Origin of the sequence: Flavobacterium sp., from assembly GCF_044341185.1 — a bacterium.
Classification (GTDB): domain Bacteria; phylum Bacteroidota; class Bacteroidia; order Flavobacteriales; family Flavobacteriaceae; genus Flavobacterium.
Genome location: NZ_JBIISE010000020.1, coordinates 1 through 43316, shown reverse-complemented (window position 1 = coordinate 43316; position 43316 = coordinate 1). Strand labels below are relative to the sequence as shown.

General features: G+C 30.6%; 41 protein-coding genes and 1 riboswitch. Of the genes, 21 read left to right on the top strand and 20 right to left on the bottom strand.

Annotated features, from left to right (window positions below):
- Positions 1 to 151: 151 nt before the first annotated feature.
- The 3 genes from ACIQZ1_RS06015 to ACIQZ1_RS06005 all read left to right on the top strand — a co-directional run bounded on the left by ACIQZ1_RS06015 (position 152) and on the right by ACIQZ1_RS06005 (position 4337).
- On the top strand, positions 152 to 991 hold the full coding sequence (locus ACIQZ1_RS06015; protein WP_396159973.1) for a GIN domain-containing protein: 840 nt from the start codon (positions 152 to 154) through the stop codon (positions 989 to 991).
- Positions 992 to 1005: 14 nt separating this feature from the next.
- On the top strand, positions 1006 to 1413 hold the full coding sequence (locus ACIQZ1_RS06010; RefSeq protein WP_396159971.1) for a hypothetical protein: 408 nt from the start codon (positions 1006 to 1008) through the stop codon (positions 1411 to 1413).
- A gap of 83 nt (positions 1414 to 1496) precedes the next feature.
- Positions 1497 to 4337: a GH92 family glycosyl hydrolase gene (locus ACIQZ1_RS06005; RefSeq protein ID WP_396159969.1), complete on the top strand. Its 2841-nt coding sequence runs from the start codon at positions 1497 to 1499 to the stop codon at positions 4335 to 4337.
- A 51-nt stretch (positions 4338 to 4388) separates the two neighbouring features.
- Here the strand turns inward: ACIQZ1_RS06005 and ACIQZ1_RS06000 are convergent, their stop codons facing one another.
- The 3 genes from ACIQZ1_RS06000 to ACIQZ1_RS05990 form a co-directional block, all read right to left on the bottom strand.
- Entirely contained in the window at positions 4389 to 4922 is a 534-nt protein-coding gene (locus ACIQZ1_RS06000) for a DUF4252 domain-containing protein (protein WP_396159967.1), read from the bottom strand.
- A 4-nt stretch (positions 4923 to 4926) separates the two neighbouring features.
- Entirely contained in the window at positions 4927 to 5448 is a 522-nt protein-coding gene (locus tag ACIQZ1_RS05995; protein ID WP_396159965.1) for a DUF4252 domain-containing protein, read from the bottom strand.
- A 113-nt stretch (positions 5449 to 5561) separates the two neighbouring features.
- A complete protein-coding gene (locus ACIQZ1_RS05990) occupies positions 5562 to 7484 on the bottom strand; it encodes a TonB-dependent receptor plug domain-containing protein (RefSeq protein WP_396159963.1) in 1923 nt (640 codons plus the stop codon).
- A gap of 75 nt (positions 7485 to 7559) precedes the next feature.
- Positions 7560 to 7763: riboswitch (cobalamin riboswitch) on the bottom strand.
- 64 nt (positions 7764 to 7827) lie between these two features.
- On the opposite strand from ACIQZ1_RS05990, the gene ACIQZ1_RS05985 reads away from it, so the two are divergent.
- Genes ACIQZ1_RS05985 through ACIQZ1_RS05975 form a run of 3 tightly spaced genes read left to right on the top strand, consistent with a single transcriptional unit; the run spans position 7828 to position 10796 of the window.
- Complete coding sequence (locus ACIQZ1_RS05985; protein ID WP_396159961.1) at positions 7828 to 8958, top strand: ABC transporter substrate-binding protein; 1131 nt, start codon at positions 7828 to 7830, stop codon at positions 8956 to 8958.
- 2 nt (positions 8959 to 8960) lie between these two features.
- On the top strand, positions 8961 to 9989 hold the full coding sequence (locus ACIQZ1_RS05980) for an iron chelate uptake ABC transporter family permease subunit (protein ID WP_396159959.1): 1029 nt from the start codon (positions 8961 to 8963) through the stop codon (positions 9987 to 9989).
- Between the two features lie 27 nt (positions 9990 to 10016).
- Positions 10017 to 10796 (top strand): ABC transporter ATP-binding protein, encoded by a 780-nt coding sequence (locus tag ACIQZ1_RS05975; protein ID WP_396159957.1) that lies wholly within the window; start codon positions 10017 to 10019, stop codon positions 10794 to 10796.
- A gap of 11 nt (positions 10797 to 10807) precedes the next feature.
- Here ACIQZ1_RS05975 and ACIQZ1_RS05970 read toward each other — a convergent pair whose 3' ends face one another.
- Positions 10808 to 11392 carry a pseudouridine synthase gene (locus tag ACIQZ1_RS05970; RefSeq protein ID WP_396159955.1) on the bottom strand — a complete coding sequence of 195 codons (585 nt, stop codon included), beginning with the start codon at positions 11390 to 11392 and terminating at the stop codon, positions 10808 to 10810.
- A gap of 141 nt (positions 11393 to 11533) precedes the next feature.
- Here ACIQZ1_RS05970 and rmuC point away from each other — a divergent pair, with 141 nt between their 5' ends.
- Genes rmuC through ACIQZ1_RS05955 form a run of 3 tightly spaced genes read left to right on the top strand, consistent with a single transcriptional unit; the run spans position 11534 to position 13813 of the window.
- The gene (rmuC, locus tag ACIQZ1_RS05965) at positions 11534 to 12880 is read left to right on the top strand and encodes a DNA recombination protein RmuC (protein ID WP_396159953.1); all 1347 of its coding nucleotides are present in this window, start codon (positions 11534 to 11536) and stop codon (positions 12878 to 12880) included.
- Positions 12881 to 12890: 10 nt separating this feature from the next.
- Positions 12891 to 13256 (top strand): 6-phosphogluconate dehydrogenase, encoded by a 366-nt coding sequence (locus ACIQZ1_RS05960; RefSeq protein WP_396159951.1) that lies wholly within the window; start codon positions 12891 to 12893, stop codon positions 13254 to 13256.
- A gap of 11 nt (positions 13257 to 13267) precedes the next feature.
- Positions 13268 to 13813 (top strand): acyl-CoA thioesterase, encoded by a 546-nt coding sequence (locus tag ACIQZ1_RS05955; RefSeq protein ID WP_396159949.1) that lies wholly within the window; start codon positions 13268 to 13270, stop codon positions 13811 to 13813.
- A gap of 12 nt (positions 13814 to 13825) precedes the next feature.
- Here the strand turns inward: ACIQZ1_RS05955 and ACIQZ1_RS05950 are convergent, their stop codons facing one another.
- Genes ACIQZ1_RS05950 through ACIQZ1_RS05930 form a run of 5 tightly spaced genes read right to left on the bottom strand, consistent with a single transcriptional unit; the run spans position 13826 to position 17360 of the window.
- Positions 13826 to 14782 carry an ion channel gene (locus ACIQZ1_RS05950; RefSeq protein WP_396159947.1) on the bottom strand — a complete coding sequence of 319 codons (957 nt, stop codon included), beginning with the start codon at positions 14780 to 14782 and terminating at the stop codon, positions 13826 to 13828.
- 59 nt (positions 14783 to 14841) lie between these two features.
- Positions 14842 to 15597 (bottom strand): T9SS type A sorting domain-containing protein, encoded by a 756-nt coding sequence (locus tag ACIQZ1_RS05945; protein ID WP_396159945.1) that lies wholly within the window; start codon positions 15595 to 15597, stop codon positions 14842 to 14844.
- 18 nt (positions 15598 to 15615) lie between these two features.
- Entirely contained in the window at positions 15616 to 16125 is a 510-nt protein-coding gene (locus tag ACIQZ1_RS05940) for an ankyrin repeat domain-containing protein (RefSeq protein ID WP_396159943.1), read from the bottom strand.
- A gap of 3 nt (positions 16126 to 16128) precedes the next feature.
- Positions 16129 to 16980, bottom strand: coding sequence for a DUF5777 family beta-barrel protein (locus ACIQZ1_RS05935; RefSeq protein WP_396159941.1), 852 nt, complete (start codon positions 16978 to 16980; stop codon positions 16129 to 16131).
- Between the two features lie 2 nt (positions 16981 to 16982).
- Positions 16983 to 17360: a hypothetical protein gene (locus ACIQZ1_RS05930; protein WP_396159939.1), complete on the bottom strand. Its 378-nt coding sequence runs from the start codon at positions 17358 to 17360 to the stop codon at positions 16983 to 16985.
- A 69-nt stretch (positions 17361 to 17429) separates the two neighbouring features.
- Here ACIQZ1_RS05930 and ACIQZ1_RS05925 point away from each other — a divergent pair, with 69 nt between their 5' ends.
- Genes ACIQZ1_RS05925 through ACIQZ1_RS05915 form a run of 3 tightly spaced genes read left to right on the top strand, consistent with a single transcriptional unit; the run spans position 17430 to position 19053 of the window.
- Positions 17430 to 17789 carry a hypothetical protein gene (locus tag ACIQZ1_RS05925; protein ID WP_396159937.1) on the top strand — a complete coding sequence of 120 codons (360 nt, stop codon included), beginning with the start codon at positions 17430 to 17432 and terminating at the stop codon, positions 17787 to 17789.
- 34 nt (positions 17790 to 17823) lie between these two features.
- Positions 17824 to 18363, top strand: a complete 540-nt coding sequence (locus ACIQZ1_RS05920; protein WP_396159935.1) for a YceI family protein — start codon at positions 17824 to 17826, stop codon at positions 18361 to 18363.
- Positions 18364 to 18396: 33 nt separating this feature from the next.
- Entirely contained in the window at positions 18397 to 19053 is a 657-nt protein-coding gene (locus ACIQZ1_RS05915) for a hypothetical protein (protein WP_396159933.1), read from the top strand.
- A gap of 58 nt (positions 19054 to 19111) precedes the next feature.
- Here the strand turns inward: ACIQZ1_RS05915 and ACIQZ1_RS05910 are convergent, their stop codons facing one another.
- From ACIQZ1_RS05910 to tgt, 6 genes are all read right to left on the bottom strand, one after another.
- Positions 19112 to 20386: an asparagine synthetase B gene (locus ACIQZ1_RS05910; RefSeq protein ID WP_396159931.1), complete on the bottom strand. Its 1275-nt coding sequence runs from the start codon at positions 20384 to 20386 to the stop codon at positions 19112 to 19114.
- Positions 20387 to 20420: 34 nt separating this feature from the next.
- Positions 20421 to 21980, bottom strand: a complete 1560-nt coding sequence (dnaB, locus tag ACIQZ1_RS05905) for a replicative DNA helicase (RefSeq protein ID WP_396159930.1) — start codon at positions 21978 to 21980, stop codon at positions 20421 to 20423.
- 146 nt (positions 21981 to 22126) lie between these two features.
- The gene (locus tag ACIQZ1_RS05900) at positions 22127 to 23083 is read right to left on the bottom strand and encodes an acetyl-CoA carboxylase carboxyltransferase subunit alpha (protein WP_396159928.1); all 957 of its coding nucleotides are present in this window, start codon (positions 23081 to 23083) and stop codon (positions 22127 to 22129) included.
- Between the two features lie 79 nt (positions 23084 to 23162).
- The gene (locus ACIQZ1_RS05895; protein WP_396159926.1) at positions 23163 to 24083 is read right to left on the bottom strand and encodes a DMT family transporter; all 921 of its coding nucleotides are present in this window, start codon (positions 24081 to 24083) and stop codon (positions 23163 to 23165) included.
- Positions 24070 to 25146 (bottom strand): LptF/LptG family permease, encoded by a 1077-nt coding sequence (locus ACIQZ1_RS05890; RefSeq protein ID WP_396159924.1) that lies wholly within the window; start codon positions 25144 to 25146, stop codon positions 24070 to 24072. Before ACIQZ1_RS05890 ends, ACIQZ1_RS05895 begins: the two co-directional genes overlap by 14 nt.
- Before the next feature lie 76 nt (positions 25147 to 25222).
- Positions 25223 to 26353, bottom strand: a complete 1131-nt coding sequence (tgt, locus tag ACIQZ1_RS05885; RefSeq protein ID WP_396159922.1) for a tRNA guanosine(34) transglycosylase Tgt — start codon at positions 26351 to 26353, stop codon at positions 25223 to 25225.
- Positions 26354 to 26572: 219 nt separating this feature from the next.
- Here tgt and rplS point away from each other — a divergent pair, with 219 nt between their 5' ends.
- The 7 genes from rplS (at position 26573) to ACIQZ1_RS05850 (ending at position 34857) form a co-directional block, all read left to right on the top strand.
- Positions 26573 to 26923, top strand: a complete 351-nt coding sequence (rplS, locus tag ACIQZ1_RS05880; RefSeq protein WP_353078200.1) for a 50S ribosomal protein L19 — start codon at positions 26573 to 26575, stop codon at positions 26921 to 26923.
- A gap of 212 nt (positions 26924 to 27135) precedes the next feature.
- Positions 27136 to 29346, top strand: a complete 2211-nt coding sequence (locus ACIQZ1_RS05875; RefSeq protein WP_396159920.1) for an NADP-dependent isocitrate dehydrogenase — start codon at positions 27136 to 27138, stop codon at positions 29344 to 29346.
- Positions 29347 to 29471: 125 nt separating this feature from the next.
- On the top strand, positions 29472 to 31850 hold the full coding sequence (locus tag ACIQZ1_RS05870; protein WP_396159918.1) for a carboxypeptidase-like regulatory domain-containing protein: 2379 nt from the start codon (positions 29472 to 29474) through the stop codon (positions 31848 to 31850).
- A 4-nt stretch (positions 31851 to 31854) separates the two neighbouring features.
- Entirely contained in the window at positions 31855 to 32673 is an 819-nt protein-coding gene (locus tag ACIQZ1_RS05865; RefSeq protein WP_396159916.1) for a DUF4249 domain-containing protein, read from the top strand.
- Between the two features lie 111 nt (positions 32674 to 32784).
- Positions 32785 to 33447: a thiamine diphosphokinase gene (locus ACIQZ1_RS05860; RefSeq protein WP_396159914.1), complete on the top strand. Its 663-nt coding sequence runs from the start codon at positions 32785 to 32787 to the stop codon at positions 33445 to 33447.
- Position 33448: 1 nt separating this feature from the next.
- On the top strand, positions 33449 to 34270 hold the full coding sequence (locus ACIQZ1_RS05855; RefSeq protein WP_396159912.1) for a DUF6929 family protein: 822 nt from the start codon (positions 33449 to 33451) through the stop codon (positions 34268 to 34270).
- A gap of 2 nt (positions 34271 to 34272) precedes the next feature.
- Positions 34273 to 34857, top strand: coding sequence for a phospholipid scramblase-related protein (locus tag ACIQZ1_RS05850; RefSeq protein ID WP_396159910.1), 585 nt, complete (start codon positions 34273 to 34275; stop codon positions 34855 to 34857).
- A gap of 31 nt (positions 34858 to 34888) precedes the next feature.
- On the opposite strand, the gene ACIQZ1_RS05845 is transcribed toward ACIQZ1_RS05850, so the two are convergent.
- Together ACIQZ1_RS05845 and gyrA are read right to left on the bottom strand one after the other, a co-directional pair.
- On the bottom strand, positions 34889 to 35968 hold the full coding sequence (locus tag ACIQZ1_RS05845) for a tetratricopeptide repeat protein (RefSeq protein WP_396159908.1): 1080 nt from the start codon (positions 35966 to 35968) through the stop codon (positions 34889 to 34891).
- Positions 35969 to 36019: 51 nt separating this feature from the next.
- Positions 36020 to 38614: a DNA gyrase subunit A gene (gene gyrA, locus ACIQZ1_RS05840; protein ID WP_396159906.1), complete on the bottom strand. Its 2595-nt coding sequence runs from the start codon at positions 38612 to 38614 to the stop codon at positions 36020 to 36022.
- 243 nt (positions 38615 to 38857) lie between these two features.
- On the opposite strand from gyrA, the gene ACIQZ1_RS05835 reads away from it, so the two are divergent.
- The gene (locus ACIQZ1_RS05835; RefSeq protein ID WP_396159904.1) at positions 38858 to 41404 is read left to right on the top strand and encodes an ATP-dependent Clp protease ATP-binding subunit; all 2547 of its coding nucleotides are present in this window, start codon (positions 38858 to 38860) and stop codon (positions 41402 to 41404) included.
- 106 nt (positions 41405 to 41510) lie between these two features.
- Here ACIQZ1_RS05835 and ACIQZ1_RS05830 read toward each other — a convergent pair whose 3' ends face one another.
- Positions 41511 to 41840, bottom strand: coding sequence for a DUF2752 domain-containing protein (locus tag ACIQZ1_RS05830; protein WP_396159902.1), 330 nt, complete (start codon positions 41838 to 41840; stop codon positions 41511 to 41513).
- Positions 41841 to 41844: 4 nt separating this feature from the next.
- A complete protein-coding gene (locus ACIQZ1_RS05825; RefSeq protein WP_396159900.1) occupies positions 41845 to 42213 on the bottom strand; it encodes a TM2 domain-containing protein in 369 nt (122 codons plus the stop codon).
- Positions 42214 to 42264: 51 nt separating this feature from the next.
- Here ACIQZ1_RS05825 and ACIQZ1_RS05820 point away from each other — a divergent pair, with 51 nt between their 5' ends.
- Positions 42265 to 43155: a hypothetical protein gene (locus tag ACIQZ1_RS05820; RefSeq protein WP_396159898.1), complete on the top strand. Its 891-nt coding sequence runs from the start codon at positions 42265 to 42267 to the stop codon at positions 43153 to 43155.
- A 24-nt stretch (positions 43156 to 43179) separates the two neighbouring features.
- On the opposite strand, the gene ACIQZ1_RS05815 is transcribed toward ACIQZ1_RS05820, so the two are convergent.
- Positions 43180 to 43316: glycine cleavage T C-terminal barrel domain-containing protein (locus ACIQZ1_RS05815; RefSeq protein WP_396159975.1), on the bottom strand; the 137-nt coding region annotated here is incomplete at its 5' end.

The window sequence follows — 43316 nt, the reverse complement described above, 5'->3', positions numbered from 1 at the left end:
ATTGCTGTTCAGTTAGTAATTCAATTTATAGAAAGTATTTTTTAACATCTTTTTTTTAAGATAGAAATTCTAATATCACAACATATAAATCCCGACTAATTCGGGATTTTTTTTAATATATTTGTACTTAAAATTTAAAAATTTATATAAAATGATAAAATCAATCACGCTTTTCGTAATTACATTGTTTAGCTTTTCATTAGCAACAGCACAAGCTAAGTTAGAAAAAATAAAAGGTTCAAAAATTGTAACCATTTCTGTAAAAGAAGTAGAAGAATTTGAACATGTAGAAATTGAAGAATTTTTAGATGTATATTTCGTAAAAGGAGAAAAAACATCAATTGAAATTGAAGCCGATGATAATTTACATGACATAATTAGCTATAATGTTTTAGGGAAAACTCTAAAATTAACAGCATTAAAACAACCAGTTGGCGAGAAAAAAATGGCTATAAGAGTAAATTATAATGATAGCTTAAAAACAATCGTAGCACGACATGAAAGTAAAGTTAATGCCATTGCAGATATCGCATTAGCAAATATTACTGTTAAAAATTTCGATAAATCCCAATCTTTTTTAAATGTGAAGTCCACTAATTTTACATTAATTTTGACAGATAAATCGAAAGCAGAAATCAATGTTCAAGCAGAGAAATCTGTTGTTGAATTAAGTAAAGACGCAAATTTAAAAGCATTAATTGCTTCACCAGAATCTAAGGTTGATTTATACCAAAAATCACAAGCAACTATTGAAGGTGATGCACAAATTGCAAAAATAAGATTAGATAATAATTCGAGTTTAATGGCTAAAAAATTCACTGTTGTTGATATGGAATTAATTGCAGAAGGTTACACCTCTTGTTCAGTGAATGCTCAAAAAACCATTGAAATTTCAGCATCAGGAAATACTCAAATTGATTTATTAGGAGAACCAAAAGTAGATTTAAAGATATTTACAAATACGGCTACTTTATCTAAAAAAATAAAATAAAGCAGTAACTTCTAATGAAAAAAGACATTATTATTCCTAAAGTAGAAAACGTATATGTAGTGGCTATTAAAGAATGGAATGAAGATTTTGGTGAAAATAGTTGGTATGCCTACTTATTAAACACTACTTCAGAAAAATTAGAAATGGCAATGGTAGTTTCAAGTGCTACTGGAATTATTAATGGTGAAGAAAGAAAAACAGGAAGTTTTCGACATGCTTTTAATGAAGTTTTACCTGAAACTGCTATAAAAATAGAATTATTAGAAAATAATGTTTTACAATTAGATAATCATTTTATGCTTACGTATTTTCTTAACGGAAAATTATATGATAAAAACTTCACCTTTGAAGCCAATACAATAAAAGACGAAAACACAACAGAATTACAAACAATTAATCGTTTTGGTATACTAGGTAAATAACCTCATCAATTTGATTTAATTTCTTATAAAATTGCTTTTTTCAAATAGTTTGTTGAAATTTACATCAACAATATTCTACTATCATGAAGAAAGCAATTTTATTTATATTACTTCCCACATTATTATTCGCACAAGATTTTGCCAAACACGTGAATCCATTTATTGGAACTGGCGGACACGGTCATACATTTCCAGGGGCAACCGTGCCTTACGGAATGGTGCAACTTTCACCAGATACACGAATTGATGGAAGTTGGGATGGCTGTAGTGGGTATCATTATGATGATAGTACTATTTACGGATTTTCGCATACGCATTTGAATGGAACCGGTGTTTCCGATTATGGTGATATTATGTTGATGCCAACTATGGCTGAATCTTCGTTTGATAACAAAGTCTATTCCTCAACTTTTTCGCATACTAATGAAAAAGCTTCCGCTGGATTTTATTCAGTGAAATTAGACAAACACAATATAGATGTGCGTTTAACATCATCCACTCGCGTAGGTTTTCATGAATATACGTTTAATAAAGACGGTCAAGCTAATATTATTTTAGATTTAAATCATCGTGATAAATTATTATTAGGTGAAGTCCGAATTGTAAATCCAACAACCATTGAAATTCTTAGAAGAAGTGAAGCTTGGGCAAGAGATCAATATGTGTATGCTCGAATTGAGTTTAATGTACCTTTGAAAGTGAATCTGGTTAAAGAAGAAAACAAGGAAAACACTAAGTTAGAAGGAATATTTAAAGGAACTGAATTGGCTTTAAGTTTCTCAAAACAAGTAAAAAAAGGCGAAAAAATCCTCGTAAAAGTGACGCTTTCACCAACAAGTTATGAAGGTGCTAAATTAAACAGTTCTGAAATTAAACATTGGGATTTTGAAAAAGTAAAGAAAGAGGCAGAAACCCTTTGGAACAAAGAATTATCAAAAATTGAAGTCACTTCTGATGATAAAGACAAGTTAGCGATTTTCTATACGGCCTTGTATCACACGATGATGCAACCCAATATCGCACAAGATTTGGACGGGAAATACCGCGGAAGAGATAACCAAATTCACACAGCACAAGGATTTGATTATTACACGGTTTTTTCACTTTGGGATACCTTTAGAGGTGCGCATCCGTTATATACTTTAATCGATAAAAAACGAACTTCTGATTACATCAATACGTTCATCAAACAATACGAACAAGGTGGTAGATTACCTGTTTGGGAATTGGCGTCTAATGAAACGGATTGTATGATTGGTTATCATTCGGTTTCTGTAATTGCAGATGCGATGGCAAAAGGCATAACTGGTTTTGATTACGAAAAAGCCTTTGAAGCCAGTAAAGCTTCCGCAATGCGCGATGTTTTAGGATTAGAAGCCTACAAGAAAAACGGTTTTATTTCGATGGATGACGAACACGAAAGTGTTTCTAAAACCTTGGAATATGCCTATGACGATTGGTGTATTGCTCAAATGGCACAACTTTTAAACAAGAAAGAAGATTACCAGTATTTCATGAAACGTTCTCAAAATTGGAAAAATATTTTTGATTGGGAAACGGGTTTCATGCGTCCAAAGAAAAACGGTGGTTGGGACAAACCGTTTGACCCAAGAGAAGTCAACAATAATTTTACCGAAGGCAATTCGTGGCAATACTCCTTTTTCGTACCACAAGATATTGAGGGTTTAATTCAAGCACATGGCGGAAAGGACAAATTTGAAGCTAAGTTAGACGCGCTTTTCAACGCTGAAAGTAAAACCACAGGTAGAGAGCAAGTCGATGTTACCGGATTAATTGGGCAATATGCACACGGAAACGAACCCAGTCACCACATGACGTATTTGTATAATTATGTAGGCAAACCTGAAAAAACGAAAGAAAAAGTACATTACATTTTAAATAATTTCTACAAAAATACGCCCGATGGTTTAATAGGAAACGAAGATTGCGGTCAAATGAGCGCTTGGTATGTGTTGAGCTCGATGGGGATTTATGCGGTGACACCTGGAAAACGTGAATGGAGTTCGGTTGAACCTTATTTTGACAAAATAAAAATAAATTTAGAATTTGATTCTCCAAGTAGAGAAATAACTAAATCATCCTCATTAAAAAAATTAATGCTTTTTGAAATGTCAAATGAATATCATGAAGAAATGGGTGCGGTTGAGGCAATAGATATCGATTATATAAATGCTAAAAAAATCATACCAGTTCCAGTAATTCAAGCTGAAAGTAAAGCATTTAAAGATAAATTGAAGATTGAATTAAAATCTCAAAATTCAAAGGATGATATTTATTTCATCATTAATGATAAAGACGATCATTTGGCAAAGAAAATGTTCGTTAAATTCACAAAACCTTTTGAAATATTGCAGACGTCAACAATTGAAGCTTATGTAAAAACAAATGAAGGACAAAGCAATACCATTTTCGCCACCTTCTTCAAAAAACCAAACAATTACAGCATCAACATCAAATCTAAATACAATCCACAATATCACGCAGGTGGTCCAGAAGGCTTGTTAGATGGTATTTTAGGAACCGAAAACTGGAGAAAAGGCGATTGGCAAGGCTACCAAAGTCAGGATTTTGAAGCAGTGGTGGATTTAAAAGAAGTGAAAAATGTTACTGAAATTTCAGCACGATTTTTACAAGACCAACGTTCGTGGATTTTAATGCCCACAAAAGTGGAGTATTATATTTCAGATGATAATGTGAATTTTACCTATTTCGGTTCGGTAAACAATACCTTAGATCCAAAAATTGAGGAAAACATTATTTTAAATTTCATAGCTAACGAAACCAAAAACAAAAAAGCACGTTATGTGAAAGTAATCGCCAAAAATTTCGGAAAATTACCAGAATGGCATCAAGGTTTTGGCGGTGATGCGTTTATTTTTGTAGATGAGATAAATATAAAATAATCAAAAAAAATCCCATAACTTAATCTGTTATGGGATTTTATATTTAAAACCTTATTTTTTATTCACGAAGTTTAATATGGGTTTCAATTGCTCCATATCAATATTCGATTTTTGCAGAATACTTAAAAATTCCATTGCATTTTCTGGTTTCATGTCCTTTCCTAAAACTCGAATTACGGTAAAACCTAATTCTTTCTTATTTCCGAACAATATTAATTCATCAATTTCTTTATTGTCGCCCACTATCATTATAGAGGCGTTTTGCCCTAATCCATTTAGTTTTATTAACGGTTGATACACAGTGTCTTTTAAAATTTCTTTAACTTCTTTTATTTCTTTTGTGTATTGCACATTATTTTTTCCGTCTTTTTTAAATGCTAAAATATTGACTTTATCAAATGATTGTAACGCTTTCTTTTCGGATGCAGATAATTTGGTTTCATTAATATTTAAAATAGAAGAGGAAACGTCTAAAGCCATAAATTCCTTTTTTTCGCCACTCTCTACAAAGTATTTTTGTAACGAAGCTTCTTGCTTGCAACCAATACATAAAGTAATTATCACAATTGAAATATACTTATTCATCCAATTATTTTTTATCAATTTTACTTAAAATATCGGCTCCTGGAAGATTTAACTTTTTTACTAGTAATGCAATTTCACTCAAAGGAAAATCGCCTTTAATAGATACTATTGATGTTTTTACACCATTAAAATTACCGTTTACCACAACTAAAACTTCTTTTACATTGGTTTCATTTGCATCTGTTTTTCCATATACTTTAATTACATTTCCATCTTGCGTTGTGGACGAAATCGCATCTAAAGGATTCGATTTTAAATACGATGCCACTGCAGCATTTAAATCGCCACTCCATTTTGCTTGTGAGGTGTAATAAGCTTGTAAATTATCTAATTTTTTAAGCAAGTTCATATATTGCTGCATTTCTTTGTCCTTTGCATCAACTTTAACTTTACTCATTAAATCGAACATTTTTTTAGAAACCACAATGCTTTCTACCCCATCTTTATCTTCTAATTTATCAAAAGCATTTTGTGAAAACACTAATGACGAAACCATCAAAGCAACATAAACAATAATTTTTTTCATAACTCACTATTTTTTAATTTAATTATCAAAATCTATTCCAAATATTAGACAACATTAAAGTAAAATTGTTACATAAAACAAAAACGCAGCATAATCTTACGATTTGGAAAATTTTAAAACTTTAAATTGATTCCTAATTTAAAATTTCTTCCTCTTGCAGAATATCCAATATTTTCATAAAAATCTTTATCTAAAATATTTGTAACAGCCGTAAAAACAGATAATCTATTTGGTAGAACCTCATAAGAAATATTCGAATTTAAGATTTGATACGATGCCAAAACGGTATTGACAGTAGCAAAAGTATTACTATCAAAAAAGGCATCGTTTCTTGATTCTACATATTGATATTGGGTATTCCAATGCATTTTTTTTGTTAAGTCTACATCAAATGAAACATTAACTTTATGCTTCGGAATTAACTTACTTTGCGCTTCGGCAACTTGTGTAAACGTATAATTTCCATTTATAGAAAAATAGGAAACGGGTTTTATACTTAATGAGGTTTCCATTCCTTTTGCAATAACAACATTTGAATTATTGATATATTGAGATTCATATGAAGTCGGATCTGTAAAAAAATCATAAGTATTTTCTTGTTCTCTATAAAAACCAACGGTATTTAATGTAACTTTTTTATCGAATATTGTTGTTTCAAAACCTGCTTCAATAGTCGTGTTTTCTTCGGGTTTTAAAGCTAAATTTCCATACGGAGAAAACAATTGATATAATGAAGGTGTTATGTATGCCGTGCTATAAGAAGAAATTAATTTTATAGGTACACTTTTGAAACTAAAAGAAGGATTAAAATTAAATGTTGTGTGATTTCCATAAACATTATGTTTGTTTAATCTAGCACCGGCATTAATATTCAAACCAAAATTAGAATAATAAATAGCAGTAACATACGGATCAATTACATTAAAATTAGCATTTGAATTTAAAATGTTTTCATAAGAAGTTTCTTCTTGCATATCCATAAATTGAAATTGCGTTCCTAAAATCAAGAAAAATGCTTTTGAAAAATTATACTTATTAAACAAATCAACAGAAACACTTCTCGATTTATAATATGATTCTTCAACACTTGAAGTCCAAGTGCTATAAGTATCATACTGTCTTTCCAAGTTAGTAAAACCAGTTACTAAATTTAATTCCCCATTTGCATATTTATATTTTGGTGTAAACCCAACTCTAAACTGCTCCGAAAGTGAAATATTTGCCGATTCATCAGTAAAATTCCCACCATCAAAAGCAGATTTTAATCTATCATAATTGGCGAAAGTCTGAATACTAAATTTAGAATTAAATTGAATTCCAATTTTTTGCAAGGCATTTACCCTTGAAAAATAATCGGTTTCAAAATTTGTACCTGCGGCTTCACTAATCCCTTTGGTTTCAGAACTATTTAATGAAGTAAAATAAGAAATTACCCCTTTTGTGCCATTTATAGAAAATCCTTGATTGAAATCTTGAGCGCTTGTCTTCGTCTGATTAGGGACATTTTGAGTACCTATGTTCATATATGCTGTTCCAACAATTTCTTTTTTTACTGCTTTTTTCAAAGTAATATTTATTAAACCAGTTGCGGCACCCGAACCATACAAAGTGCTTGCGGCGCCTTTCATAATTTCTATACTTTCAATTTGCTCTACGGGCAACAATCGTAAGTCGTATTGCAATCCAATTCCTGAAGCGTCAGTTACTGGAACACCATCAATTACAATTAAAACTTGTCGACTTCTTCCACCTCGAATATAATATGCTAAATTTTTTCCTGTTCCAGACTGGTTCCCATTTACTTCTACACCGGCTACTTGACTTAAAACATTGGCTAAAGATTGCCCTTTTTTGTTTTCTAAATCTTTTGCAGTAATTTTTTCAATAATTTTTCCTGATTTTTCTTTGCTTTGCGTGAATTTAGTGTCAGAAATTACAATTTCTTCAATTGTTTTTGACGGTTCTTGCTCTTGAGCAATAGTAAAAGAGGTTACCAACGTAAAATACGCAGATAGTTTAATGAAATTTAGTTTCATTTTTCTAATTTAAATTTTTCCAAAATGGGAGAAAAGCATAGAATTACCCATACCCAAACCTTTTTTCCCGAAAGTTTGATACTCAATGAATGTGGCAGGTCTCCTGGCTCGCCTATTAGTGTCTTCCTTCCCATCTCGTTTATAGCGAAACAGTGGATTTGCAGATAACACTAACGTTTAATAGCATACAGTTGCGGGAACAGCCCAGGTATTTCACCTGATTCCCTTTTAATGATTATTCTATGTTATAGAACATCAACCAAAATTCAGGTGTAAAAGTAATTTATTAAAAATTAAAATCAAACTATATAAATATCTTTTACTTTTGTAAAAAATTTCACAAATGTATCTTGCTAAAAAAATAAGTTTTCTTTTACTTCTGTTTACTTTTATATCTTGTAATAACAAGGAAAGTAAGGCATCAGAAAACACTATAAATAACCAAATAAAACACGCTAAAGGCTTATCTATCATCACAAAAGAAAATTATTCAATTGTAGAAGTAACTTCGCCCTGGCCAAATGCAAAAAAGAAATATTCTTATATTTTAAAGAAGAAAAACTCGGTAATTCCAACAGAATATAAGAATTTCACTCAAATTCAAGTACCTATTAAAACTATTGTTTTAACATCTACTACGCATATTCCTTCTTTAGAAATGCTTGGAGAAGAAAACAAACTAATTGGTTTTCCTAATTTAAATTACATTTCTTCAGAAAAAGTTAGGAACTTAATTGATGCTGGAAAAATAAAAGAATTAGGAAGTAATCAATCGTTAAATACAGAAGTTTTAATAAATCTACAACCAGATATTATTATGGGTTATGGTTTAGACAATAGTAATCTGACTTTAGACAACTTAGAAAGAAACGGATTAAAAGTAATTTTAAATGGCGATTGGAACGAACAATCACCATTAGGAAAAGTAGAATGGATTAAACTGTTTGGCGTACTATTTGGAAAAGAAAAACAAGCCAATGAAATTTTTAATTCTATTGAAAAAACATATAATGAGACTTTAAAATTGGTAGAAAAAACGAAAACAAAACCAACTGTTTTTAGTGGTTCTTTATATGAAGATAAATGGTATTTGCCACAAGGGGAAAGTTGGGGTGCAAAATTTATTACCAATGCTAATGGAAACTATTTATGGGCAAAAACTAAAGGAACCGGAAGCCTTTCTTTATCTTTTGAAAAAGTATATAGTATTGCCAAAAATGCTGATATTTGGTTTATGGATCAATATACCTCATTAGAAGAAATTAAAAATGCAAATCCCCATTATTCGCAATTTAAAGCTTATAAAACAAAAAATATTTATTCGTTTAGTAAAAAGAAAGGCAAAACTGGTGGAGTAATTTATTACGAATTGGCGCCAAATCGACCAGATTTAGTGTTGAAAGATTTAGTAAAAATATTTCACCCAGAATTATTACCTAATTATCAACTATATTTCTTTGAAAAATTATTATAAAATTGAAAAAGAACGCACAACATAAAATCCTATTTTCTTCTTTACTAGTCGGTTTAGCAGTTGTTTTTATACTAAATATTAGTTTTGGTCAAGTGGCTATTCCTATAAAAGAAGTTGCAAAATCAATTTTTGGATTTGGAGACGTAAAAGACACGTGGGAATATATTATTATCAATTTCCGATTACCAAAAGCAATTACAGCTGCTTTAGTTGGCATTGGCTTATCAATTTCAGGTTTGTTGATGCAAACTTTATTCAGAAATCCTTTAGCTGGACCTTATGTATTGGGATTAAGTTCTGGCTCTAGTCTGGGTGTGGCTTTTGTAATTATGGGGGCTTCGATTTTACCAGGTTTTTTTGCGGAACTTTTTGTTACCAGTATTGGCATATTATTCGCCTCCATTTTAGGAAGTTTATTCGGATTATCTTTAGTTTTTTTAGTCTCCAAAAAATTAAAAGATACACTTTCAATTTTAATTGTAGGCTTAATGTTTAGTAGTTTCACTGGAGCAATTGTTAGCGTTTTAACTTATTTTAGTACCGCAGAACAATTACAAAAATTCACATTTTGGTCAATGGGAAATTTAGGAAATTTAAGTTGGATACAAATTTCTATATTAAGTATTTCTATAGCAATTGGTTTGTTTTTAAGTTTGTTCTCGATAAAAAGTTTAGATGCATTTCTTCTTGGCGAAAATTATGCAAAAAGTTTAGGAATCGATATTAAAAAACAACGTAATTTAATTTTTATAGCAACAGGAATTTTAGCAGGAAGCATTACTGCTTTTGTAGGACCAATTGCATTTGTTGGTTTAGCGGTGCCTCACATTTCAAAATTAGTATTTCAAACAAGTAATCATAAAATATTATTTTTATCAACCATTGTATTAGGTGCACTAATTATGTTACTTTGTGATACGATTTCACAATTACCAGGTTTAGATTTTACTTTACCAATTAATACAATTACATCAATTTTAGGAGCGCCAATTGTAATTTGGTTATTGATAAGAAAAAGAGGCATACATTAGAATTATTTTTAACCACCTAGTATATCAATGAATAACACCATATTACATACCAAAAATCTAACTATAGGTTATACTTCCAAAAAAGAAGTATTAACCATTGCTAGTGATATCAATATTTCATTATTAAAAGGTAAGTTAATAACATTAATTGGTGGAAATGGTATAGGAAAATCAACATTATTACGAACAATTACAGCTATTCAAACACCTATTTCTGGAGAAGTAATTTTAAATAACAAAAATCTTTTTTCTATTGAAAATTCTGATTTATCACAACAACAAAGTTTGGTTTTAACCGATAAACTTCCAAGCAGTAATTTAACTGTTTGGGAATTAATTGCTCTAGGAAGACAACCATATACAAATTGGATTGGCAATTTAACTGATGAAGATTATTCGAAAATTAAAACCGCAGTTCAACTCACCGATATTGAACATTTAATAGAAAAAAAACATTACGAAATTTCAGACGGACAATTACAAAAAGTATTAATTGCAAGAGCTTTAGCACAAGATACTGATTTAATTATATTAGACGAACCTACAACACATTTAGATTTGTTTCATAAAGTTTCGGTGTTTAAATTATTACAAAAACTGGCACACGAAACAGAAAAATGCATTTTATTTTCAACACACGACATCGATTTGGCCATTCAATTAAGTGATGAAATGATAGTAATGACAGAAGGTTTCTGTATTCAAGATCAGCCTTGCAATTTAATTGAAAAAGGTGTTTTTGATACGTTATTTAAAGATGAGCATATTGCTTTTGATAAAATACACGGTAAATTTATTATCAGATAATAACTTAAAAATTACTCCAAAATTTTATCAAAATCGTCCTTATAAATTTCTCGCACTTCACCAGCTTTTAAATTACCTAACTCAATATTACCCACTCGAACTCTAATTAATCGTAAAGTTGGAAAACCAACTGCTGACGTCATTTTACGTACTTGTCTAAATTTTCCTTCGGTTAACGTAATTGAAACCCAGCTAGTAGGTCCGTGACGTTCGTCTCTAATTCTTCTCCCCTCTCCAATGTGCATTGGATTCGGAATCAAATTTGCTTGACATTTTTTTGTTATATATTTTTTACCGTGGAAACCAATTTCTACACCTTTTTTCAGTTGTTCAACAGCTTCCAATGTAATAATTCCATCCACTTGCGCGTAATATTCTTTCTCTACTTTTTTACTTCTCACCAATTCACTAATCATTCCGTCGGTTGTTAGCAATAATAAACCTTCAGAATCTTCATCTAATCTACCAATTGCCATTGTTCCTTCAGGAAAATCAAATAATTCACCAAGTTTTCTTTTATTTCGCTTTAATTCGTAAATAAACTGACTAATAAAACCGTGCGGCTTGTGTAAAATAAAATGTTGGTGTGTTTTCATTTTGCAAAAATAGTTTTAATTCTAAACAATTAGAATAATAGAAAATTAAAAATTAGAAGAACTTATGTGTTTTATTTTTTTAATTGAGGAAAAATTTAAAAAAAATAGTAATTTTACTATCTAACAAATTATATTCCGAAAATGAACACATCCATTATCTTAGTATTCGCCATTTTAATTGCTTTAGCCATTGGTTTTTATATTGGCAAACTACTTTCAAAAACCCAGTCTAATGCTGAAAAAAATAATTTAGAAGGGCAATTAACATTACAATCGCATCAACTTGCAGAATTAAAATCATCGTTTCAGAATTTGCAAATCGAAAAACAAAAAGTGCAAACTGAAAAAGAAGAATTTGCCATTTTATTAGCGAAAAAAGAAAATGATTTTGATAATTTATTAGATCGTACCAAAGAACAAAAAGAAGAATTAAATCATTTACAAGAGAAATTTACTAAAGAATTTGAAAATTTAGCCAATAAAATTTTAGAAGAAAAAACGCAGAAATTTACCGAACAAAACAAAGAAAACTTAAAAAATATTTTATCACCATTACAAGATAAAATTTTACATTTTGAGAAAAAAGTTGAAGACACACATAAAGAAAGTATTGATTATCATGCCGCATTACGTCAACAAATTGTTAGCTTAAGCGAAATGAATGCCCAAATGAGCAAAGAAACTATCAATTTAACCAAAGCGTTAAAAGGTGATAGTAAAATGCAAGGAAATTGGGGCGAACTCGTTTTAGAACGCGTATTAGAAAAATCTGGATTAGAAAAAGGTCGAGAATACGAAGTTCAACAAGCCTTTACAACTGCAGAAGGTACAAGAATTTTACCCGATGTAATTATCAATTTACCTGATGGAAAAAAGATGATAGTAGATAGTAAAGTATCTTTAACAGCTTATGAGAAATATGTAAATGAAGAAGACGATGTGCAACAAAGCATTCACTTAAAAGAGCACGTGAATTCGGTAAAACGACACGTAGAACAATTGAGCGATAAGCGGTATCAAGACATTTATCAAATGGAAAGTCCTGACTTTGTTTTGTTGTTCATTCCTATTGAACCTGCTTTTGCATTGGCTCTTCAAGAAGACTTAACTTTATATAATAAAGCATTTGAAAAAAACATTGTGATTGTAACACCTTCTACGCTATTAGCTACTTTACGAACTATTGATAGTATGTGGACCAATCAAAAACAACAAGAAAATGCCATAGAAATTGCTCGTCAAGCTGGTGCTTTGTATGATAAATTTGAAGGTTTTGTTTCTGATTTAATTAAAATTGGAAAGAAAATGGATGAAGCCAAAGTAGAATATTCTTCAGCAATGAATAAACTTACCGAAGGAAAAGGAAATTTAGTAACCAGTGCTGAAAAATTAAAGAAGATGGGAGCTAAAGCAAAAAAAGCTTTACCAGAAGCCATTTTGAAACGAGCAGAAAACGACGATGATTTAGTAACGGAAATTGATAACTGATAAAAAAAATATGACATTTATTCAAAAAATTTTATTGTATAGCATATTAGCTATTACATTAGCAACAACAAGTTATATTACTTTTTTGTATTACGCATCTTTTAGTGATGGCATCCGAACTAGCGAATTAATTAAGTTTAGTCATAAAGGATACTTTTTTAAAACTTGGGAAGGCGAATTGAGTCAAGGACTTTCTGGATCGCAAAAATTTGCATTTTCTGTTTTAGAAAATCAACCAGAAGTAATTGAACAATTAAAAAACAATCAAGGAAAATTCGTAAGAATAGAATATATTGAACGTTACGGTACTTTTTCTTGGTGGGGCGATTCTAATTATTATATCACTAAAGTAATTCCAGAAAAGTCACCATATTAAATATTAAATAAATGAATACATCAAATACAGTTGCAGCTTCTAAAATTACATTATCTGAATTAATGTTGCCTTCACATAGTAATTTTAGTGGTAAAATTCATGGTGGCTATTTACTAAGTTTAATGGATCAAATTGCTTTTGCATGTGCTTCTAAATATTGTGGAAGTTATTGCGTAACGGCATCCGTTGATACGGTAAATTTTTTGAATCCTGTCGAAATCGGCGAATTAGTTACCTTAAAAGCAAGTGTAAATTATGTAGGCAATAGCTCAATGGTGGTTGGGATTCGTGTGACTTCTCAAAATATTCAAACTGGAAAAGTAAAACATACCAATTCAAGCTATTTTACTATGGTTGCCAAAAATGAAACTGGCGATAATGTAAAGGTTCCAAAGCTTGTTTTATCTACCTTAGAAGAAGTGCGACGTTTTTACGAAAGTATCAATAGAATTTCCGCTAAAAAAGATTATTTAAAAGAGGAAGTAACCTTAGATTATTCTTCGAATGAAGCGCTAAATAATTTAGAAAATTATAATGTTCTTCTGAAATTAAAATAAATTTCAGATTTTTTAAATTTTTATACGAGTAAAAGAATTTAAATTTTCCAAATGCAAAACTGTTTTGGTATTTGATTCATTTTTTGAATACATTGGGGAAAATTTAGCACCATAAATAACCTCATCAAATGTGTATGAAGTCCTTTTTGCAACTGTTGAAGAATACATATCATCAAAAGTTTTTATATAAACTAAAATTTCTCCAATAGTATTTTTATAATCAGATTGATTTAAATTAAATAGTGGACTTTCTTCATCTATTGGATGCACTAATGTCCAACTTAAAGTTAAAGAATTTATTTTACTCATTTCTAAAGGTAAATTATAAAATTTATTAGAAACTACTCCATTTTCATCAATTAATACACCCACGGTAACAAAAGCTTCAGCATCAGTTAAATTGGTATTCTTGTGTGGCGCCAAACGCATCATTAAAGCGGTCCCTTCTTTATATGGTGCTATTAATGCATTTTCTGAAAACTTAATAAACGCATTTGGTTTACTAAATCTTCCGTAAAACAAACCTGTTGCTATAGCAAAACTTAGCAATCCTGACAACGCCTCAACTGCAGCAACAAAACTAGCTAAAAAACCTGAAGGACTAATATGTCCATACCCAACAGTAGTAAAAGTTTGAATACTAAAAAAGAAAGCTTCTCCAAACTTATCAATTTTTGAAACGGAGGTTACTCCACGCAAATTTTCAACTCCAATTAACATATAAATGGAAGCAAAAAACAAATTGACAATAAAATAAAAAAGTATTATAATAAAGAAAAACTTCCATCTGGGAATTTTTAACATAGTATGATACCAACTTATACCTTCCAAAAAACCAATACCCACTTTTTGAATATTTGCATTCCCGTTTTTATTTATGAACCGACCGCCATAATTTTGAGAATTGGTACCAAAACCGGTATTGTTCTCAGCTTTTGCTTTTTTATTTATTTTATGTAGTAATGCCATCTATTAAAAAAGTCCCAATAATTTGGGACTTTGTAAAAGTAATATTTTTTATAAATATATTATTGAATAATTAAATTTGTGCTGAAAGTTTTTTCATCTGAAGTAACTTTAACAATATAATTTCCAGCTACCAAACTATTTATATCTATTTTGTTATCTAATTGAGAAATTTGTTTAGTAAGAATTAATTTCCCTACAACATCAAATAATTTTACTTCAACAGTTTCAAATTCATTTGGTAATTCAATAGCAAAAATGTCATCTGCTGGATTTGGATATAACTTAAATCCTGCCATAGCAAATGAATCAGTACTTAAAGCAAAAGTTCCAGAAACTCCACTTCCTCTAGATTGATGTTGACTCAACGTTAAGCTACTACCTAAAGCCCATATTAAATTAATTGAAGCTGTTGAATTTGTAAAAGTAAAATCTGAACCTGAGGTATCACCAGTTGATAAAGCTCTTGTAGCAACAATTGTTCTTACAGTACCTGCGACAGTATTGGAGGTTGTTGTCCAGTTTTGAGCAGAATCTGTATTTGGAGTGCTTCCTGATCCCGTAAAATTTCTATCAGTTAAAGTAGCTGAAGCTCCAGATGCAATAACACCATCACCAGATGTAAACATTGAAGTCATTCCAAATCCAAGCCCTAACCATTTATCAGATGGACCAACTAAAGTCATTGTTACCGTCGTTGGATTAGTATCAAATTTAACGGTATAACCTGAAGTCAAATTGATTACTCCAGTAGTATGATTTTGTGCTGTAGCACTCATGCATAGAAGAAATAGTGTAAAAAGTAAAATTTTTTTCATAATTTAAATGTGTAATGGTTAATAATTTAGTAGTTTAATAATTTTTTGATTATTTGTTTTAAGAGCATAATCAAGGGCTTCTTTATTGTAATTGTCTTTAATTTTAACATTTGCTTGAGCCGAAATTAAAAGCTCAATTATTGGTAAATTATTGGTATTTATTGCCATAATTAGGGCAGTTTGACCATTTGAATCTTGAAAATCAAGATTGGCTTTTTTTTCAATTAATTGTTTTGTAAATTTATAATTTTCTTTGATTACTGCTGCCATCAATGCTGAACCACTTTTAGAAAGATAATTAATATTGTTTACATTTTGCAATAAATAATTTGCAACTTCAATATTATTAGAATAAATAGCTAAAATTAAAGTAGAATATCCATTCTCATTTATTTTATTTATGCAATCTATATCTGACTTAATTAATTCTTTTAATTCCAAAAGACTCCCATTTCTGGACACAGTAAAAACATCTTTCTGTGCAAAAGTAGTTGAAAAAATAAATAAAAAGAAAAATATTACTTTCATAAATTAAAAAACTCGAATTAAATTAAATCCAAAAGCAATTTTTCCATCATTCCAACTACCAGAAGTATTTCCTAAATATCCTGATTCATGCATGGCTTGTGAGTTTGTAAAGTGCATTTGAAACACATGACCACCCGTTTCTAAATCAAAACCTATAGATAGTGGGTTTTTAAAATCTGAGTTTGATGCGCGATTCAAATGCGCAGCATAATCTAAATTAAACGACCAACGTTTGGTAAACTTATATCTACCTCCTAAACCCAATGCAAATTGACTATTGTCTTGAGAATTATTGGCTACATAATTTTGATGAAAATGTGTTGGTGCGATTTCTAATGATAAATTATCATTAAATTTTCTTGAAATTAAAATTTGATTGACATAAGCCAAACGGTCTGAAAACTCTAATTTTGGTAATGTTGTTTTTTCTAATTCCGTATTGATAGCTAAACTATTAAACCCGACAATTTCAAAAGGAAATCCTTGTTTTTTCTGTCCAAATAATCTATATTTTGTAGCAAATTCATAGGTTTTTTGAAATCCAGAACGAGAAGCATGTATCGTAACACCATTGGTTAATCCATATACAAATTGTAAACGCGTATTAGCTTCATCCAAACCGAAAAAGTCTTCAAAACCTTTATCTAAATATCCAAAACGGTGTGCAACAACAAAATACATGTCGCCTTTCGCTGCCAATTTTGTAGATTCTAAATTTACAATTTTTAATGATTTAAATGCTGCTGTTTCTGATTGATTTGAATCAGATAACGTATCGATTTCTTTTAGTAAATCGTCTTGAGCAACCATTAAAAATGGAAATACACAAAATAAAAAAGTAATTTTCTTTATCATAATTATTTAATTTCAGCTTGATCTATTTTAATTTCTTCTAATAAAGAGTCGTATCCAATTACTCTTCCTTTAACCAAAATAGTTTCATTTAATTTAACAACATTAGCGTCTTTTAATAGTAATAATACTTTTTCGTCCAATACTATAGTTTTGTTTACTGTATCAACATTAGTAACTTTTCCCGTAATTTGTATTGACTTATCTAAGTATTTTAAATTTGCTTTGGCTTCATCTTGCAAAAAATCATTAGAAACTTGTTTCACTGATACTGAAAAAACAGCTTCCTCATTTGCTATATCTCTGTGTGCATGATATAAATATTTGTAAGACACCAATAGTATCGCAAACAGTACAACTAAACCAATTACTATTTTTTTCATATATTTTAATTCTCTATGTACAAACTTATAAATTATTTTGTAATATTGTGAATATAAAACGATTTTAACATGAATAAAATACATTATTTAATTTTTAGTACCTTATTTTTTGTTTTTGGTTGTAGTAATCATTCGGAAGATGATTTAACAATTCCAATAACTTCAAATACAACTAAATACATACAAAACATAAAGCCAATTATAGATAATAATTGCGTGGCTTGCCATGGTACAACGCCATCGGCTGGCGCACAAACGTCTTTAGTAACGTATAATCAAGTAAAAACATCTGTTCTAAACAATGGACTTTTAGATCGTATTTCAAGAGTACAAGGCGCATCAGGAATGATGCCATACCAAGGAACTCGACTACCACAAAACACTATTGATTTAATTATTGATTGGAATACTGACGGACTTTTAGAATAAATTTCAAAAATAGCTACCATCAAAATATAATTATATGAAAAAAATTGCCCTAATTGGATGGTTATTATTAGTAAGTTTATCACCAATTCAAGAAAAAAAAATTACAAAAACTGGCATCATTAGTTTTGAAGCTTCAGTTCCTTCTTTTGAAGAAATTAAAGCGAAGAATAACGCGGTAACTTGTATATTGAATAGTAACAATGGCGAAATTGCTGTTTTAGCTTTAATGAAAGGTTTTAGATTTAAAATAGCTTTAATGGAAGAACATTTTAACGAAAATTATATTGAAAGTTCCAAATTTCCTAAAGCAACTTTTAAAGGTAAAATTGAGAATTTTGATGAAACTAAATTAACTTCTACATTAAAAGATTTTACTATTAAAGGTAAATTAGAACTTCACGGAAAAAGTAAAGACATTACTTCGATTGCAAAAATAAAAAAAATAGGTTCAGATATAGAGATTAAATCAGATTTTAACGTTAATGTATCCGACTTTGATATTGAAATACCAAGTGTTGTTTCAAAAAAAGTTTCAAAAAAAGTAACTTTAAATTGTAACTTCTTATTAAAATAATTTACTAATCTTTAAATTTAAACCCAATTACACATGAAAAACTTAAAAAAATTAGCATTCGTTGCCTTTGCAATTGTATCTACTCAATTTTATGCGCAAACAAAAACAGGAGCGGTAACGTATGAAATGACTATGCCAGATAATGAAGAAATGGCAGCAATGGGAACTAACACCATTAAAATTTCTTTTAATGAAAAATCTTCAGCAACTCAACTGGATATGATGGGCGGAATGATTTCTGTAAAAACAATTTCTATTGACAAAAATAACCCAAAAGAAACCAGAATGTTAATGGATATGATGGGTAAAAAATATGAAGTAACAGGTGAAGCTGAAGGATTTGCAAATACAGATGTTGCATCATTAAAAGATGCCGAATCAGTTACTTATGATAAAAAAGCAACTAAAGAAATTTTAGGATATAAATGTTATAAAGCTTTAGTAACAATGAACAGCGGAGTAGTGAATACCTTTTATATTACGGAAGCTATTGCGGTACAATCTTTACCTACAGATAAATTAAAACTTTCTGGATTTCCTTTAGAAGTTGAAGTAAACAGCGAAAAAGGCAAAGTGGTTTTATTAGCTACTTCTGTGGACAAAGCACCTTCAGCGTCTTGCTTTAATGTGCCAGAAGGATACAAAAAAGTAACTCAAGAAGAATTACAACAAGAATTAGGAGGCATGTAATTTACTTTTTAATACGGACTAAAATATCCCAAATTCAAATTGAGTTTGGGATATTTTTTTATGTTTTTAGTTTCTTTTTTCGTGCTGCTGGAAAAAGTACATTATTTAAAATTAATCGATATCCTGGTGAATTTGGATGCAAATCTAAAACAGTTGGTGCATCACCCACTCTATGCTGATAATCTTCTGGATCGTGACCACCATAATAGGTAAACATTCCTTTACCCTTTGTGCCATGTATATATCTTGCCTCACCATTTATTTTACATTCACCCATTAGTAAAACATTAGATTTGATTTTGTCAGACATAAAAGCAGTAGTTTGTCCCATAAAACCTTTTACAATTTGCGTATGATTTTGACATAACATCGTAGGAATAGGATCCCATTTTGCAGAAAAATCCATTAAGGTAAAATAATCAACTTCCATTGAAAAACTACCTTTGCCGTGTTCTTCTGTGGTATCAATATCAGAAAACTCATATTTTATAGGTTGTTTTTCCAAAATAAAATCTTTAAACGCAAAGGTGTTGGAATAGTCTAATTTAGATTGATAATTTGGCTCGCTTGCATCGCCATCAAACATAGGCTCGCAAATATCTGTGTTTTGGGCTGCCAAAGCAATATCAAAACTATCTGTTGCAGAACACATAGCAAACATAAATCCACCGCCAATTACGTAATCTCTAATTTTAGTGGCAACTGCTAATTTTTCTTCAGACACTTTATTGAATCCTAATTTTTTAGCTAAAGCTTCTGCTTCTGCTTTTTGTTGAATATACCAAGGTGCATTTCTATAATTTCCAAAAAATTTACCATATTGTCCTGTAAAATCTTCGTGATGCAAATGCAGCCATTCATATAGAACAAGTTGATCTGACAATACTTCTGTATCGTAAATTTCGGTATAAGGAATTTCGGCATACGTTAAAACCATAGTTACTGCATCATCCCAAGGTTGCTTTCCTTTTGGAGTATATACTGCAATTTTAGGTGCTTTTTCTAAAACCACCGTTTCCATATTTTGAGAAGGACTACTTATTTCTTCTAACATAGAAGCTGTTGCACCATCTGTTAATACTTCAAAAGTTACGCCTCTAATCTGACATTCTTTTCTAATATCTTCACCATCTGGCAATAAAAAAGATCCGCCACGATAATTTAACAACCAATTTACTTTATAATTTTTAGCTAAAGCCCAATACGTAATTCCATACGCTTTTAAATGATTTTGTTGCCCATCGCTATCCATTGGTAACAATACCGAAGATGCATTTAAATTTGTAAAACAAATTAAAATCAGTAAAAAAACAAGTTGTTTTATATAGTTCATCAAAAGCTATTTTTGTAAATATACAAATTAATGATTAAAATGGTACGTCGCTATCTTCGTTAAAACTAGAATTCATACTACTTCCAAAGGCATCATTTGGTGTAGGCAAATTTGGTGTAGCAAAAGGATTTTGTGCGTCTAAATTCATTTTTGAAGGCATCGAATCGTTATATGTCATTCCAAATTCATCTAAATTATCAAATTTACCAAATTGTCCTAAGAATTTCAATCGGATATTATCCAAACTACCATTTCTATGTTTTGCAACAATAAATTCTGCCTGATTTGTTGTTGGAGCTGCCTCATCATCATCCCAATTGTCAATTTTATAATATTCTGGACGATAAATAAATGATACGATATCAGCATCTTGTTCAATTGCTCCCGATTCACGTAAATCGGAAAGTAAGGGTCTTTTACTTGAACCACGCGTTTCTACTGCACGAGACAATTGAGAAAGCGCAATTACAGGCACACTTAATTCTTTTGCCAAAGCTTTTAAACTTCTTGAAATCATAGATATTTCTTGTTCTCTATTACCGCCACCTTTTCCAGAAGTTCCAGCAGACATTAATTGCAAATAGTCAATTACAATTAATTTAATACCGTGTTGAGAAACTAAACGACGGGCTTTTGCTCGTAAATCAAAAATAGATAACGAAGGCGTATCGTCAATATATAAAGGTGCTTTTTCTAAATCTTTAACTTTTACATTTAATTGCTCCCATTCGTGAGGTTCTAAATCTCCTTTTCTAAGCTTTTCTGAAGTTAAGCCAGTTTCACTCGAAATCAAACGTGTAATTAATTGTACAGAAGACATTTCCAATGAAAAAAGTGCAACAGGTTCGTTTCCTGAAACCGCTATATTTCTTGCCATTGATAAAACAAATGCTGTTTTTCCCATACCAGGACGAGCCGCAATAATAATTAAATCTGAAGGTTGCCATCCAGAAGTTAAATCATCCAATTTTCTAAACCCTGTAGGGATACCAGATAAACCTTCTTTATTAGAAATTTCTTCAATACGTTGCTTGGCCTGATTTACAAGACTTTGAGCTGTTTCGTATCCTTTTTTCAGATTGCCTTGAGTAATTTCGTATAAATTAGTTTCGGCTGTGTCTAATAAATCAAACACGTCCATTCCTTCATCATAACAATCTTCAATTAATTTACTTGAGATAGAAATTAAACTTCTTTGAATAAACTTCTGAAGAATAATTCGGGCATGAAAAACGATATGTGCCGAAGAAGCAATTTTTTGAGTAAGTTGTATTAAATAAAAATCACTACCTGCCAATTCTAAATTTCCGTTTCTTTTTAACTGAGCTGAAACCGTTAATAAATCGATTGGTTGCGGTGGTGTACTATGAAACAATTGATTAATAGCTTCATAAATATATTTGTGTGCTTCTTTGTAAAACACATCTGGGTTTAATAAATCAATAACTTCACCTGGAGCTTTTACGTCAATTAACATAGCTCCCAAAACTGCTTCTTCAATATCTACAGCTTGTGGTGGAAGTTTTCCTTTTTCTAAATTAATAGTAGTTGATTTATCTACTTTAACGGGGTTTATTGTAAATGCTTTTTCCATAAAGCGAAAGTAAAAAAAAATGAAGAAATATTGAATTTAACTTGTTAAACAGAAACTGTTAATAACTATTTAATTTTGTTAATATGTCAAAAAAAATCCGTCTTATCAATGAAAAAAGATAAGACGGATAAATTATGAAATAGTTTCTATTTATCTGAAAATTCTCCCATTTTACTGTATTTTTCCATTCTTTGTGCCACTAAATCTTTTGTTGATAAGTCTTTTAATTCTTTATACGATTTGGTAATATACTTTTCAACAGTTTTAAACATCGTTTCTTTATCACGATGCACGCCACCTAATGGTTCTGGAATAATATCGTCAATTAATTTTTGCTTTTTCATATCAATAGCTGTAAGTTTTAAAGCTTCAGCTGCTTGCTCTTTAAATTCCCAACTTCTCCATAAAATAGAAGAACAAGATTCTGGAGAAATTACAGAATACCAAGTGTTTTCTAACATAAAAACTCTATCACCTACTCCAATTCCTAAAGCGCCTCCAGAAGCACCTTCACCAATAATTACAGAAATAATAGGCGTTTTTAAACGAGCCATTTCGAAAATATTACGAGCAATTGCTTCCCCTTGTCCACGTTCTTCCGCTTCTAAGCCCGGATATGCACCAGGAGTGTCTATTAAAGTTAAAACAGGAATATTAAATTTTTCTGCCATTTTCATTAATCGTAACGCTTTACGGTATCCTTCAGGATTTGCCATACCAAAATTACGTAATTGACGCATTTTAGTATTAATACCTTTCTGTTGCCCGATAATCATATACGATTGACCGTTTATTCTTCCTAAACCACCTACCATAGCTTTGTCATCTTTAAAATTTCTGTCTCCAAATAATTCTAAAAATGTACCATCGGTTAGGTTAGTAATGTATTCTAAAGTATACGGTCTGTTTGGATGACGCGACATTTGAACACGTTGCCAAGCCGTAAGATTTTTGTATATATCTTTTTTTGCTTTTTCTAATTTATCTTCCAATTGTTTGCAAGTTGCTGATACATCAACATCAGATTCTTGACCTAAAACAACGCATTTTTCCAATTGATCTTCAAGCTCTTTTATTGGCAATTCAAAATCTAAATATTCCATAAAAGTTATTTTATTTTAATTTGTTTGTAAATACAAAGATACTATTTAATAATTATTTGAATAATTTTTAAAGCGATATCTAACTACTTTTTTTTCTATTTCTAATTAATCCATTCAAAATCACAGTAATTAGTATGATTGTAGCGCCAATATAAAACGAAAAACTCATTTGTTCCTTTTTTTCGAAAATTAGAACGGCTAAAGCAATCCCGTATACTGGTTCTAAATTTATAGTTAGCATTACTGTATAAGGCGAAATGTACTTCATAACATTTACCGATGCAATAAATGCATAAGCAGTACAAATAGATGCTAAAATACCTAACCACATAAAATCGGTAAGAGTGATGTTGAAAAATTCTGCTGTAAATTGTTTTGTAAACAGTAAAAAAACGCTTAAAAATAGCACTCCACCTAACAACTCGTAAAAAGAAACTATTGTAGCATCAATTCTTTGTGCAAATTTACCATTAATTATAGAAAAACTTGCTGATAAAAAAGCAGAAGTTAAGGCTAATACTACCCCGTGCATAGTACCTGATATATTACTGGTTATGCTCTTTTGAATAAAATTTGGCTCGGAAGATTCGATTACGAAATACAAACCAATTAAAACAATTAGTCCAAATACGATTTCGTACCAAACCATTTTTCGTTTGTAAAAAATGGGTTCTAAAATTGAAGTAAAAAAAGCTCCAGTAGATAAACAAGCTAATGTGATGGATATATTTGAAACTTTTATAGCTTTAAAAAAAGTTATCCAATGCATGGCAATTACTAATCCTGAAACTATTAGTAATATAATGTCTTTTCTGGCTATTTTAAAACTTGATTTTCGATAATAAATGTATCCGAAAATTAAAACAACAGCTAAAGACATTCGCCACCATACTAAAGGCAATGCATCTAAAGAAATTAACTTACCTAAGATAGCTGTAAAACCCCAAATAAAAACAATTAAATGAAGATGTAAATTATGTTTTATATTAACGTCTGGCATTTCTTAATAAATAAATCGCTAAAATTCCGAAAATAAAGTTAGGAAACCATACTGCTAAAAATGGTGGAATACTTGAACTTTCAGCTAAGGTTCCAAAGATTTTATCGAAAAACACGAAAGAAAAAGCTACCAAAATACCAATAGCTAAATTGATTCCCATACCACCTCTTCGTTTCATTGCAGAAACTGAAACTGCAATTATGGTTAATATAAATGCCGATACAGGAATGCTAAATTTTTTATAAAGCACCACTAAATAAATATCTAAATTAGAACTTCCTTTTGCTCGTTCTTTATCAATAAATTTGACTAATTTAAATATATTCATGGTTTCAGCAGCATATATTGTAGGTGCTAAATCATCTGGTTCGAATTCAAATTTTCTAATGAATTTTTCTTGTTTTTCGATGATGTCGCTGTCTTTACCGATTGTTCTTTTTACGTAATTAAACAAAGTATAATCTTTTGTTTTTTCATTATATTTTACTCGATTTGCGTATAATTTGTATTCCAATTTATTTTTGTTAAATTTTTCGTAAATAAAATCAAAACCTGTTTTCGAAAGTCCATTATAACTACTAACATATATAAATTCATTAGGTTTTACTTGACGAAAGATATCTGTAGTTTGTCTGGTTTCAACATTTTTTCTTAAATATTCATACCTAAAACCCCAATATTTTTCACTGGCATCTGGCAAAATGAAAAAACCCATTAATAAAGTTACGAATGATACTAATGTAGCTCCTAAAATATAAGGTCGTAAAAAACGTGTAAATGAGATTCCGGAACTTAGAATGGCAATAATTTCACTATTATTGGCTAATTTAGAGGTAAACCAAATAATAGATAAAAACAGAAATATGGGAAATAATAAATTAGCAAAATAAATGGTGAAGCCATAATAATAAACCAAAACATCTTTAATAGCCACTTTATTTTCAATCATACGATTGATTTTTTCGGATACGTCAATAATAATTCCAATAGGAATAAACATAAACAACATAGCTGTAAATGTAATTAAGTATCTTTTAAATATGTACCAATCTATTTTTTTCATAATTTATTTGGCTGTTTTTGTTTATGATCTTATAATGTCTCCTAAACTTTTAAACACTAACCTTTTAAACAAAATCTTACAATCTTGTTGTTACCTTTTTAACCATAATTTCTTTCCATTCTCTGAAAGTTCCCGACAAAATTTGTCTTCTTGCTTCGCGAACTAACCACATATAAAATCCAAGATTATGAATGGTTGCAATTTGTTTTCCTAAAAATTCGTTTGCAATAAACAAATGTCTCAAATACGCTTTCGAATAATCCGTATCTACATAAGTGTGCGCCATCTCATCTATTGAAGAAAAATCTTCTTCCCACTTTTTATTTTTGATATTGATAAATCCTTCAGATGTAAATAACATTCCATTTCGAGCGTTACGAGTTGGCATAACACAATCGAACATATCAATACCTAATGCGATATTTTCTAAAATATTGGCTGGTGTGCCTACTCCCATTAAATAACGAGGTTTGTCTTTTGGCAAAATAGCGGTTACCACTTCTGTCATGGCATACATTTCTTCCGCTGGTTCACCTACAGAAAGTCCTCCAATCGCATTACCAACTTGATTTCTACTGGCAATAAATTCCGCCGATTGCTTACGTAAGTCTTTATAGGTACTTCCTTGAACAATTGGAAAAAAAGCTTGTGAATAATCGTATTTAAATGGCAATGTATCCAAATGATTGATACATCTATCTAACCAACGATGTGTCATATGCATAGAACGTTGTGCATATTTGTAATCGCATGGATACGGTGTACATTCATCAAAAGCCATAATAATATCAGCACCAATAGTACGTTGGGTTTCCATTACGTTTTCTGGTGAAAAAAAGTGATAAGAACCATCTAAATGCGATTTAAACTTGACACCTTCTTCTTTAATTTTTCGTCGCCCTGATAATGAATAAACTTGGTAACCACCAGAATCGGTTAAAATATTTCTATCCCAATTCATAAATTTGTGCAAACCACCAGCTTTTTCTAATACGTCTAATTTAGGTCTTAAATACAAATGATAGGTATTTCCTAAAATTATATCTGGGTTAATATCGTTTTTCAATTCACGTTGGTGTACCCCTTTAACAGAAGCTACTGTCCCAACAGGCATAAAAATTGGTGTTTCAATTACACCGTGATCAGTTGATATAAGTCCAGCTCTTGCTTGGCTTTGAGCATCTGTTTTTAATAAATCGAATTTCATTATACTATTTTAAAGGGCAAATATAATTTAAAAGATTAGAAGTTAGAAGTTAGCTACTGGAAGTTTTTACAACTTTATAATAAAATTAACGCTAACGGATATTTAATGAAATAATTAATTTGCAAAATTGAAAAATAGTATTACTTTTGCATCCACTTTAATCAACCTCTGGCGAAAGACGTGTATGTTGCTTAGATTTAATGATTTATATAAACAATTATGTCAAATTTACTTGATTTCGTTCAAAACGAATTAGTATCGAAAAAAGACTTTCCTAACTTTAGCGCAGGAGACACTATTACTGTGTACTACGAAATTAAAGAGGGTGAAAAAACAAGAACTCAGTTTTTCAAAGGAGTTGTAATTCAAAAAAGAGGATCTTCTTCTACTGAAACATTTACAATCCGTAAAATGTCTGGAGCAATTGGTGTAGAACGTATCTTCCCAATTAACATGCCAGCTTTACAAAAAATTGAAATGAACCAAAAAGGTAAAGTACGTAGAGCAAGAATTTACTACTTTAGAGAACTTACTGGTAAAAAAGCAAAAATCAAAGAAAGAAGAGGTTAATCTTTTTATTTGTACTTATAAAAAAATCCCGATACAATCGGGATTTTTTTTTATCCTTATTTTTTGAGCTGTAAATTATTAAATCTGTAATTTTAAAGCCTTATTTTATCAAATTCGAAATTGTGCTATTTTTTATGGCTTACGAATTAAAATACCTCTAAATTTCTTATATTTGCTAACCTTAATTTAGAAATAAACAAACTATATAAAACATGTCAAAAATTTTTTATACCATTACAGACGAAGCGCCCATGTTGGCCACACACTCGTTTTTACCAATAATTAAAGCATTTACAAAGACAGCAAACATTGAAGTAGAAACTAGAGATATTTCATTAGCTGGAAGAATTTTATCTAATTTTCCTGAATATTTGAAAGACGACCAAAAAGTGGCTGACAATTTAGCCGAATTAGGTCAATTAGCAACCACTCCTGAAGCAAATATCATAAAATTACCTAATGTATCTGCTTCCATCTCTCAATTAAAAGAAGCTATAACAGAATTGCAATCACACGGTTATGCCATTCCTAATTTTGTAGAAGAACCTCAAAACGATAAAGAAAAAGAAATAAAAGCAAAATATTCAAAAGTTCTTGGTTCTGCAGTAAATCCTGTATTACGAGAAGGAAATTCAGACAGACGCGCACCTAAAGCCGTAAAAAATTACGCTAAACAAAACCCTCATTCAATGGGGACTTGGAGTGCCGATTCTAAAACAGAAGTGGCACACATGAATGAAGGTGATTTTTACGGAACGGAAACTTCTACAACCATTGAAAATGATTCGAAATTCAGAATTGTTTTTGAAGGAAATGATGGTTCAACAACAGTTTTAAAAGATTTTGCTAATTTAAAAGCTGGTGAAGTTATCGATAGTTCTGTTATGAGTTTAAGAGCTTTAAAAGAATATACAAAGAAAACAATTGCTTACGCAAAAGAAAAAAACGTAATGCTTTCTGCTCATTTGAAAGCTACGATGATGAAAATTTCGGATCCAATAATATTCGGAGCTATTGTTGAAACCTATTTTGAAGATGTTTACACTAAATATGCGAACTTATTCAAATCTTTAGACATTCATCCGAATAATGGTTTGCAAGATTTGTACAATAAAATTGCTGGAATTTCTGAAGAAGAAGCCATCAAACAAGATTTAGCAACTGCATTAGCCAACGGACCAAAAGTAGCTATGGTAAATTCTGATAAAGGAATTACTAATTTCCACGTTTCGTCAGATATTATTGTTGACGCTTCCATGGCTGCTTTAGCAAGAAGTGGTGGGAAAATGTGGAATACAGAAGGAAAAGAAGAAGATACCATAACCATGATTCCAGATCGTTCATATGCTGGTTTTTACAAAGCAGTTATTGACGACATGAAAAAATACGGCGCTTTAGATCCAAAAACAATTGGTTCCGTACCAAATGTTGGATTAATGGCTCAAAAAGCAGAAGAATACGGTTCGCATGATAAAACATTCCAAATTTCTGCCGCTGGAGTTGTTAAAGTGGAGAATGAAAACGGAGCAACTTTACTTTCTCAAAAAGTAGAAGCTGGTGATATTTTCAGAATGTGCCAAACTAAAGATGCTCCTATTCAAGATTGGGTAAAATTAGCCGTAAACAGAGCTCGTTTATCTGATACTCCAGCACTTTTTTGGTTAGATAAAGACAGAGCTCACGATAGAGAAATTATCAAGAAAGTTGAAAAATACTTAAAAAATTACGATACTACTGGCTTAGACATCAGAATTTTAGATGTAATGGATGCCATGTCTGAAACGTTAAAAAGAATTAGAGAAGGAAAAGATACTATTTCAGTTTCTGGAAACGTTTTGCGTGATTATTTAACCGATTTATTCCCTATTTTAGAATTAGGAACTTCAGCCAAAATGCTTTCTATTGTTCCATTAATGAATGGTGGTGGATTATTTGAAACTGGAGCAGGTGGTTCTGCACCAAAACACGTAGAACAATTTATTGAAGAAGGTTACTTACGCTGGGATTCATTAGGTGAAATTTTAGCATTAGGTGTTTCTTTAGAGCATTTAGGGCAAAGTTTAAATAATGAGAAAGCATTAGTTTTATCGGAAACCTTAGACCAAGCAACAGAAAAATTCTTGGCAAATGATAAGTCGCCAGCACGTAAAATTGGACAATTAGATAATAGAGGTTCTCACTTTTACATTGCTTTATATTGGGCACAAGCATTAGCGGCACAAGATAAAAACGCTGAATTGAAAACCTACTTTACCCCAATTGCTGTTGAATTAACAGCTAACGAAGCAAAAATTGACGCTGAATTAATTGAGGCTCAAGGTAAAAAACAAGAAATTGGTGGGTATTACCAACCAAATGAAAGTTTATTAGGCAAAGCTATGCGACCAAGTGTTACATTAAATGCAATCATAAATAAAATGTAAATTATATTTTCAAACTAATTAAAGGCGATGTAATTTCTTTATATCGCCTTTTTTAATTAACGCCAACTTAACAGATGTTTTGTACTATTTTTACGAAATTTGCGTCAAACCTCGAAAAAATTAAAATGAAAAAAAACAACTTTTTAACACTCTTATTTTTCTTACTCTTTGCAGCTGCATTTTCTCAAGAAAAAGTAACATTAAGCGGTATAGTAAAAGATCAAAAATCTAATGAAACGTTAATTGGCGTTACAATTTCTTTTCAAAATAGCACTATCTCTCGCACTTCATTAACTAATGAATATGGGTTTTATTCTATAACTTTACCAAAAGGCGAATATAAAATCAGTATTAATTCTTTGAGCTTTACAGAATTTTCAGAACGAATTACATTGGATTCAAATACCAAAAAAGATTTGTTTTTAAATGAAAAATCAAATGAAATTGAACAAGTTGTAGTAGCTGGAAACTCAAAGAAACTTCAAATTGACAAACCCGAAATGAGCGTCAATAAGTTAAGTATATCTCAAATAAAATCAATGCCAGCCATATTAGGTGAAGTAGACGTAATAAAGTCGATTTTAACTTTACCAGGCGTTACAAATGCGGGTGAAGGCCAATCAGGATTTAACGTTCGCGGTGGTGCTGCCGATCAAAACTTAATATTACTAGACGAAGCGACGATTTATAATTCTTCTCATTTATTTGGATTTTTCTCTGTTTTTAACGCTGATGCCATTAAAGATTTAAAACTATATAAAGGAGGAATTCCTGCCAGATTTGGCGGAAGAGTGGCTTCTGTTTTAGATATTTATCAGAAAGAAGGAAATAGTAAAAAATTCGGAATGAATGGTGGTATCGGTTTAATTTCAAGTAGAATATTAGCCGAAGGACCAATTGTAAAAGACAAAGGATCTTTCTTAGTAGCAGGAAGAAGTAGTTATGCCCATCTATTTTTAAAATTAGCCGACAATAACAACACCGCTTATTTTTATGACTTAAACACGAAAATAAATTATAAACTAAACGAAAACAACAACTTATTTGTATCAGGTTATTTTGGTAGAGATGTGTTTAGCTTAAACAACCAATTTATAAACACCTATGGAAATTCGGTATTAAACGTAAGATGGAATCACTTATTTAATGATAAATTATTTTCAAATGCTTCGTTTATTTATAGTGATTATTACTACGGTTTGACTTTAGATTTTATTGGTTTCAATTGGGAAAGCGGCATTAAAAACTACAACTTCAAATATGATTTTAAACATTATATTTCGGACAATTTTAAATTATTTTATGGAGCAAATGCTATTTATTACAATTTCAATCCAGGAAGAATTGAACCTATAGATTCAAATTCGAGCATAAATGAAAAGCAACTTGCCAAAAAACACGCCTTTGAACCTGCTTTTTATATAGATGCTGAACAAAAATTAATAGATAAACTTTCTGTAAATTACGGATTAAGATATAGTATGTTTTATCGATTAGGCGAACAAACTATAAACATATATGCAAATAACCAACCCGTAACATATGATGCAGATTTAGGTATTTACGAAAAAGCGACTCCGATTGATACCAAATATTATGGTAAAAACGAAACTATTGCCAGCTTTGACAATTTAGAACCTCGAATTGCTTTGGCATATACTATCAACGACAAGCAATCTGTTAAAGTTAGTTATAATAGAATGAGTCAATATTTACATTTAATTTCGAATACACAATCACCTACGCCTTTAGATATTTGGACACCAAGTGACAACTTCTTAAAACCTCAAATTTTAGATCAGTTTGCTGTTGGATATTTTAAAAATATAAAAAATGGCGATTATACTTTAGAAGTAGAATCGTTTTACAAAATGGTAAAAAACAGATTAGACTATATTGATGGCGCCGACCTAATTGCAAATGAAGCAATTGAGCAGGTGGTATTAGCAGGAAAAACTCGAGCTTATGGATTAGAAATTATGGCTAAGAAAAACGTAGGTAAACTTTCTGGTTGGATTTCATACACGCTTTCACGTTCGGAACAACAAACTGCTGGTAGGACACCTATAGAATCTGGAATAAACAATGGCAATTGGTACAAAACAGGTTGGGACAAAACGCATAATATTTATGTAACAGGAAGTTATAAATTAAATCAAAAATGGAGTTTTGGAAGTATTTTCACCTATCAAACGGGGCAACCGGTTACTTTTCCAACGGCACAATACCAATATCAGGGCATTAACGTTCCTGTATATAGTGATAGAAATCAAGATAATTTACCCGCTTATCATCGTATAGATATTTCTGCTACTTTAAATCCGACAAAAAACAAGGGAAGAAAATGGCAAGGCGAATGGGTTTTCTCTGTATATAATTTGTATGGCAGAAAAAATGCAGCGTCTATTAATTTCAGACAAAATCAAGATAGCGGATTGAATGAAGCGGTACGACTTTCTATTTTTGGAATGGTACCAAGTGTTACCTATAATTTTAAATTTTAATACAATGAAAAACAATATAAAATATTTGATTTTAGCAATTGGTTTATTTCTATTTGGTTGCGAAGAGGTAGTTGATGTAGATTTAAACAATAGCGAACCAAAATTGGTTATAGATGCTTCTATTAAATGGGAAAAAGGTACGCCTGGTAATGAACAATCTATAAAAATAACAACAACTGCTGATTATTTCAACAATACTGTACCAGTTGTAAATGGAGCAATTGTAAAAATAACAGATTCAAATAACATTATTTTTAATTTCTTAGAAGTAGGCACAACTGGAATTTATAAATGTAATAATTTTACACCTGTATTAAATGGCACATACACGCTAACTGTAACTCATAACGGACAAACATATACTGCTACAGACAAATTATATCCAGTTCCTGCAATCACTTCAATAGAACAAGATTTAAACGGAATTACAGGAGATGAAATTGAATTAAAATTTAATTTTCAGGATAACGGAGCAGAATCTAATTATTATTTAGAAGAATATAAAGTACCTTATAGACCCTTTCCTCTTTTAGGTGTGTTTAACGATGAATTTACTAATGGAAATCAAATGTTCTCATTACTAATTGATAAAGATTTAGCACCTGCTCAAAATATTAAATTTACGCTACACGGAATTTCTGAACGCTACCATAATTTCATGAATATTCTAATAAGCATTTCTGGCGGATTAAGCAATGGTCCATTTAGCACACCACCAGCAACTGTAAAAGGGAATATTATCAACCAAACCAATAGTGCAAACTATCCGTTAGGTTATTTTAGATTGTCAGAAGTGGATGTGAGAAATTATACAATTCAATAGCAAAATCATCATTTGTTTTTAAATTTGAATTTACAAAAATCAATAAAAAACAATAACTTTGACTTTTTTCAAACATCAACTCACAAAAAAAACAAACCATAAACTTTAATTATGTCTTCACACCATATAGTTCGCGACGACCAAGAACCTGCTTTAATTATTGCTAATGGTTTGGCTTGTAATATCGAACTTTTAGGACAACTTTTAGAATGGTCGCCATTAGTAATAGTTTTAGATGCAGCTATAGAACGTGTTTTGGATTTAGGCATAAAAGTGGATGTTTTATTAGGTGATTTTGATAGAAACTTTGATGCTCAATTTTATAAAGAAAATCATTATCCAATTGAAATTATTCATACTCCGGATCAAAATAAAACAGATTTGGAAAAAGCATTCGATTTTTTAATTCAAAAAGGACATAAAGCGGCAAATGTAGTATGGGCAACTGGCAAACGAGCAGATCATACTTTAAACAACTTTTCCACACTTGCTTCGTACAGAAATCAATTAAAAATTGTTTTATTTGATGACCATTCAAAAGTATTTCTCTTGCCAAATTCTTTCAAAAAATGGTATCCAAAAAACAGTATTATTTCGCTAATTCCATTAGGAAAAGTAGAAAATATTTGTACCGAAAATTTATATTACAAATTAGAAAATGAAAATTTAGAATTAGGTTATCGAACAGGAAGCAGCAATCACGTTAGCGAAGACGGAATAATAACAATCACTCACGAAAAAGGTAATTTATTATTAATAGAAAGTTTTGACTGATATGAAGAATTATGTATTGACTGAATTCGAACATATAAAAGGTATTGGTTCAGCTTCTGGGTTAATTTATTATCAAAATGTACTATTTATTATTTCAGACAATAGTACTTATTTATATCAATATATAATTGACAAAAAATTAGTACTTAAATTTCCTTTAGTAGATAATCCACAAGAAAATATTTCCAAAAAAGACAAATTAGACTTAGAAGCTTTGACTCATTTTGGAAATCAAATTTTTATTTTTGGTTCTGGTTCTACGGCACAACGAAATACAATGTTTTCTTTGAATTTAGAAAACGATGCTTTACAAAAAAATGATTTATCAATATTATATGAGTTTTTAAGGAAATTAGCTTCATTAAGCGATGACGAACTTAATATAGAAGGAGCTATTTGTGTAAATAAAACCATGTTGTTATTTCAAAGAGGTAATGGAAAAAACAGTAAAAATGGAATTTTCATTATTCCTGATAATGCATCACTTTCAAAACATTTTGTGGCTGTAAAATTACCAAAAATTAAAAACATTGAAGTATCATTTACAGATGCTATTTTAGTAGATAATTTCATTTATTTTTTAGCAACCGCAGAAGATACTATTTCTACTTATGAAGACGGAGAAGTATTAGGCTCACTTATTGGAAAAATGAAAAGTGATACATTTGAAATTGTAGAAACTCAAATTATATCAAATTCACAAAAATTTGAAGGCATTACATTATACGAAAACAACGATACAGAAATGCATTTTTTACTTTGCGAAGACAACGATACAGAAATTTTAGAATCAAAAATTTATAAATTAACCTTAAAAAAATAAATATGAATCCAATTTTTTACCAAAACATTTTTTTAGTAAAAGAAAAAATAGGGATGTTTAAAGCTTCTAATAACTTTGATATTTTTAATCCAGAAAACAATGAATTAGTATTAACATGTAGAGAACCAAATTTGGGCTTTTTCACAAAACTATTTCGTTTTACAGATTACAAAAGAATGACACCCTTTGATATAGAAATCAGAACCGCAACTGGCGAATTAACCATACAAATTAAAAGAGGCGTGACAATTTTTCGTTCCGACATTGATGTTTTTGATGGTGGTGGAAGAAAAATAGGCGTTTTTAAACAGAAATTCTTTTCTTTTGGTGGCCGATTTGAAGTACATGACCATCAAGATAAGCATTTATGTACACTACAAGGAAAATGGACAGGATGGGACTTTAAATTTAATAAAGAAAATAAAGAATTGGCTAATGTTTCTAAAAAATGGGCTGGTTTAGGAAAAGAATTTTTTACAAGCGCCGATAACTATGTAATAAACATTACAGATGTAGCTGAAGGAAGCAAACTACGTCCTTTGCTAATTGCAGCAGTAATGTGTATTGACATGGTTTTTAAAGAATAAAAAAAATCCCCAATTTTCAATGGGGATTTTTTTATTTAACAGAAGCTGCTTTGTCTTTCATTCCTATGGTTTCATAACACAACCTTAAAGTTGTTTTAGTGTCTTCATTTGTTACATCTAATTGATGAGCGCGCTCAAAATAAGGTAATGCTTTTAAAAACATTGCCTTTCTTTTAGCATTTAATTCATCATATTTTTTAATGTTTTTCAAATTTGCATTAATTTCTTCTACTAGTTTAGCATCGTCATTTAGCAATAAGAACCCGACATTATATTGTAATTGTGCATTGTTTGGATCTTTCTCTAAAATTCCTTCAATTAATTTTTGATACATTACAATATCATTATTTCTATAATAAATTGTAGCATGATCAATTTGAATTTGAGTATCATCTGGATTTAATTTAATTGCTTCTTGAAAATCTTTTTTTGCTTGTTCGTCATTTTTATTAAAAAAAGATAAAGCAAATATGCTTTTAGCAACTTCCTCCGGTTTTGAGGCGAATTTTTTCAAACCAGTACCACTAAAACCAACTGTTTTAATTTCTCTGTAATACTTTTCTGCATCAATATATTCTTCAGCTTGCATAGCTGTAATTGCTGCATTCTCTAAATTAGATACATCATTTGGATCAAGTTGATAAGTATTATAAAACACTCTTGATGCTTCTTTATATTTTTTTGAACTATTAAAAACAAATGCCATTTGAGTAAATATTGGCTTAAAAGAAGTTATTGTTTCATTAATATCCGCAGTAAATACCTTTTTCTCTTGATTTGCTTCAAAATCTAGTGTTTTACGCATAACTTGTACCATACTTGTAAATGCTTCAGGAGTAAATATTTTCTGAATCATCATTGGATTAGGTTGAGCTCCCATAGTTGACATTTCTGCTAATGGTTGCATAGCTTTATAGAAATTCGCAGCAACTTTATCATTTTCGGAAGTTGCAACAGCTTCTAACTTTAAAACGGTTTCTTTGTATTTAGAAAAATCATCCGCAGACAATTGGTCTTTATCATACAACTTTTTTAATGTTTTTAATTCATCTTTTTGAGCGTAAGTTGATGCTAAAGCCAACAGTAAAGCCCCTAATACAATTTTTTTCATTTCGTTACTATTTTAGTTTGAAAAAAAAGCCCAACGAATTGGGCTTAAAAATTATTCCAATTCTTCGTTGTTGTCTGGTTCAACCTCTGAATCATTATTTTCTGTTGTTTCTTCGTCAGAAGTATCAGCGTCCAATACTTCTATTGGATTTCCATCTTCATCTAATTGAACTACTTCTTCATCTTCACGTAATACCTTTGTTACCGCTGCGATAGAATCGGTTCCTTTAATATTAATTAATCGAACTCCTTGAGTAGCTCTACCCATAACACGAAGGTCAGATACCATCATACGTATAGTTAAACCTGATTTATTGATAATCATTAAATCATCATCATCTGTTACGTTATTAATTGCAATTAACGAACCTGTTTTTTCAGTAATATTTAAGGTTTTTACACCTTTACCACCACGATTTGTAATTCGGTATACATCTTCACCATCGTCATCAACTAATTTGGTACGTTTTCCGTATCCATTTTCAGTTACAACTAAAATTTGAGTTTCATTAATATCGTCTTTATTAACAGTTACAATTCCAATTACTTCGTCTGCTTCATCTTTTAAAGTGATTCCTCTAACTCCAGAAGCCGTTCTACCCATTGGACGTGTTTTAGCTTCTTCAAAACGAACCATTTTACCAGATTTCCCAGCAATCAATACTTGACTTTCACCATTGGTTAATTTTGCCCCTAATAATTCATCGCCTTCTTTAATAGTAATAGCAGCAACACCGTTAACACGAGGTTTAGAATACTTCTCTAAAGAGGTTTTCTTCACCTGGCCTTGTTTGGTTACCATAATTAAGTTATGACTCTTAATATAATCTTGGTCTTTTAAATCTTGTGTACAGATGTAGGCTTTTACTTTATCATCTGGTTCAATATTAATGATGTTTTGAATTGCTCTTCCTTTACTTACTTTTGTTCCTTCAGGAATTTCGTAAACACGCATCCAGAAACATTTTCCTTTTTGAGTAAAGAATAATAAATATTGATGATTTGTAGCTACAAATAAATGCTCTAAGAAATCTTGATCTCTAGTTCCTGCAGATTTTTGACCTACTCCACCTCTATTTTGAGTTTTGTATTCTGACAATGAAGTACGTTTGATGTAACCTGCGTGCGAAATAGTAACAACTACATTTTCATCGGCAATTAAATCTTCAATGCTAACATCTCCGCCAGAGTATTCAATTAAGGAACGACGTTCATCTCCGTATTTCTCTTTTATTTCAGCTAATTCATCTTTAATGACTTGCATTCTTAATTCTTTACTAGCTAATAATTCTTTCAAACTAGTAATTAATTTCATGATTTCATCGTATTCTGCTCTTAACTTATCTTGCTCTAAACCAGTAAGTTGGCGTAGTCTCATTTCAACAATTGCTCGAGCTTGTAATTCCGATAATTTAAATCGTTCAATTAATCTTGCTCTTGCTTCTTCTCCGTCTTTAGAACCTCTAATAATTTTAATTACCTCATCAATATTATCTGATGCAATAATTAATCCTTCCAAAATATGTGCTCTTTCTTCTGCTTTTCTTAAATCGTATTGTGCACGTCTAACGACAACTTCGTGACGGTGTTCTACGAAATAATGAATTAAATCTTTAAGATTTAACATTTGTGGTCTTCCGTTAACCAATGCAATATTATTTACACTGAAAGAAGATTGTAGTTGCGTAAATTTATAAAGCGTATTTAAAACTACATTTGGAACGGCATCACGTTTTAATTCATAAACAATACGCATACCTGTTCTATCAGATTCATCACGAATAGTAGAAATACCTTCTATTTTTTTCTCGTTAACCAAATCAGCCGTTTTCTTAATCATATCGGCTTTGTTAACTTGATATGGAATTTCTGTAACAATAATCGATTCTTTACCATTTACTTCTTCAAACATGGTTTTCGCTCGCATAACAATACGACCTCTACCTGTTTTAAAAGCTTCTTTTACCCCTTCGTAACCATAAATAGTTCCTCCTGTAGGAAAATCAGGTGCTTTTATATATTTTATTAATTCATCAATTTCAATATCGTTATTATCAATGTAAGCTAACGTTCCATCAATTACTTCTGATAAATTGTGTGGCGCCATATTCGTAGCCATACCTACTGCAATACCTGAAGCTCCATTTATTAACAAAGTAGGTACTTTTGTAGGCAACACTTTAGGTTCTTCTAAGGTATCATCAAAATTCAACTGAAAATCAACTGTTTCTTTGTCAATATCAGCTAACATTTCTTCAGATATTTTTCGCATTCTAGCTTCAGTATAACGCATTGCTGCAGGACTATCACCGTCAACCGAACCAAAGTTACCTTGACCATCAACCATCAAATAACGCAAACTCCATTCTTGCGCCATACGAACCATAGCGTCATATACTGATGTATCACCATGTGGGTGGTATTTACCCAAAACTTCTCCAACGATTCTTGCGGATTTTTTGTGGGCTCTATTAGAAAAAACTCCTAATTCATACATACCAAATAATACTCTTCTGTGTACAGGTTTTAAACCGTCTCTTACATCTGGTAATGCTCTAGATACAATAACCGACATCGAATAATCGATGTAGGCTGACTTCATTTCATCTTCAATATTAATAGGTATTAACTTTTCTCCGTCAGTCATAGGTATTTATTTAATTTTTACTGATTTTTTTTAAACGTGCCAATATACGATTTTTTGCCTTTTTTAAAAGCAAAATTTATAACAAAATCAAAATACTTATCAACAATAATTGAAGAAAATATTAATAAATAAATGGAAAATTTACTTTTATTTCTCGATTTTTTTTTGTCAATTAGCAGTATGCATTGTACCTATGAAAAATTCATAGTTTTTGCTCACGTTTTTAAATAGTTTAAAGATTTTATGGAAGATAATTTTTCGCCAAGAGTTAAAGATGTTATACAATTCAGTAAAGAAGAAGCCTTACGTTTAGGGCATGATTTTATTGGAACCGAGCACTTAATTTTAGGCATGCTTAGAGATGGAAATGGCAGTGCAATTGATATTTTAAACTTATTAAATATTAACTTTGACTTACTTAGAAAAAAAGTAGAAATTTTAAGTCCTGCAAACCCAAATGGGCTAACTACAAATGATAAAAAAAACCTACACTTAACGCGTCAAGCAGAAAGAGCATTAAAATATACTTTTTTAGAAGCGAAAGTTTTCAATACCACTTCAATTAGTACGGCTTTATTACTGTTGTGTATGCTAAAAAATGAAAACGATCCAACAACTAAGTTATTAAACAAGTTGAAAATAAATTATGACAATGTAAAAGATATATATATGAGCCTGAATTCAAACGAAAATGAAGATATTTTTAAAGATACACCAAGAGCTGAAAATTTCGATTCTGGAGAAGAAAATTATAAAGAAGATATACCAAATCCAATAAGCAATAGCGGAAATAAAACTACGAAAAAGTCGAAAACGCCTGTTTTAGATAATTTCGGAAGAGATTTGACTGAAATGGCTGAAGATGGAAAATTAGACCCTGTTGTAGGACGAGAAAAAGAAATTGAACGCGTGTCGCAAATTTTGAGTCGTAGAAAGAAAAACAACCCACTTTTAATTGGAGAACCCGGAGTTGGTAAATCTGCTATCGCTGAAGGCTTAGCAATAATGATAGTTAAGAAAAAAGTATCTCGTATATTGTTTAACAAACGTGTAGTAACGTTAGATTTGGCTTCGTTAGTTGCCGGAACAAAATACCGTGGGCAGTTTGAAGAACGTATGAAGGCCGTAATGAATGAATTAGAAAAAAACGATGATATTATTTTATTTATAGATGAAATTCATACTATAGTTGGGGCCGGTGGCGCTACTGGTTCTCTTGATGCAAGCAATATGTTCAAACCTGCTTTAGCAAGAGGAGAAATTCAATGTGTAGGTGCTACAACTTTAGACGAATATAGACAATACATTGAGAAAGATGGAGCCTTAGAACGACGTTTTCAAAAAGTAATTGTAGAGCCAACTACTATTGATGAAACTATTCTAATATTAAACAATATTAAAGGAAAATACGAAGACCATCATAACGTTAGTTACACACCAGAAGCTATAGAAGCTTGTGTAAAACTTACGAGCCGTTACATGACAGATCGTTTTTTACCCGACAAAGCCATTGATGCATTAGACGAAGCGGGTTCTCGAGTACACATTACTAATATTGAAGTGCCAAAACAAATTTTAGAACTAGAAAAACAATTAGAAGAAGTTCGCGAATTGAAAAATTCTGTGGTTAAAAAACAAAAGTTTGAAGAAGCTGCCAAATTACGTGACGACGAAAAGAAAATTGAAAAAGATTTAGCCATAGCACAAGAAAAATGGGAAGAAGATTCTAAATTAAACCGTGTAGAAGTAACAGAAGATAATGTAGCTGATGTGGTTTCTATGATGACTGGTATTCCAGTAAATAGAATTGCGCAAACAGAAACTAATAAATTAGCCAAACTACCTGAACTAATAAAAGGGAAAGTAATTGGACAAGATGAAGCGGTGCAGAAAATAGCCAAATCAATTCAAAGAAATAGAGCGGGTTTAAAAGACCCTAACAAACCTATTGGTTCATTTATATTTTTAGGTTCTACAGGTGTCGGAAAAACGCAATTAGCAAAAGTGTTAGCAAAAGAATTATTTGACTCAGAAGAGGCTTTAGTTCGTATCGACATGAGTGAATATATGGAAAAATTCGCTATTTCACGTTTAGTTGGGGCACCTCCAGGATATGTTGGCTACGAAGAAGGTGGACAATTAACTGAAAAAATTAGAAGAAAACCTTATGCTGTTGTCTTGTTAGACGAAATAGAAAAAGCCCATCCCGATGTATTTAACATGATGCTTCAGGTTTTAGACGATGGCTTTTTAACTGATAGTTTAGGGAGAAAAATCGATTTTAGAAATACCATAATTATCATGACTTCTAACATTGGTGCCCGTCAATTAAAAGATTTCGGACAAGGTGTTGGTTTTGGAACGGCTGCAAAAACAGCTCAAGCTGATGATTATAACAAATCGGTAATTGAAAATGCTTTGAAAAAAGCGTTTGCACCCGAATTTTTAAACCGTATTGATGATGTAATTGTATTTAATAGTTTAGAAAAACACGATATTGATAAAATTATCGATATTGAAATGGTAAAACTTATTTTACGTATTAAAGACTTAGGATATACGTTTACCATTTCTGAAAAAGCAAAAGATTTTATCGCTGAAAAAGGATTTGACAAACAATTTGGTGCACGTCCATTAAAAAGAGCCATCCAAAAATATGTAGAAGATGCGCTTGCCGAAGAAATAATAACCTCTAAAATTCATGAAGGCGATGAAATCTTTATGGATTTAGATGAAGCTTCTCAAGAACTAATTGTAACGGTAATGAAAACAGAAAAACCTGCTAACTAGCAGGTTTTTCTTTATAATTAAAAATGAAATTTTTATTTTAAGCACAAATAGAAACTAAAAAGCCCGCTAGTAAACTAACAGGCTTTAAGTTCATAAAAAAAGAACATTAAGTATCTTTTCTATATGTTAAATCACCAATTTTACCTGGCATTCTTTTTCCTTGTATATCATAAATAGCTCTAACCCATAATACACCAAGCATTGGAACAACAATAAAAGTTAATTTATTAAATTCCCAAGCTTTTGAAAAATCCAAATGTATGAAGTGCATTACTCCTTTTGTTAATCCACATGCATAACATTCAATACCTGCTAACTGATAAGACAAGCACACGCTTTCGCCTTTATCAAAGGTTGTAGCGGGAAAAAACAATAATACTATTGGAGCTAGAATAGTAACTATATTTGACGTGTAGAAAAAGATTTTCTTAATCATTTAATTAAAATGTTTTAGCGTAGCTACCATTTTTAGGTTGTAAGTCACCAGTGCAAATTCTGATTAAATCAATTAAAGCCCAGATTCCACAACCACCTAAAGTAAGTAATTGAACAACACCTTGCCAAGTGTAGCCTAAATAAAATCTGTGAATTCCTAATCCACCAATAGCAAAAGCTAAAATAGCAGCAATAATTTGACTTTTACCTTCACCAGCAATTGCAGGAGAAGATAATTCGTCTTCTTGATTTTCAACAACTACAGTTGTGTTTGTGTTGTTAGGAGTAGTTCTTTGAACTGGGAACGATGCATAAGTAGCTGTTAATGTTCCAACCATCAGCATTAAAGCTGATAAAAATAATTTGATTTTCATAAAAAAAATGTTTTAGATTTACACAAAAATAATAATTTAACTCAATCTGCAATGAAAAACATAAAATTTTTTTCAATTTTATTTACTCTATTTTTCTTAACTAATTATGCTCAAGTAAATTACGAATTTTATGGTGCTTTAAAATTAAACGGAAACGACAAAACCATCATCACATACAGATTAGTTTTCACCGAACAAAATGGAAAAATTAGTGGTTATTCAGTAACTGATTTAGATGGAGCACACGAAACAAAGAACGTAATTAGTGGTTTATTCGACAAATCTAAAAAGCAATTTACATTTCAGGAGAAAGAAATACTATATACAAAATCAAAATTTGATGAAAATTCATTTTGTTTTGTGAATTTTTCTGGAAAAGTAAAATTAGTTGAAAATACAAGTAAATTAGAAGGTGCTTTCAAAGGTTTATTTAATAATAAAACCAAATGTATTGATGGCACAATGTCTCTAATTGGTAGTAATAAAATTTATAATTTAGTAAATAAAGTAAATAAGAAATTACAAAGTTCTAAAAAAATAGATGCTAAAACCAAAAGCGAATCCAACCCAATTAAACTTATTGACAGTTTAAAAATCAATAAATTAAGTAAAGATCAGAATTTAAATGTGTTTTGGGAGTCTTCAATTTTGAAATTAGATATCTGGGATAATGGACAAGAAGATGGCGATATTATAAACGTATATCATAACAATAAATTGATATTATCTGAATACACAGTTACCAATAAAAAGAAAACAATAAATATCACATTAATTGGAAAAAACGATATATTCAAAATTGTAGCTGTAAATGAGGGAAAGATAAAACCCAATACCGCAAAATTAGAACTTCACGACAAAAACAGAAGTTTTGAATTATTAGCCACTTTGAATAAAAATGAAGAAGCGTCAATAACAATAATAAAAAAACCTGCTAATTAGCAGGTTTTTTTATTATGCAATCATTTATTTCTTCAAAAATGGCATTTTAACCACTTTTGCTTTAATATCTTTATTTCTAATTCTAATATAAATTTCAGAATCTGGCGTAGCTAAAGCGGTTGGAACATATCCCATTCCGATAGCAATTCCCATAGAAGGTG

Excerpts from the sequence above, each read along its gene's own strand:
- ACIQZ1_RS06015 (WP_396159973.1), top strand. The coding sequence starts at position 152 with ATGATAAAATCAATCACGCTTTTCGTAATTACATTGTTTAGCTTTTCA.
- ACIQZ1_RS06010 (WP_396159971.1), top strand. The coding sequence starts at position 1,006 with ATGAAAAAAGACATTATTATTCCTAAAGTAGAAAACGTATATGTAGTG.
- ACIQZ1_RS06005 (WP_396159969.1), top strand. The coding sequence starts at position 1,497 with ATGAAGAAAGCAATTTTATTTATATTACTTCCCACATTATTATTCGCA.
- ACIQZ1_RS06000 (WP_396159967.1), bottom strand. The coding sequence starts at position 4,922 with ATGAATAAGTATATTTCAATTGTGATAATTACTTTATGTATTGGTTGC.
- ACIQZ1_RS05995 (WP_396159965.1), bottom strand. The coding sequence starts at position 5,448 with ATGAAAAAAATTATTGTTTATGTTGCTTTGATGGTTTCGTCATTAGTG.
- ACIQZ1_RS05990 (WP_396159963.1), bottom strand. The coding sequence starts at position 7,484 with ATGAAACTAAATTTCATTAAACTATCTGCGTATTTTACGTTGGTAACC.
- ACIQZ1_RS05985 (WP_396159961.1), top strand. The coding sequence starts at position 7,828 with ATGTATCTTGCTAAAAAAATAAGTTTTCTTTTACTTCTGTTTACTTTT.
- ACIQZ1_RS05975 (WP_396159957.1), top strand. The coding sequence starts at position 10,017 with ATGAATAACACCATATTACATACCAAAAATCTAACTATAGGTTATACT.
- ACIQZ1_RS05970 (WP_396159955.1), bottom strand. The coding sequence starts at position 11,392 with ATGAAAACACACCAACATTTTATTTTACACAAGCCGCACGGTTTTATT.
- rmuC (WP_396159953.1), top strand. The coding sequence starts at position 11,534 with ATGAACACATCCATTATCTTAGTATTCGCCATTTTAATTGCTTTAGCC.
- ACIQZ1_RS05960 (WP_396159951.1), top strand. The coding sequence starts at position 12,891 with ATGACATTTATTCAAAAAATTTTATTGTATAGCATATTAGCTATTACA.
- ACIQZ1_RS05955 (WP_396159949.1), top strand. The coding sequence starts at position 13,268 with ATGAATACATCAAATACAGTTGCAGCTTCTAAAATTACATTATCTGAA.
- ACIQZ1_RS05950 (WP_396159947.1), bottom strand. The coding sequence starts at position 14,782 with ATGGCATTACTACATAAAATAAATAAAAAAGCAAAAGCTGAGAACAAT.
- ACIQZ1_RS05945 (WP_396159945.1), bottom strand. The coding sequence starts at position 15,597 with ATGAAAAAAATTTTACTTTTTACACTATTTCTTCTATGCATGAGTGCT.
- ACIQZ1_RS05940 (WP_396159943.1), bottom strand. The coding sequence starts at position 16,125 with ATGAAAGTAATATTTTTCTTTTTATTTATTTTTTCAACTACTTTTGCA.
- ACIQZ1_RS05935 (WP_396159941.1), bottom strand. The coding sequence starts at position 16,980 with ATGATAAAGAAAATTACTTTTTTATTTTGTGTATTTCCATTTTTAATG.
- ACIQZ1_RS05930 (WP_396159939.1), bottom strand. The coding sequence starts at position 17,360 with ATGAAAAAAATAGTAATTGGTTTAGTTGTACTGTTTGCGATACTATTG.
- ACIQZ1_RS05925 (WP_396159937.1), top strand. The coding sequence starts at position 17,430 with ATGAATAAAATACATTATTTAATTTTTAGTACCTTATTTTTTGTTTTT.
- ACIQZ1_RS05920 (WP_396159935.1), top strand. The coding sequence starts at position 17,824 with ATGAAAAAAATTGCCCTAATTGGATGGTTATTATTAGTAAGTTTATCA.
- ACIQZ1_RS05915 (WP_396159933.1), top strand. The coding sequence starts at position 18,397 with ATGAAAAACTTAAAAAAATTAGCATTCGTTGCCTTTGCAATTGTATCT.
- ACIQZ1_RS05910 (WP_396159931.1), bottom strand. The coding sequence starts at position 20,386 with ATGAACTATATAAAACAACTTGTTTTTTTACTGATTTTAATTTGTTTT.
- dnaB (WP_396159930.1), bottom strand. The coding sequence starts at position 21,980 with ATGGAAAAAGCATTTACAATAAACCCCGTTAAAGTAGATAAATCAACT.
- ACIQZ1_RS05900 (WP_396159928.1), bottom strand. The coding sequence starts at position 23,083 with ATGGAATATTTAGATTTTGAATTGCCAATAAAAGAGCTTGAAGATCAA.
- ACIQZ1_RS05895 (WP_396159926.1), bottom strand. The coding sequence starts at position 24,083 with ATGCCAGACGTTAATATAAAACATAATTTACATCTTCATTTAATTGTT.
- ACIQZ1_RS05890 (WP_396159924.1), bottom strand. The coding sequence starts at position 25,146 with ATGAAAAAAATAGATTGGTACATATTTAAAAGATACTTAATTACATTT.
- tgt (WP_396159922.1), bottom strand. The coding sequence starts at position 26,353 with ATGAAATTCGATTTATTAAAAACAGATGCTCAAAGCCAAGCAAGAGCT.
- rplS (WP_353078200.1), top strand. The coding sequence starts at position 26,573 with ATGTCAAATTTACTTGATTTCGTTCAAAACGAATTAGTATCGAAAAAA.
- ACIQZ1_RS05875 (WP_396159920.1), top strand. The coding sequence starts at position 27,136 with ATGTCAAAAATTTTTTATACCATTACAGACGAAGCGCCCATGTTGGCC.
- ACIQZ1_RS05870 (WP_396159918.1), top strand. The coding sequence starts at position 29,472 with ATGAAAAAAAACAACTTTTTAACACTCTTATTTTTCTTACTCTTTGCA.
- ACIQZ1_RS05865 (WP_396159916.1), top strand. The coding sequence starts at position 31,855 with ATGAAAAACAATATAAAATATTTGATTTTAGCAATTGGTTTATTTCTA.
- ACIQZ1_RS05860 (WP_396159914.1), top strand. The coding sequence starts at position 32,785 with ATGTCTTCACACCATATAGTTCGCGACGACCAAGAACCTGCTTTAATT.
- ACIQZ1_RS05855 (WP_396159912.1), top strand. The coding sequence starts at position 33,449 with ATGAAGAATTATGTATTGACTGAATTCGAACATATAAAAGGTATTGGT.
- ACIQZ1_RS05850 (WP_396159910.1), top strand. The coding sequence starts at position 34,273 with ATGAATCCAATTTTTTACCAAAACATTTTTTTAGTAAAAGAAAAAATA.
- ACIQZ1_RS05845 (WP_396159908.1), bottom strand. The coding sequence starts at position 35,968 with ATGAAAAAAATTGTATTAGGGGCTTTACTGTTGGCTTTAGCATCAACT.
- gyrA (WP_396159906.1), bottom strand. The coding sequence starts at position 38,614 with ATGACTGACGGAGAAAAGTTAATACCTATTAATATTGAAGATGAAATG.
- ACIQZ1_RS05835 (WP_396159904.1), top strand. The coding sequence starts at position 38,858 with ATGGAAGATAATTTTTCGCCAAGAGTTAAAGATGTTATACAATTCAGT.
- ACIQZ1_RS05830 (WP_396159902.1), bottom strand. The coding sequence starts at position 41,840 with ATGATTAAGAAAATCTTTTTCTACACGTCAAATATAGTTACTATTCTA.
- ACIQZ1_RS05825 (WP_396159900.1), bottom strand. The coding sequence starts at position 42,213 with ATGAAAATCAAATTATTTTTATCAGCTTTAATGCTGATGGTTGGAACA.
- ACIQZ1_RS05820 (WP_396159898.1), top strand. The coding sequence starts at position 42,265 with ATGAAAAACATAAAATTTTTTTCAATTTTATTTACTCTATTTTTCTTA.